Here is a 57,144-nt window from a genome sequence, read left to right as displayed (position 1 = left end):
GGGTGGGCCGGGTTCGTGTGGTTGGCCACGAAAGCATGGGTCACCTCGGCCTCTGTGGAGCCGGTGAAATGCAGGAACTGGTCGATTTGATGCGAGGCGATATCGGTGAGGATACCGCCATATCGGGTTCGGTCGAAAAACCAATCCGGCCTAGTTTCTTTGTTAAGCCGATGCGGCCCTAGCCCGGCGGTGTGCACCACCCGGCCAATCGCCCCTTCGGCCACCAATGCGCTGGCGCGCGTGACGGCCGGGACTTCAAACCGTTCGGAAAAGTTGATCGACCAGATCCGTCCGGTGTCACGGACAGCACGGCGCAGATCGTCCAGCTGCGCCATGGTGGTGCAGCCGGGTTTGTCGGTCATCACGTCCATGCCGCGCTGCATGCATTGGATCGCCAGTGCTGCACGGTCTGCGGGGATTGCGGCGATCAAGGCCAGATCTGCGCCAGATGCCAGTGCATCCTCGATTCTTTCAAATCGTTTAAGCAGCGGAAAGCGTTTGCGAAACCCCTCAAGGCTGTGTGGCGTGCCTGCGGTCCAGAACCCGAGGCATTGCGCCCCGGCGTCCAGCATGTTTTGCGTCATGCCGAAAATATGCCGGTGATCGAGGCCAATGGCGATGAATTTAACGCTCAAACCTGTGCCACCTTTTCCCAGACCCGCGATGTGCCGGATCGTTCCATTGCATCAATGACCGCATGGGCCATGAGGGCCTGTTTCCCGGTGGCCATCGGGTCGCGCTGGTCGGTGATTGCCTGCGCGAAGTCTTCGATCACGCTTTGATGCCACGCGTGGGTAAAGGCCATAGGGTCCGCGCCGCCGCCGGTCGTGGCGCTGGCACCATGTGTTTCTGTCTGCCCGTCCAGATAGGATATCGTAAGCACGCCGCTTTCCAGATGCGCACTGGCCTTGGTGCCATGCAGGCTGATGGTTTCCGCCGTTCCCGGAAAAGCCGAAGTTGTGGCCGTCAGTGTACCCACACAGCCCGCTACGGTTTCAAACAAGGCACCGGCCCAGTTTTCAGCCTCCAGCCTGTGCAGGGCGGTACGGTGCATATGCGCGCAGACCGTGGAAAACGGCCCCAGCAACCAAAGCGAAAGGTCCAGCGTGTGGATCGCCTGCGATATCATCACGCCACCGCCATCGCGGGCATAGGTGCCGCGTCCCGGGGTATCGAAATAGCCCTGATCCCGCCACCACGGAACGCGAATTTCGGCATTGGTGATATCGCCCAGCTTGCCTTGATCAAGCGCCTGTTTCAACGCCTGTGACGCGGCGCGCGCGCGGTGCTGGAAGACGATACCAAGCGGCACAGCATGATCTGCGCAGAGCGTGACAATGTCTTGTGCGGCTTCAAGGGTCCGCTCAACGGGTTTTTCCATCAGGATTGGTTTGCCCGCCCGCACCAAAGGCGCAATCAAGTCGCGCCGTGCATCCGGGGGCGTCGCAATGACAACGAAATCGACCCCAGGGTCGGCGGCAATCTCATCTGCGTTTTGATAGGTTTTCACCGCGCGGCCCAGCAGGTCGGCGGCATGTCTGCCATAAGCGCGGGCCTTTTCCGGGTCGCGCCCCATGATGCCGGATAGATCAACGGTCTCAGCATCCCGAAACGCGGCAAGATGTGTATCCGCCACCATGCCAAGCCCGATCAGAACAGCGTTTTTCATGGCGCAGCCTTGGGCATAATCGCCCCCCGGTATTGCACGACCTGTGCCGCGCAATCATGTCCGGCACGCAAAGCCTGCGCTTGCGTCTGACCGGCGAGGATTGCCGCGAGATAAGCGCCATTGAAACTGTCACCCGCTGCCGTGGTGTCAACTACATGCGGTGCTGCACCGTAGGATTGCGAGACTGCATCACCCAGACTGATTGGGCCCTCTTCGCCGCGTTTCAACGCGCCGGTGCCGCGATATCGGGCAAATCGCGCCTCAACCGCTGCGGCATCTTCATCAAAGAGCAGCATTTCATCATCAATGGAGGGCAGGCAGATGTCTGCACGCTCCCACAGGGCAGATGTCACGCGCTGTGCGGTCGGTTTGTCCTCCCAAAGGCGCGGTCGATAATTGCTGTCATAGGCCAGTTTGATGGGTGTTCTGCCCAACCACTCAACCAATGCACTGCGCGCTGCATCCGGCAGGATCGCCACGCTGATGCCCGAGAGGTACACAAGGTCATAGGCCTCAAGGATCTCGAAATTATAACCCGCATCGGTCTTGAACAGGTCCCGTGCAGCGGCAGCACTGCGCCAATAGGTGAAAGATCGTTCGCCATCATCCGTGGTTGTGATCGCATAGAGGCCGGGGGATTTCCCGGTCAGGCGGGTCACAGCACCGGTGCCGATGTCTTGTGCTGCGATGAAGTCCTCAATCTGGTCCGAAAACGGATCGTCACCCAGACAGGTTACGTAATCGACGCTGAACTGCGGTGCATTCCGCTTGAGGTAAATCGCCGTATTCAACGTGTCGCCCGCGACACCGACTTGCGAGGTCTGCCCCAGAATGGACAGTTCGATCATCGCTTCTCCGACGCAGGCGATACGGGTCATGTGCGCTGCTCCCTTTTCCAGATGATGAGGCCGGACGCCACGATCACCAATGCGCCGACGACGACCCAGAAATCAGGCACATCCCCAAAGATCAGCCAGCTGAAGGCGGCAATGTAAATCATGAACGAATAGGTATATGGCATCAGCGTATTGGCAGGCGCAAAGCGGTGCGCATTGGTGAGCAATTGATGCCCGCCCCAGCCCAAGACGCCCAGCCCGATCAGCAATACCGTGTCCAAGAGGCTTTGCGGCGGAATCCAGAACCAGAGGGCAAAGGGCAGGGTCAGCATGGTTCCCAAAGCGCCGAGGTAGAGTTGCTGCGTTTCGGTTGCGACAATCCCGGCGAGTTTGCGGGTCATCAGGGAGTACAGCGCCAGCGCAGTCGCGTTATACAATGGCAGGATCATCGCCGGATGGAACGTCTCGCCAAACGGGCGGATCACGATTAGAACGCCGGCAAACCCCAACACGATGGCCCCCCAGCGCCACGGCCCGATTTGCTCTTTCAGAATGGTCATCGACAAAAAGCACACGATGATCGGGCTGGAAAACATGATCGCCGAAATGATCGTCAGCGGCAGATAGCTCAGGGCATAGAAATTACCCAATGTGGCAGAGATCAGCAGCAAGGCCCGGCTCAGCACCAGCCAGATGTGATCGGTGCGAAACCGATCGAGGGTCATGCCGTCTTTGGCAATCATGCCCACCGAAATCACCAGATGCCCGGCATAGCGCATGAACACCAGTTGAAACGCCGGAAAGCCCGCCAGCGCAAGCCATTTGGCCGAAACATCGACCATCGCAAAGAAGTACCAGGCCACCAGCATCATGAGAATGCCAAGCTGGGGCCGGTCCTCTATGGCTTGCGCCGCGACTGCCATTTAGGTGCTGTATTTATTGGCAAAGAAATCAACCATCTGGCTGACCATCTCATCACCATGACCCGTGTCACGCGCTTCGCTCAAAGCGGATAATGCGGACTGCGACATGATGCTTTTGACGCCTGCGTCATCGGCCATCTTCGAATAATACCCGACGTCTTTGGCCGCGTTCTTGATCGCAAAGGCCAGCAGGTTCGGATCGCCGTCTACGCCGTAGCCTTTGACGAAATCCATCATCCCGCTGTGCAGCGGTCCGGCGGCCATCACGTCATAAAGCTCCTTGCGGTTCACACCGGCGATGTCGGCCATGGCAAAGGCTTCGGCCATTGCATTGGCCACGGTCATGCCAAAGAAGTTGTTGATGAGCTTGATCGTATGTCCGGACCCGAGGGCACCGAGGTGAAACACGTTTTCGCCGAGGTCTTTCAAGACACCCTCGACCTTGTCAAAGGCCGCCTTGTCGCCCGCGCACATGATGTTGAGCATGCCGTCCTTGGCGTGGCTGGGTGTGCGACCCAGGGGAGCATCCAGATAGGTGCCGCCTGCTTCCGCGACCTCTGCGCCGAGGGTTCTGGTGGACGCAGGCAGCGATGTGCCGAAATCAATCACGACAGCGCCGGGTTTGAGACCGGCGATCACGCCATCCTCGCCGCGCATCCGGCTTTCCACATGATCCGATGTACCCATGCAGAGCATTATGATGTCGCTGGCTGCGGCCACCTCTTTGGCGCTGGCGACTTCCGTTGCCCCTCGGGCGACGGCTGCGTCCAGATGGGTCCGGTCGCGGTTGCCCAGAACGCTCAGCGCGTACCCCTGATCTTGCAGGCGACCGACCATTGCCCCGCCCATAAGCCCAAGGCCGATGAATCCGATAGTTGGTTTTGTCATGCGAGGTGTCTCCTATTTCGCGGTATCAAAGGCACGTTTTTTCATGCCTTTCTGGATTTCATAAATCGATATCGGCACGTCCGGCTGCGGTTGTGGAATGCGCAACGGGATGTTCTTTAGGCGCGGACTTTTGGTCGGCTGACCGCATAGCATGCGGGTGTCATAGTCTTCGATGCCGTCCCAGCGGGTCATGGACCCCATGATCGGAAAAGCATCCGCCGCCATCATTTCGAAAAACAGGATACGGCGTGGCTGATCAGATGTATTCAGCGCCGAGCCATGCACAATACGGCCGTGATGGATGCTGATAGACCCCGCCGGGCCGGTCAGCTGAACCGCGTCGTCAGGATTGAGCCCGTTTTCCTCGGGCAGCATCGCACCCGCAAAGACGCCATCCACATGATGATCATAGACCGGCCCCTTATGGCTTTCGGGGTAGACCATAAGCGGCCCGTTTTCAGCGGCCATATCGTCGATCAGTACCCCAATGGCCAGAATGTCATCGTTGGTATGGGGGTAAAAGGCATAGTCCTGATGCCATTCTACCGCCGCCCCATATCCCGCCGATTTCATATTCAGTTTGGTCGTGTGCAGCCTCAGGTCAGGTCCGATCAGATCGCGTGCCGGGCCGAGAATGTGGTCTGAAACCATCAAGTCGCGCACCACATCCGATATCATATGCGGCAGTTTCACACGCCTCAGACGTGGCTCGGCTGGCGTATGGGTATCCTCAAGGTCCAGGCGGTCGTTCGACTGCGTCATGCCAGCGGCTTCGGTCTCAAACCGGGTGATCTCGTCGCGGAGTTGCGTGATCCATTCGGGCGGTATCTGGTTTTCCACAACCAGATAGCCATGGTCATTATATTGCGTGATCTGTTCAGGCGAGAGCACTTCGGGCATGGCCGTCTCCTGTCGTCTGAGCTGCCAGTTGGTCTTCGATGGCCAGTGCGATTTCAAGCGTTCGGGTCGCATCCGCAACATCAATCAGTGGCGCGGCCCCGTCCATCACGTCAAGGAAATGATCCAGCTGAGCGTCGAGGGGTGGTTTTGTGTTTTCCCAGCGGACCAAAGGTTTTTGGCGCGCAGCTTTCCCCCAGTCTTTTCCCTGCCACAGCGTCATGGACGGAAAACTGATCGCGCCATCCGTCCCGGAAATCCACAGCATATCCTGACCGGTTGTGCCGATATTGGGGTTCTCGCCGGTGGCTGCTTCGAACCCCCAGGGGCTGGGCGTGGTATCGGCAAAGCTGATGGTGCCTGTCGCCCCATGTTCAAAGGCCAGCGCGATGGCACCGGATTCGATCCGCGTCTCCCCGCGCAGGCCGCGCCCGCGCAAGGCTGCTGTTGCGACGATCTCACCGACCACGAAACGCAAAGTGTCAATGTCATGCACGAGGTTGATAAGAACAGGACTGCCGCCTGCCGTGCGCCAATTCCCGTCAAAATAAGCATCCGGCTTGCGCATCGCCCAGATCATGCTGACCGTGACCGGCGTCCCAATAGCGCCTTCGGCCAGCAGTTGTTTCAATTGCTGGACCGACGCGTGATAGCGGCGATGATGCCCGACCAGCGAACCGACACCAGCCTGTTGCACCGCATCGCCGAGCGCGCGCGCGGCGCCCATATCGCCCGCGACAGGCTTTTCGATCAGCATATGCCAGCCACGTTCGGCGGCATACTGACCCTGTGCGCTGTGCAAATCCGTCGGTGTCGCGAGGATCACACCGTCCATGGGTGTTGTCACCTGCGCCATGTCATCAAAGCGTGGGATGCCTTCGCCAGTTTTGATATCAGGGTTCGGATCAACGAGGCCAACCAGCGTGCAGCGTGGGTGGTCTTTCACTGTCTGCACGTGACGTGCACCAATCAACCCTCCACCCACGACGAGGACTTTTTTCACATCACAGCCCCGATTTGCCATGGCACGAATTCGTAATCGCCAAGGCCCTGCGCTTCGGATTTTGTTGCCTCGCCTGAGGCGACGCGCAAAAACATCTCGTAGATCTCGCGCCCCTTCTCTTCGACGCTTATGCCCTCGGTCAGGATGGTGCCGGCGTCGACATCCATGTCCTCGCTCATGCGCTTTGCCATGGCCGAATTGGTCGCCACCTTGATGGTCGGGCTGGGTTTTGACCCAAATGCGGAGCCGCGCCCCGTGGTGAAACAAACCAGATTGCAGCCGCCCGCGATCTGGCCCGTGACGGAAGCCGGATCATAGCCGGGGCTGTCCATGAAGGTGAAGCCGCGCGCGCGCACGGATTCGGCGTATTTGTAGACCCCCATGAGCGGCGAGGTGCCCCCTTTGGCCGCAGCACCGAGTGATTTTTCAAGGATCGTGGTCAAGCCGCCTGCCTTGTTGCCGGGGGAGGGGTTGTTGTCCATCGTGCCTTTGTTGCGGGCGGTGTAATCCTCCCACCACTTGATCAGGCCGACAAGCTGTTCACCGGTTGCACGGTCTATGGCGCGACGCGTTAGCAAGTGCTCAGCGCCATAAATTTCCGGTGTTTCGGCGAGAACGCCGGTGCCGCCCTGTGCTGCCAGCAGATCACAGGCATGACCCAGCGCAGGGTTCGCCGTGATCCCCGACCATGCGTCCGATCCGCCGCATTGTAAGGCGACCATTAACTCGGACGCGGGGCACTGCGTGCGTGTCGCCTGATTGGCGATGGGCAGCATGGCCTCGATCTTCTGGATGCCCATTTCGACGGTCTTGCGCAGGCCCGCAACCGACTGGATGTTCATGACCTGAAAGGTTTTGCTTTGCTTCAGGCCATAGGCTTCGAGGAGCCAGTCGATCTGGTTCATTTCGCATCCCAGGCCGACCATCAAAACGCCAGCGTGGTTCGGATGGCGCGCATAGCCCCACATCACCCGTTGCAGGGCCTCAAACCCATCGCCATCACCTGCCATACCGCAGCCCGTGCCATGCACGAAAGCCGCGACACCGTCGACGTTGGGATAGGCGGCCATCACCTCGGGGGTGAAGTGGTTGGCAATCATCCGCGCCGCCGTGGCCGAGCAGTTTACCGACGTGACAATCGCGATGTAGTTGCGCGTGCCCACCGCGCCGTTCCCGCGCCGAAAGCCCATAAAGGTGTCGCGTTCAGCCTCTGGCACAGGTGTGACGGGCCGTTGATCGGTTGAGAACTCATAGTCGGCATCTGTATTGCGAAACTCGACGTTTTGCGTGTGTACGTGATCACCTGCGGCGATATCCTCAATGGCATAGCCAATGATTTGTGCATATTTGCGGATAGCATCGCCTTTGGGGATCGCTTGCGTTGCGATCTTATGCCCTGAGGGGATCAGTGCATTTGTTTTGGTCTCCCCGATATCAACGCCGACTTCGAGAGCGCGGGTGGCAGTCACGACATTATCTGAGGGATCTAGGCGAACAGTATCCATGAGAGTTCCTTTTACGCGCAGAAAGGCGCATCTGATGTCCAGCGGTGAATCGGGATATGTGGCGCGTCGGAAAGCTTTGTGCGTGTGTTTTCCCACATCGCTTTCCATACCCGCCAGTCGCGCAATTCGCTGTCCGGGTTGGCGCGCGAGCGGGCGATAAAATCGGGGAAATGGCTGCGCCCCGTCGGCTCACCCGTGACATTGTAGCGGATATCGAAGGACCAGCGAAACGCATCCGTCTGATTTGTCAGCGATGCATGCGGCGTGAGCGGATGAAACAGCACAACGCCCCCGGCCTTGATGGGCAGCGGGATGGCTTTGGCTTCATCGACAAATCCATCCGCGATGCCTGTTTGCGTGCGCGCGCAATGGGGCAGGATATCCTGATCCGGTGTTTGTGCCTGAACCTGCAGGCACCCGTTTTCAATGGTGGCATCCGTGACAGCGATCCAAACCGTCACCATGCGGGTTTCGTCCGCTTCTTCCAAAGCGACGGCGCGGTCCTGATGCCAGTCAGTCGCAGTAATATGCGCACGTATTTCATCCGATTGCAGATCGGTGGCAGGCGGTTTTAACCTGACGTGTTGGATGGGATTGGACGTAAGTTCAGGCCCCAAGAGGCTTTCCGCGACATCGAGCAACCTTGGTTCCGTCAACAGATCGAATACGGCTGGGCCAAAATGAAACGGCGTATCGGGTGAAATTTCGTCGCCCGGCAGGCTGATATCGAGCGGCTGGAAATAATCGCATTTGGCGCGGTAGGCCTCAATCAGCTTTCCCCAGAAATCAAGGGAGTCAGGCGGTGTTGCCACGCGACCCTGTTCAAACCACTCCGCGTACAACCGATCCAAAAGGGCCGCGTATTCTGCTTTGACATGGTTCAGCACGTCAATTGGGACCACGTCCGGTACAACCAAATAGCCTTGGGTTTCGAAGTCATCTATTTGTGCAGGCGTCAGCATATAAATCCTCCGATCTCTATAAAAGCAGTGTCACGATATTAGGCCAGATCAGCAGGACCGTCAGGGCGCAAAGCTGAATACCGATGAAAGGCAGGAACCCCTTGAAGATATCCGTCAGGCTGATGTGCGGCGGGGCCACTGATTTCAGGTAGAACGCAGCCGGGCCAAAGGGGGGCGACAGAAAACTGACCTGCATGTTCATACAAAAGACAACGCCGAACCAGATGGCGATGTGCTGCGGTTCCAGCTGGCCGATGAAGCCGATCTCTTCAATGGGCAGACGTCGGATGATGGGCAGGAACACAGGGATAATCAGCAACACGATCCCAACCCAATCCATGAAGGCCCCCATGAACAGCAGGATCAGCATCATTGCGAGAATAATCCCCATGGTGGGCAGATCGGTGCCGACGATGAAATCCGCCACATAGGTGGGCCCGCCCGCGATGGTATAGGCGCCCGCAAGGGCCGCGGCACCGATGGTGACCCAGATGATCGTGCCCGTGGATTTCAGCGTGCGCATCAGGCTGTCCCAGATCAGGTCCCACGAGGCCTCACCGCGCATTATTGCGATGACCAGAACGGCGAATGCGCCCATGCCGGCGGCTTCGGTAATGCCCGTAATACCGCCATAGATCGATCCCATGACAACGCCGATGACGACGATTGGGGCCACGAGACCCTTGCCCATGTTCCAGCCTGTTTTGGTGTCTTTCATACCAAAGTAAAAGTACATCAGCCCCATCATCAGGATGAACGTTCCGCCAAACCACGGCAACCAGTCGGCGGTCCCGAAGGCAAAGGGGTCGCCTTCGTTTGCGGCGTTGGAACCAGTGAATTCAAAGAAGGCCGCGCGCAGGAACAAGGCCACGGAAAAACCTGCCGTGACGACGGAGAGGAACGCGAGAAACAACCGACCCTTTTCGCGGCCCTGCGGATCACCGGGCACAGGATCGGGCAGGGGGGCGTCTTCGGGATGAAGCTGCGTGCGGATGATGATGTAGATGATGATAAACGAGGCCAGCATGAACCCCGGCAGGAAGGACGCGGTGAACAGCGCCTTGATCGAGGTTTCAGTGATCAGACCATAGATAATGAGAACGATGGACGGCGGAATCATTGTCCCCAGACTGCCCGAGGCACATATGACCCCGATGGCAAGGTTCTGATTGTACCCCAGCCTGAGCATTTGCGGCAGGGCAATCAGGCCAAGCAGGACGACTTCGCCCCCGATAATACCCGACATGGCCGCCATGATCACGGCCATGATCGACGTCACGATGGCGATGCCCCCGCGCGTGCCCGACAGCCAAACATTCAGGGAGGAATACATATCCTTGGCCACGCCGGAGCGTTCCAGCAAAGCGGCCATGAAGATAAACAGCGGAATTGATATGAGCACATAGTCCGTTAAGAGCCCGTATATTTTCTGCGTCAGAATATAAAGCGGCCCCGTCCCGGGTCTTGAGGTCAGAATACCGTCGCCAAAGGTCATCGGGTTGGACAAAAGCGTGGGTTCAAACTTCATCACCAGCACAAGAACCGCCAGCGACGCCGATGCCAGCCCGAGCGGCATGCCGATGGCCAGCAGCAGGATCAGTGCCAGCATCAACACCAAAGAGATCGTTCCAATATCCATCAGTCTTGTCCTACCGCGCGTTTCAGGGCCCGAATTTCGTCTTCGTCTGGTGTGTCGTCATGTATCTCAGGCTCAGCGTTCCAGTCAGAGATCAGGTTCAGCACCGCCTGCACCGCCACCAGTGAGATCACGATCAGCACCAGCGGTTGCAGGGTCGCAGGGATCGGCGGGTCAAACGCCGTACCAAAGGTCTCCCATTTGTAGAGCTTGTTCTCAAACACCTGCTTGTAGCTGCCGTAGACCAGAAAGAAGGCGAACAACACGATCAGCAGCGTGGTGATGCAGTCAAAAACACGTTGCAACCATCGCGGACAGACATCGTAGAGCAGAAAAATACGGATGTGGCTGCGCTGCTGCATGGCATAAAGCCCGGCCATCAGGAAAATGAATCCCGCAAGCCAGAGGGACAGTTCATTGGCCCAAAGTGTCGGACGCTCAACCACATAGCGCAGGAAAACCTCGTAGAGCATCACACCGGTCATCAGGATGATCAGCATCATCGTAACGCGTCCGATAAAGACCGCACCACGATCCACCGGCCGCCAGTGTTCAAATTCCATATTGGCCCGACGCACGGTTTTGGCCCCGAAAAAGAAAAGGACCGGGACCATAACGAGGGCAATCAGATCGACGAGGTCGATCTTCCCAAAGAGCGGTGAAAGGTTGGGCGTCACATCATTGCGGTCAAAAATGGCAGTGACCTGTCCCCGCATTGATTCATTTTCATGTGGAAACCATGTGAGGAAATAGGCAGGGATGTGCCAGACAACCCAGCCGGCGCAGAGAATGAAGGCCAGCGGGATCAGCCATTCTATGAGGCTGCCTGAGGTTCTCTGCATCATTTTGCTCCTTCGTTTTTGGCGTGGTTACGCGGCTAAAGCGTAGTGGGCGATAAAGTCTCGGTCTGGTTCGACCCCGATACCGGGGCCGTCTGGAATGGTGACGCGACCTGCGTTTGCCTTGACCTGCGCCTGAATGTTCAGGGGGTGTGTCAGCAGATCGTCGCGGAATTTGTTGTCGGTGGTATCGAATTCCAGCATCGGCTCCCACGGGTGCAGGCCACCGGGCAGGGGGGGCATTGCGGCCAGCAGTTGCAGGTTCGTGGCAACAGCAATTGCGGACCCCCAAACGTGGTTCACCACGGGCGTGAAATGCGCGTGACACAGGGCCAGCACCCGCAGGTATTCACTGATACCGCCAAGGGCGCAAACCTCGGGTTGGGCGATATCCAACCCGCGGTTTTCAAGGATCGCGCGCCAACCCCAACGGCCGAATTCTGCCTCACCACCCGAGATATTGACCGACAGCCCGCGCCGCAGTTCGGCATATCCGGCGTGGTCTTCGGGGGCGATGGGTTCCTCGAACCAATAGGCGTCCAGTTCGTCCAGTGCCCGGCCAACGTAAAAAGCGTCAGATGTCGTGTAGGCGTGATTTGCATCGACCATGAAAGGATACGCATCGCCGACGCCTTTGCGCACGGCGGTGCAAAGGGCCACGTCCGGTTTGGGGCCGAAACCTGTTTTCATCTTGGTGGCGACGAAACCCATATCCTTGATTGCGGCGGCTTCATCGGTGAAACGGGCGGCGAGTGCGTCAACGGGTTCATCCCGGAGCATCATGCCATAGCCGTAACAGGGCACCGACATGCGATGTGCGCCGCCGATCATTTTATGGAGCGGCAAGCCTGCGACTTTGCCAGCGATATCCCACAGTGCGATATCCACTCCGGACAGGGACTGCATCGGCATCCCCTTTTGACCGTGATCGCGCATGAGATTGTAAACTTTGTGCCAGATCACGTCGCGGTCCATCGGATCCATGCCAAGCACCATGGGCTGGATCACCTTTTCGACGATGCTTTTGTTGGCAAGGGCGATGGTCCCGGGACCAAAGCATTCCCCCCACCCGGTCACGCCCTCATCCGTTTCAACCTCCACCAGATGGGCGGTGCGGTGCCCGTAATACTGCTGCGAATACCCAAGCTGCTCGGGCATTTCATACTGCAATACATGGCTGATGATGCGGGTGATTTTCATGGGGTGCCTGAGGGAAAAGAGGCAGGGCCATTTCTAGCCCTGCCACTATGTCGATAACGCGGATGCGTGGCTTACTTCATCGCGCCCATGTCTTGCAGGAAGCTGATGTGGCTTGCCAAAAGCGCCTGCGCTTCTGGTGTGGTTGCAAACTCTGTCCAGCCCTTTTGAACCGCATCACGGTAGACTTGCAGGTCTTCAGCGGACCACTCATAGAGATTCACACCCTTGGCGCGAAGGTCTTTCGCGGTTTGCGCGTTTTGCACTTCATTGATGGTCGCGTTGTGCAGCGCGAGGCTGTCCATGGCGACTTCCATGATACGCTTGTGATGCTCCGGCATCGCGTCCCACACGTCCTTGTTGCAGGCCAGATGGTCCGCAGGCATGGAGTGGAAGCCGGGGAAGTTCGTGTGCTCAGCGATGTCATAAAGACCCAAGCCCACGTTGTTGGTCAGGTTCGCGGCGTCTGCACCGTCGATGATACCGGTTTCAAGTGCGGTAAAGATTTCGGTGAAGTCCATGACGATCGGTGATGCACCGAGGTTTGCGAACACTTTTGTCGCGAGGCCAGGAGGGGACCGGAATTTCCAGTCTTTGAAATCAGCGACGTTGCGAATTGGTTTGGTCGAGGACAGCGATTCCGGACCGGGGATCCACCAACCGATGAATTCCATGCCGTAGGGGTTGTAAAGGCCGTTCAATGCGGCCTTGCCGTCACCATGCAGCAGCCATGCCATTTGCTGGTAAGGGTTCTGATAGCCACCCATCAAGTCGCCCGCGAATTGGAACGCAGGGTTCTTACCAGTTTGATACGCACCGCCCGTCATGTCGCAATCGAGGATACCTGTGGCCGCGGCGTCGAATGTCTCAACCGATTTGACCACGGATGAACTGTAAAACATCTCGATCTGGATTTCGCCGTTGGACATGGTCGTCACGTCGTCGATGAATTTCGCCGCCAGTTGGCCGGACAGTTGTTCAGGCGAAAAATGCGTTTGCATGCGCAGGGTTGTTGTTTGTGCCGATGCAGTCATCGCCGTTGTTGCTGCCAATGCAGCGACCACGGCAACGCTTGCCGCTTTCTTCAATAGGTTCATGTTGTCCTCCCAGACGTTGAAGCGTTGTTATTGCTGAGCCGCCCAAGGGCGCTCATTTTGAATACGCTGGCAGAACGTTATGCGGGGCTGGCCTATCTCGCAATAGAATTTTCATATTTTAAAAAATTTTGAGATTTTTGTGGATTATTGAAATTTTATTGATACGCTCAAGACAAGTAGCATTTGAGGTACGTGGATGTTCGACCGTGACATTTACACAGATCTGCAGCATCGCCTCATCACAAATGATTTTGATCATGGCGAGAAACTGCGCGCAGAGCAAATGAAACGCGATTATGGCTGTTCTGCCAGTACCGTGCGCGAAGCTCTTTTCCGACTGTCTACCGAAGGGCTGGTTGATTTTCAGGAACAACGTGGTTTCCGTGTGCCTGAGAAATCGGCTGCGGTTCTGGCTGAACTGACGCATATCCGAATCCTGCTTGAGGGCGAAGGTACGGTGCTGTCGATCAGGCAGGGCGGGGTTGCTTGGGAAGCGCGCCTGACAGCGGTGCATCATCAACTCAGCCACATCGAGAAACGAATCCACGCCAGCGATGATCCATCCGATCTGGTGCCTTTGTGGTTTCAGGCCGAGCTGGAATTTCACCAAACGCTGATCTCGGCCTGCGAGTCCGCCACGCTCAAGGCGATGCATGTGCAGGTCTACCGACGCTTCCGCCAACAGCTGATGATTGCCGATCGCAGTTTTGATTTCATTTCAAAGAACATCCAGCATCATCACGCGATCATGGTCGCAGCCCTTGATGGCAATGAGGATCTGACCCGCCAGAAAATCCACGACCATCTGGCGCGGCATCTTGGCGGTGCGTTCAGCGCGCAGGATATTCAGCGGTCCAAATCCTCCGCAATGTAGATCTCGATTATTTCATCAAAACTATCCTCGGCCTTGAACCCAAGTGCCTCTGCTCGGGCCGGGTTGAAATCGCGCGGCCAGCCTTCGACAATTTTCGCGATATCAGCGTTGGGCCGGGAAACGATCAGGTCCACCGTCTTTTGGCCTGCGACGCGGCGCAAAGCTTCGATCTGTTCGGCAACGGTGCAGCTGATCCCCGGCAGGTTGAGCGCGCGACGAGCGCCCAAGCGGCTCGTATCAAGGCCCGCGGCATGCACCAGAAACCCGGCGGCAGATCGCGGCGATGCATGCCAGTGGCGCACGGTATCAGGCACCGGCAGAATGGCCTCCTGACCGTTCAGCGGTTCACGTATGATGCCTGAGAAAAACGACGAGGCCGCAAGGTTTGCCTTGCCGGGGCGCACGCAAATGGTCGGAAAGCGCAGCGACATGCCATCGACAAAACCCTTCCGGCTGAAATCGCTCAGCATCAACTCGCTGCTTGCCTTTTGCGCGCCATAGCTGGTTTGCGGGGCGGAGAGGAATGCGTCGTCTATCTTGTCTGGGAACGGGCCACCAAAGACGGCGATGGATGAGGTGAACACCACGCGAGGTACATAGGCCCCGCCCGTGGCGTTATGCTCAGACCGCAATGCTTCGAGCAGATGCCACATGGACATCATGTTGACGGCCCAGCCTTTGTCAAAATCGGTTTCCGCCTCGCCCGACACGATGGCCGCGAGATGAAAGATCACATCGAAACGTTGCGCGGCGAGGTTCTGTATCACCGCTGCGTCCGTCAGGTTCCCCGTGATCTGCGCGCCCGGCGCACTGGCCAGAGGAAAGCCCACGTCAAACAGCGTGACATCAAGGTCCTGAGCACCCTCGAGGCCCGATGTCGCCAAGCGGTGCGCCAGTTTCTGGCCGACCATACCACCGCCGCCGATGATCAAAACGCGGGTCATGTCGCCAGCCCATTGCGCTGTTTCAGTTCCAGATAAAGGCCCGAGTGGTCTTTTTCCGCGCCCCCCATTGCGTCACTGAAATGCTGGAAACGGTCGCGCACGGTTTCTGTAGCGGGTAAGCTAAGTCCGAGACTTTCAGCCTCATCCAAGGTGTTGTTCAGGTCTTTAATCTGGAATTTGGTCAGCCCGCCGGGTTCAAAATCGCCCTTTGTCATCCGCTCACCATGCTGTTGGAGGATGGTGCTATCGGCAAATCCGCCCTTGAGCGCTGCGCGCACGGCTGCGGGGTCTGCGCCGCCTTGCTCAACCAGTAGCATTGCTTCGGCGACGGCGGAAATTGTGACGGCGACGATTGTCTGGTTCGCCAGTTTTGACAACTGCCCCGTGCCGGAGGGGCCGACATGCACCGGGCGACCCATGGCCTCAAACACGGCACGGGCGGCCTCAAATGTCTCTGCCGTTCCGCCGACCATGATTGCCAGTGTTGCATCCTCCGCGCCTTTGGTGCCACCTGAGACGGGCGCATCCAGATGACCAAAACCAAGCGCCGTGAGGGTGGCGTGCTGCGCGCGGGCGTGTTCCGGCTTTGCGCTCGACATGTCGATCCAGATCGCGCCGGGGCTTAACGCGGCCTGAATGGCCGGATCATCCACCAGCGCGCCGGTGGCAAATCCATCCGACAGCATGGTGATCACGAATTCCGCGCCCTGCACGGCCTGCACCGCGTCGGCTGCCAGCTGCGCGCCATCGGCGACAAGCGGTTCAGCACGCGCAGCGGTCCGGTTCCAGACGGTCACGTCATGCCCGGCTTTCAAAAGGTTCCGGGCCATGGGAACACCCATCAGGCCGGTTCCGATTAGTGTGATTTTTCTGGATTGTGCCATCGGCCCTGTTTCCCCGTCGTGGTTGATCTTCTATGCAGTAGCCAAAGCAGCTGCGCTGTCATACGCTAACCTAAAGCAGCCATTGGACCAGCCCGTCCGGTGGTTTTTTGATAAAAGTCAGCAAAAAATGTGTGAGGCGACGCAGGTTGAAACCCGTCATACGCCGACAACATACATGCTGATGAAGGGAGAGAATATTATGTCTGGGCAAAGACTTAAAGGAAAACGTGCGCTTGTGACCGCCGCTGGTCAGGGGATTGGACGCGCAAGTGCGTTGGCGATGGCTGATGAGGGGGCGCAGGTCTTTGCGACAGACATAGACATGGACGCGCTTTCAACGATTCGGGAGGCGAATCACGAAAATATCGAAATTTTCGAACTTGATGCCCGCAGCGACGACAGCGTGGCCGCAGGTGTCGAACGGGCCAGACCGGACGTTTTGTTCAACTGTGCAGGCTTTGTGCATCACGGTACAATTCTGGATGCAACGGACGGTGATTGGGACTTTGCCTTTGATCTGAACGTCCGCTCCATGTTGCGCACCATCAAGGCGGCGCTGCCCGGCATGCTGGATCGCGGTGTCGGGTCGATCATCAATATGTCGTCTGCCTGCTCTTCGGTCATGGGCGCGCCAAACCGGTTTATCTATGGCACGACCAAGGCCGCAGTGATCGGGCTGACCAAATCGGTTGCGCTTGATTTCATCGACAAGGGCATCCGCTGTAATGCGATCTGCCCCGGCACGGTGGAAAGCCCAAGCTGGCTTGACCGCGTGGACGCTCTGGGCAAACAGTTGGGCAGCCGGGAGGAAGCGCTGGCGCAATTCGTGGCCCGTCAACCCATGGGGCGTGTCGCAAGTGCCGAAGAGATCGCCGCGCTCGTCGTCTATCTTGCCAGCGATGAAAGCGCATTCACCACAGGGCACCCCCATATCATTGACGGAGGCTGGTCAGGCCAATGACAAAGAAAATCGGTATCGAAGACTTGCGGTCGCGCAAGTGGTTCATGAACCCGGACAATCCGGAAATGACCGCGCTTTATCTTGAGCGGTATCTCAATTACGGGCTGACGCGGGGCGAGTTACAATCGGGCAAGCCGATCATCGGCATTGCGCAAACCGGCAGTGACCTCAGCCCCTGTAACCGCCATCACCTTGAGCTGACCAAGCGCGTGCGCGACGGGATCATTGCGGCGGGCGGGACCTGCATGGAGGTGCCCGTGCATCCCATTCAGGAAACCGGCAAACGCCCGACGGCGATGCTGGATCGCAACCTTGCCTATCTGTCGCTGGTTGAGACGCTGTTTGGCTACCCGCTGGATGGTGTTGTGCTGAATATCGGCTGTGACAAGACCACGCCTGCGCTTTTGATGGCGGCTGCGACGGTGAACATTCCTGCGATTGCCCTGTCGGTGGGGCCAATGCTGAACGGCTGGTTCAAGGGCGAGCGGACAGGGTCCGGGACAATCGTCTGGAAGGCCCGCGAGATGCTGGCCGCCGGAGAGATTGACGATGATGGCTTTATGGAGCTTGTCGCCTCTTCCGCGCCGTCGGTGGGTTATTGCAACACGATGGGCACCGCGACCACGATGAATTCACTGGCCGAGGCCTTGGGCATGCAACTGCCCGGTTCTGCGGCGATCCCGGCACCCTACCGCGAGCGGGGACAGATCAGCTATGAAACCGGTCGGCGCATCGTTGATATGGTCTGGGAAGACCTGCGCCCCTCGCAAATCATGACGCGTGAGGCCTTCGAAAACGCGATTGTCATCAATTCGGCCATTGGCGGGTCGACGAATGCGCCGATCCACCTGAACGGGATTGCGCGCCATCTGGGTGTGCCGCTGGACAATGATGATTGGCAGAAGCTGGGGCATGATGTGCCGCTTTTGGTCAACTTGCAGCCGGCGGGTGAATACCTTGGCGAAGACTATAGCCATGCGGGCGGGGTGCCTGCTGTCGTGGGTGAGTTGATGGCCGAGGGCATGTTGCCCCATCCCGACGCGATCACCGTGAATGGCAAAACGATGGGCGAGAACTGCGCCAATATGCGCAGCGCGGATATCAAGGTGATCAAGACCGTTGCCGATCCGTTGAAAGCGCAGGCGGGCTTTATCAACCTGACCGGCAATCTCTTTGACAGCGCGATCATGAAGACCAGCGTGATCAGCGAGAATTTCCGCGCCAAATACCTGTCGAACCCGGAGGATCCGAATGCCTTTGAGGGGCGGGCGGTCGTCTTTGACGGGCCGGAGGATTTTCACCACCGTATTGATGACCCATCCGAGGGGATCGACGAAGACTGCATCCTGTTTATGCGCGGTGCAGGCCCAAAAGGGTATCCTGGTGGGGCTGAGGTCGTGAACATGCGGCCCCCTTCCTATCTGATCAAGCAGGGCGTTGAAGCCTTGCCCTGCGTGGGCGACGGGCGGCAATCGGGCACCTCGGGCAGCCCGTCGATCCTGAACGCCTCGCCTGAGGCGGCGGCGGGTGGCGGTCTTGCGCTGTTGCAAAACGGTGACCCTGTGCGCATTGATTTGCAAAAATGCACCGCCAACAGCCTTGTGCCGCTTGACGAACTGGCCGAGCGCGCCCGCGTGTTCGAGGTAAATGGCGGCTACGATGCTCCCGAGAGCCAGTCGCCCTGGCAGCAGTATTTCCGCGAAAAAGTCGGCCGTTTTGATGAGGGAATGATCCTCGAAGATGCTGACAAATATCAGGACATCTCGCGTCGGTTCATGCCGCGCGACAACCACTAAGCGCTGCGGCGCACAGACGAAAAGGAAGAAGACATGAAACTTGTAAGATACGGTGACGCAGGCGCAGAAAAACCCGGCATGCTGGATGCAGAAGGCGTGCTGCGCGATCTGTCCGGCCATGTGAATGACATTGCCGGAGACGTGCTGTCCGACGCGGGCCTTGAAAAGCTGCGCGCGATTGATCCGGCGAGCCTGCCCGTTGTTGACGGCACGCCGCGCATTGGACCCTGTGTGGGGAACATCGGGAAATTCATGTGCATCGGGTTGAACTATTCCGATCATGCCGCCGAAACAGGTGCCGCAATCCCCGAGCATCCGATCCTGTTCTTCAAGGCCAATTCTGCGGTCGTGGGGCCGAATGACGATGTGTCCATGCCGCGCGGCTCCACCCACACCGATTGGGAGGTCGAGCTGGGCGTTGTGATCGGGACGACGGCCAAATATGTTTCCAAAGAGAACGCATTGGACCACGTGGCAGGCTATTGCGTGATCAACGACGTCTCTGAGCGGCATTTCCAGACGCAGCTGACGGGGCAGTGGACCAAGGGTAAATCCTGCGACACCTTCGGGCCGACCGGGCCTTGGCTGGTGACGCGTGACGAAGTTGCGGACCCGCAAGCGCTGGATATGTGGCTGGACGTAAATGGCAAGCGGATGCAGACCGGAACAACCAGTACCATGATCTTTACCGTGGCCGAGATCATCGAACATCTTTCGGGGCTGATGACGCTGCATCCGGGTGATGTGATCACCACCGGCACGCCCCCCGGTGTCGGCATGGGGATAAAGCCCGAGCCCGTCTATCTGAAAAAAGGCGATGTGATGGAGTTGTGGATCGAAGGCCTTGGCCAGCAGCGCCAGACCGTGACGGAGGACGCATAGATGCCGGACCTGTTGCAAATCGGCGGTGTCACGGATGTCATGCGCGAAAGGCTTGAGGCGGCATTTACCATCCATAAGCTGGCCGATGGCACCTACCCGGCGGAGGCGATCACGCATATTGCCACCAATGGGCACGACGGTGTGCCCGCCGATGTGATGAGCGCGTTGCCCAACCTCAAGATGATCAGCTGCTATGGCGTTGGCTATGACGCGGTGGACGTCACGGCAGCAAAGGCGCGCGGCATCGTCGTGACGCACACGCCGAATGTGTTGAACGGTGAGGTTGCGACCACGGCGGTGATGCTGATGATGGCCTGTTATCGCGAATTGCTGCGCGATGATGCCTGGGTGCGCTCTGGCAATTGGGAGGCGAAGGGCAATGCGCCGCTGACCCGTTCGGTGGACAATCAAACGGTTGGAATTCTGGGCCTTGGACGCATTGGTCAGGCGATTGCTGACAAGCTCGCGCCCTTTGGCACGACGATCGTGTATCATTCCCGCACGCAGAAAGACGTGGCGTATAAATACTACGCTGATCTGAAGGAAATGGCGGCCAACGTGGATTGTCTGATCTGCATCACACCGGGTGGGCCAGCGACCAACAAGATCGTCAATAAAGATGTTCTCGACGCGTTGGGGGCCAAGGGAACGCTCATCAATGTCAGCCGCGGGTCGGTTGTGGATGAGGCCGCGATGATTGCAGCCTTGCAGGAAAAACGCCTCGGCTGGGCCGGGCTGGACGTCTTCGAGGCGGAACCCAAGGTGCCGCAGGCCCTGCGTGATCTGCCCAATGTCGTGCTGTTGCCCCATGTCGGGAGCGCCACGGTTGAAACACGTGCCGCGATGGGGGCCTTGACCGTCGACAACCTGTTGCAGCACCTCTCCGATGGCAGCACCGTATCCCCGGTGCCCGAATGCACGGATATGTGAGATGAGCCGGATCGCCACGGTTCAGGCCCGGCTTTTCAATGTGCCCTTGGATGAGGTGCTGGTGGATGCCAAACACGGCAGTCACAGCCACTTTCACCTCATCACGGCGACCATAACGCTGGAAGACGGGCGTCAGGGCACGGGTTATACCTATAACGGCGGGCGCGGCGGGCATGCGACGGCGGCGATGATCATGCATGATCTGGCGCCCTTTCTCATCGGCAAGGACGCGCAGGACGTCGAAGCGCTGAACGATGCGATGCAATGGCATATGCACTATGTGGGGCGTGGCGGTATTGTCAGCTTTGCGATTTCGGCGGTTGATATCGCGCTGTGGGATTTGCGCTGCAAGGGGCTTGGCGTGCCCCTTTGGCAACTGGCGGGTGGCGTGGATAACAATTGCAAAGCCTATGGGGGCGGCATTGATCTTGCCTTTCCGCTGCCCAAACTGCTGACCCACGTGCAAGGTTATCTGGATGCGGGGTTGAACGCGGTCAAGATAAAGATCGGCCAGCCAGATATGGCAGTCGATATTGCCCGTATCCGAGCTGTGCGTCACCATATCGGTCCCGACGCCGTTTTCATGATCGACGCGAATTATTCGCTGACGGTGGAGCAGGCGATCACCCTCGCCAATGCGGTGAAAGATCAGAATATACTGTGGTTTGAAGAGCCAATCATTCCGGACAATTACCCCGGATATGCGCAGATCACCAAAGCGACCGGCATGGCGCTGGCGCAGGGTGAAAACCTGCACACAATTCACGAATTTGAAATGGCGGTGGCGCAGTCAGATCTGGGCTTCATTCAGCCCGATGCATCGAATTGCGGTGGTATCACCGGGTGGTTGCAGGTTGCGGCGTTGACCAAACAAAGCGGCATCGCAATATGTTCGCATGGTATGCAGGAATTGCACGTGAGCCTTGTCTCCGCTCAGGCGCACGCGGGCTGGATCGAAGTACACAGCTTCCCAATCGACCGATACACAATGCGTCCGCTGGTGATTGAAAACGGACGCGCGGTTGCGCCGGATGAAACCGGGATCGGCGTGACGTTCGATTGGCAGAGGTTGGAGGCGTTTGAGGTCTTGCAGCCAGCCTAAATTCTAAGGAACCGTTGTGCGATCTTCGGCAGCAGGCGGTTAAATTCCAGCGGCGCATCCGCGACCGCAAGGCAGATACAATCCTCGTGGATGTCCGCAACCGGCGTGTGATGCAGGTCACTGTCGGCAATTTCCACATCGCCACGTGCGAAATATCCGTCATCGTCCTGAAACGCGCCTTTGAGCACCATGGTCATTTCGGTGCCCTTGTGTCCATGATCCGGCATCGCCGTGCCCGCCGGGATCAGCAACAAACGCGCGGTTGCATCTTTCGATGTCGGCAAGATCGCTTGTTTGACGCCCATGCCAATCGGCTTCCACTTGATGCTGTCGAGATCACCGCCGACGTAATCCTGAATTGGCTTGGGCAGCACGCCGGGTGTCATTTCCGCCGCTGGCACGGTCACAGCGATATCGCCGCCCGCGATCAAATCCATGGTATTCGCAAAGCTGTTGTTGTCCATATCGGTATCCGCATTCTGTTCCAGCAGCGCGCCGCCGAGCGCGTCAAAGCTCTCCGCCTGCGCACGGCAGCTATCGCAGAGCGAGAGGTGTGCGGCGACAATCAGATTGAAGGCTTCGGGCAGCGTTCCGGCGGAATAGGCCATCAGAACCGCGTCATTGAGATGGTGTTTAATGGTATCAGTCATCGTTTCATCACTTCATTGCGTGGCGAAGTCTGTCCAACGCCAATCTTATTCTGGATTTGATCGTGCCGAGCGGCAGACCGGTTTGTGCGGCAATTTCGCTATGGGTGAGGTCCCCGAAATACGCCTTGTCTATTAATTCCCGCTGTGCGGGGGGCAGCGCGTTGAGGGCAGAGACCAAAATCTCTGACTCTTGCTGCAGGCCAATTACGTCGGTCTGATCCGGCTCCGCTTCGGGACCCCAGGTCAGATCTTCGGGCTCTGGTCGTCTCTGGCGACGCAACAGGTCGATTTTTCTATTCCGCGCGATCGTGAAAATCCATGTAGCAACGGATGCCCGCGACGGATCAAACTGATGCGATTTGTGCCAGAGCGTGGCCATCACATCCTGTGTGCATTCCTCGGCCAAGGTTGAATCCGCCCCGGATTTTATCAAGAACCCTTTCACACGCGGCGCAAAGTGACCGAACAGCTCTGCGAATGCAGCGCGGTCCTGATCATCCCGGATACGCGTCATGTGAGATACCCAGAGCATCCGTTTCGATACTTCGCTTGACGTCACTTGCCCACGTCCCGTTTTCACTACTTTCAAATACTTCGAAGCACCCAGTCCTGCGAGGTGAACCGGCGGTGCCGTATTCGGTTGGATATTTAGATTTGCACACATGACAGGGTTACGCCATGCAACAGAATTTGGATCACTCTTATTTTAAGATGGTTTTCAATTCATCCAGCGACCAATATGCCGCGTATACATTGAAAGACCGTCACCGAAGTAGAAAGTCATTAATGCCGTTTGAAGCTCTCACGTTGGGTAATCTGCCGACGTTTACTCATCCTGAAAATCAAATCAAAGTTGCGATTGTTGGCGCTGGTATCTCTGGACTAGGGGCCGCGCATATGCTGTCCAAGACGCACAATGTCACCCTGTTCGAAGCCGAGGGCCGCTTGGGCGGTCACGCGCGCACCAAACTGGCCGGCAAGCGCGGTGATCAGCCTGTGGATACCGGGTTCATCGTCTTTAACTACGCCAATTATCCCTACATGGCCGCGCTGTTCGAAGAACTGGAAGTGCCGGTCGTCAAATCCAACATGAGTTTTGGCGCGTCCATTGACGGGGGTGCGCTGGAATATGCGCTTACCTCGCTTGATGCGCTCTTTGCGCAACGGCGCAATGCGGTGAACCCCGCGTTTTTGCGCATGGTGCGGGACATTCTGAAGTTTAACAAACATGCGATACGCGTGGCACAGGATGAAAGCCTGACGCTGGGGGAATTCCTTGACAAGATGGGCACGGGTCCGTGGTTTCGCGATTACTATCTGTTGCCGCTGTCCGGGGCGATCTGGTCCACGCCGGTTGAGAAAATCATGGATTTCCCGGCCTATGCGCTGATCCGGTTTTTCGAAAATCATGCGCTGCTGAATACGACCGGTCAACATCAGTGGTACACGGTCCAAGGCGGGTCGACGCAATATGTGTGGCGGCTGGAAAATGCACTGCTTGCGCAGGGTGTCGACATGCGTCTGGGCGCGGCTGTGCAATCGGTGCGCCGTGCGGGTGGAAAAGCGTTCATCCGTCCGTGGGGTGGCGAAGAAGAGGCGTTCGATCACGTGATCATGGCGACCCATTCGGATGATTCCCTCAAGATGCTGGCAGACCCCAGCGCGCAGGAAACTGCCGCATTGGGTGCCGTCGCCTATCAGCCAAATGACATCGTGTTGCACGCGGATGAAAGCATCATGCCGAAGCGCAAAAAGACATGGGCCAGTTGGGTCTACACAGAGGACAAGAACGCCCTGTCCGACCGGATTGATCTGACCTATTGGATGAATTCCCTGCAACCTATTCCGCATGATGATCCGCATTTCGTGACGTTGAACACGAAACGCACGATCCGCGAAGAGTTGATCTACGATCAGGTCACGCTGCGCCATCCGGTCTACGATCTCGCGGCCTTGGCGGCACAAAAGGAGGTCGCAGCCTTTAACGGGGCGCAAAACACGTGGTTCTGCGGGGCATGGATGAAAAACGGCTTTCACGAAGACGGTCTGTCCAGCGCGGTTGACGTCGTGCGCAAGCTGCGCAGCAATGAGCAGATGAAAGTCGCGGCCGAGTGACCTCAGGCATCGATCATATCGCCGGGCTGACGTATCATGGCCGCAAGGGTGCGATCAGCAACGCGTTTCGCTATTCGGTGGATTATGTGCTGCTGGACGCCGAAGCGGAGGTCAAAACCCCATGGCTGTTTTCGCGCAACGGGCGCGGGTTCACCGGTCTGAAGGACCTTGATCACGGCGGTGCACCGGGGCAGGGGCGCGGTGCCTCTTGGGTGCGTGACGTGCTTGGCCAGCATCAGATCCGCGATGTGGAAACGATTGAACTTCTGGCACAGCCGCGGGTGTTGGGGCACGTTTTCAATCCTGTGAGTTTCTGGTTATGCCGTCGCTCTGACGGGGCCTTGATCACGGTCATCGCCGAGGTGTCCAATACCTTCGGAGATCGGCACAGTTATCTGTGTGCGCATTCTGACCAGCGCCCGATTGAACCGAGTGACACGCTTCTGGCGACCAAGATTTTTCATGTCTCACCTTTTCAGCCGGTCGAGGGCGGGTACAAATTCCGCTTTGACGTGACGGATGCGCGCATTGGCATCTGGATTGATTACGCGCGCCCGGATGGCGGCTTGATCGCCACGCTGACGGGCCATCGCAAACCATTGACCAACCGGGCGATCCTGCGCGCCGCGTTTCGCCGACCTCTTGGCGCGCGCCGTGTTTTGGCGCTGATCCATTGGCAGGCGCTCAAGCTCTGGATCAAGGGCGCTATTTATCGCGGACGTCCCAAACCGCCGTCAAAAGAAGTGTCTCGCTAGTGCAAAAGACGCAGAGGTTACCCGCGTACTCTCTTTTTGCGGCTCTGCTGGCAGCGGCAGGCTTGCCGATATATATCCACGCGCCGAAATTCTATCTGGATGAATTTGGCGTATCACTCGCGGCCTTGGGGGCGGTGCTGTTCGGGCTGCGCCTGCTTGATGTAGTTCAGGACCCGCTGCTGGGCAAACTGGCGGAAAAAACCCGCACACAGCGCCGCACCTATGTGTCCATTGCCGCGGTGATCATGGCTGTCTCGATGGTTGCGCTCTTTGCGGTGCCGCCTTTGCTGCCCCCGCTGGTCTGGTTCGGGCTGTGCCTGACTTTCGTGTTTTCAGCGTTCAGCTTTCTGACCATCAACTTTTACGCACAGGGTGTGATCAAGGCGGATGCGATGCCCGGACAGGGGCATCTGCGTCTGGCACGTTGGCGCGAAAGCGGTGCGCTCACTGGCGTATGCGTGGCTTCGGTCGCGCCCGTCGCCTTGGGGGCCGCGATGGATGCACCCTTTGCGGGGTTTGCCATTGGGTTTTGCGTGCTGGGCCTGGCGGCCGTCTGGGCCATGAGAGAGGAATGGAGCACGGCTGGCGTTGCCCCGTCCACCGGGTTTGGCACCGTTCTCAAAGACCGGTTGGCACGGCGCCTATTGCTGATCGCCATGGTCAATGCCGCCCCGGTCGCCGTCAGTTCCACACTGTTTTTATTCTATGTGGAAAGCAAACTTGCCGCGCCCGGTTTCGAAGGGCCGCTGCTGTTGATTTTTTTCCTGTCAGCGGCTTTGGCTGCGCCGGTTTGGAGTGCGCTGGCAGAGCGTTTTGGGTCGCGTAATGTACTTTTACTGGCAATGGGTCTGGCCATCGCCGCTTTTGGACTTACCTTAACGCTCGGCCCCGGCGATTGGCTGCTGTTTGCGCTGATCTGCTTGGCGTCTGGGGCGACTCTGGGGGCTGATCTGACATTGCTACCTGCAATTTTTGCGTCTCGAATGGCGCAAATATCGCCGTCGGCATCTGAGGGGTTTGGGCTGTGGTCATTCGTTTCGAAACTGACCTTGGCCTTTGCGGCAGTCACTTTGTTGCCCCTGCTTGAACGGGCTGGCTTTCAAAGTGGGTCGTTGCAGAACCCGCCGGAGGCTTTGGCGTTGCTGACGTTTTTATATGCGGCGGTGCCCTGCGCCTTGAAACTAATCGCCATCGCCTTGCTGGTGATGACCGACCTGAAGGAGGCCTGAAGTGTGAATATGTGGTTTTATATCCTGATCGGCGCGCTCCTTGCGTTTGCTCTTGTCTGGATGCGGCGGACCTTCTGGAGCTTCACCGCGCAGACACCCGAGGATTACGAGGATGAAAACCCCGCCTTTGACGTGCGCGAGCATCTTAACGGGCCGATCCTGTGCGAAGGTGTGATCTATGGCCCACTGGGGCGCGTCAGCAGCCGTTTTGTCGCTGATTTTGACGCCTCATGGGAAGGGAACAAGGGTGTGATGAAAGAACGGTTTGTCTATGATGATGGCACCGTTCAGGATCGCGAATGGCATCTGACGCTTGGCAATGATGGCAAAATCCGTGCCTTGGCGTCCGATGTTGTCGGCGAAGGGCAGGGCAGGCAATCTGGCTCAACCGTGCTGTTGAAATATGACATTCGCCTGCCCGAGGCGTCTGGCGGTCATGTTCTCAATACCGTCGACTGGATGTATCTGACGCCGAACGGGACGATCATGAACCGCTCCCAGTTCAGAAAATTCGGCATCAAGGTCGCAGAACTCGTTGCGACCATGCGACCCAAGGAAGCGTGATGCGCGATTGGAAAGGCAAACGATATTGGCTTGTTGGCGCAAGTGACGGTTTGGGCGCGGCGCTCGCGCTGAAGATGAGCCGCGCAGGCGCGCATGTTATCGTGTCCGCCCGGTCCGCGGATAAACTGGCCGCCGTTGTGGAAAGCCTGCCGAACGAAGGCTCGGTTCAGGTGGTCGATGTGTCGGATGATGCAAGTGTCGATCAGGCCGCGAACGCGATCGGCCAGATAGATGGCGTGGTCTATCTGGCGGGTGTCTACTGGCCATTCGCGGCGCAGGAATGGGATGCCGAAAAAGCGACCGCGATGGCGGATATCAATTTCACCGGTCTGATGCGCGTCATGGGGCGGATCGTGCCGCAATTCGTGTCCAGAGGCGCGGGCCATGTGGTGATTACCGGCAGTCTGTCCGGATTTCGCGGGCTTCCCGGTTCGATCGGATACACGGCATCAAAAGCAGGTACGATGTCGCTGGCGGAATGCATGTACGCGGATCTGCGCGGCAGCGGTGTTGACGTACAGGTGTCAAATCCTGGCTTCATCAAGACTCAGCTGACCGACAAGAACGACTTTTCCATGCCCTTCATCATGACGCCGGATGAGGCAGCGGATCACATGTTCCGGCATATGAACACCAACCGTTTCAAGAACAGTTTTCCGACGCTGTTCTCTTGGGTTTTTCGGGGCAGCCAGTTCCTGCCTGACTGGCTGTATTTCCGTATCTTTTCCTGACCGCTAAATCTGCTCGCGATGCGTTCTATAGGTCGCCTCGGCACGGTGCCAGACATCGCCGTTGTCCTTGAGGGTCATCAGTGTTGGCAACAATTGCGCGGCATAGTCTTCGCTGCTTTCAAGTGGCAACAGGGAGGGCAGGTTGTCGATTGCCGTAACATCAAGAACGGGATCGCCATATACGCGCAGCGCTGGTTCTGCCCATGTGGTTGTTTGCTCATATACCTTGATCGGGGAGAAATCGCTGTCCGGATCGCAGGCGATATCGCCTATCACCGAAAGTTGCCGCGGCGCGCTGCCAGCGCCTGAGGGCACAAAAACGGGCGTGCCGGGACGCGCCAATACACAGTTGAAAAACAGATCATGCGCAAGCACCTCGGGGAAAGGACCGCCGGTTTTGGTTTCTGCCATGTCCCATTTCGTGCAGGCGACACCCATGGCCGAGCAGAGATCGAACACACCTGTCCCGACGCGCCCCAGCGCCCCGATGATCAGCGCGGTGGGGCGGTTTGTGCCAGTCGCCATCAGCTCGCTTTGCAGATCGGCAAGTAGGTGCGTCGCGCTGTCACAGGGTGCGACCGGGCCTGCGATGTCGTTACGCTGTTGCGCCGCCCAGCATTTCAAAGCGACCGCAGCCCCTGCGTAGCCTGCCCAGTATCCAAAGGCGGAAACCCGGCGGCCTTGGTCATCTACCAGATACTCCAGATCCAGTAGCGTGCCCCCGCCCGCTTTAAACCGCTGCAACAGAACCTGCCCCGCTGGTTGCCCCTTGAACGCATGGCCAAACATGATGTGGCGGTGCGGCAGGGGCGTTGCATCCTCGGGCAGTTCCTTCAGGCCGAAGATGATCGCGTCTTTCGGTGCGGTGGGCCAGCTGTGCGCGGGTGCCAGTGTGCAGCCCGCCGCATCATAGGCGGCATCGGGAATGACGCGCGTCGGGCTTTGTTCAACCGTCAGAGTGACCCCTGACGCAATCAGTTGGCGTGCGCCATCAGGCGTTAACCCAACCCGTGTTTCATTATCGCGTTGTTCCGCGCGTACCCAAAGATGTGTCATGATGGCAGCATCCCCGCGTTTATTGCTTGCTGCACACTGTCGCGCGCGTGCATCCGCTGTTGAAACGCCGTGATCCCGGGGAAATCAGCCATATTCACGCCGTCGCCCTCAAGCCATGAGCAGACCACAAACAGGTAAGGGTCGGCGATAGACAGGTGGTCACCGATGACAAAGTCACCTCTGAGGCAATGTTCTTCCACGTATCGGGCGCTGTTCGTCATGGTCTGAGGTGCCTTGGCTGCCATATCGGCAAGGCTTTCGGGCCGATCTGCCCAGCGGTTACCGCGCACGCGGTGCGCATGGTTCACATGCATGGTTGATGCAAGGTAATACATCGCGGCGCGCATATGTGCCGCCTTCAGCGCATCCTGCGGGACCAGCTTAGCCTGTGGCGTCCGGGCGGCGATATACTCAAGGATCGCACCGGTTTCTGTCAGGTGGTTACCATCGGTTTCCAGCGTTGGAACGCGGCCCTTGGGATTGACGTTGAGGTAGGCTGGTTTTGTCTGCTCCGCCTCCCCGAAGTTTACCTTCACGGCCTCAAAGGGCAATTCTGCTTCGTACAGGGTGATTGCAACGGCAATCGAAATCGAACCGGGAGAATAATAGAGACGCATGGAGTGCTCCTTCAAACGTGGGTTTGAGCATAGTGGCGGCTTGGGTCTTCCAGATGCGGAATGGCGTTGAACATGGTGGGCGAAAGCTGGCCACCAATCGGAAAGAGCCGATGCTGCGATGTGTTGTAGATCGCGAGCGCAAGTTGCGCCATCGCATCGATATCCAACCGCAGGACCTGCCGCATGACGCAGGAAATCAGCCCGCCGGAGGTGACAACCAATGCGGGCCCATCCCCTTCGGCTATTTCGCGCAAAACCTCTGAAATCCGGGTTTCGAACTCGGAAAACCGTTCTGGTGCCCCGGCGATCTCATCCCTTTGCCAAGCGGCAAAGAGCATGGGCAGATGGGCTGTGAAACCGGCCTGATCCGTGGGAAAGGGTACGCCATGTTCTTGCTCCATCGCGCGCGCAAGCGTCAGGTATTCCAGTTCATTCAGACGCGCATCTCTGATCGGTGACAGGCCGGTTTGCATCGCGGCCTCGGTTTCGACATGCCGCCTCAATGTTCCGGTAAACAGCCGCGCGTGGTGTTGGCTTTGCGCCTTCAGATGCGCGCCCAGCCACGCGGATTGCTGATGGCCCAAAGTGCTCAGCTTGTCATAGCTTTTCTCATCTGTAGCGCCTGAATTTGCCTGACCGTGGCGAATAAGAGTAATGTGGGACATGCGTTCTTTCTACTTGGTATCGCTTTTAGTAGGCGACTGTGCGCAGGGTGGAAAGGGTGCTTGGATCGGGCGATGTAAATCGCGCGCTGCCGCCGCCAATAGGCGCCATTGGTTTTCCGATCGGAAACGGGGTGGCGCAAATTCGGTTTCGGGTGTCGGGATTGGGACTCCTTGAAAGACCTGTTGTTTCATATAGTCCTTGGAAATGTGAGGAGCGGGAAACCATGGCTGACAAGATTACCTTTATGCTCGACGGTCAAAGTGTCGAGGCCGATACTGGAATGACGATCTGGGAAGTGGCCAATGGTCGGGGTCTTGTGATCCCGCATTTGTGTCACAAACCCGCGCCGGGATATCGCCCTGACGGCAACTGCCGCGCCTGCATGGTAGAGATCGAAGGCGAACGCACGCTTGCTGCGTCCTGCATTCGCGAACCCAGCGAAGGCATGGTCGTGACCACCAACTCAGCCCGTGCAGAGAGTGCGCGTAAGATGGTCATTGAGATGCTTGTTGCCGATCAGCCCGAACAGGATGTGGCGCATGACAAATCAAGCCACCTGTGGGACATGGCCGCGCACAGTGGCGTGCAAGAAAGCCGTTTCCCAAAGCTGGAAGAGGGCCGCATTCCCCTGCTCGATGACAGCCATGTCGCGATGTCCGTCAATCTGGATGCCTGCATTCAATGTGGTCTTTGTGTGCGCGCCTGCCGCGAGGTTCAGGTCAATGACGTGATCGGCATGGCCGGGCGCGGGCATGATTCCTATCCGACATTCGACATGGCCGACCCGATGGGCGACAGCACCTGCGTGGCCTGCGGTGAATGTGTGCAGGCCTGCCCGACCGGCGCGCTGATGCCGTCGACGGTTGTTGATGATAATCAGGTCGGTGACAGCGCGGATTTCGACAAGGAAGTCGAAAGCATCTGCCCCTTCTGCGGCGTCGGTTGTCAGGTGTCCCTGAAGGTCAAGGACAACAAGGTCAAATACGTCGAGGGGATCAACGGCCCCGCGAACGAAGGGCGGCTTTGTGTCAAAGGTCGTTTCGGGTTTGATTATATCCATCACGACCATCGCGTGACGAAACCGCTGATCCGGCGCGAGGATGCGCCTGCGAAAGGTCTGAATGTCGACCCGGCGAACTGGCAAAGCCATTTCCGCGAAGCATCATGGGATGAGGCGCTGGATTTTGCCGCCGCGGGCATGAAGGGCCGCGGCCGCGAGATTGCCGGTTTCGGGTCGGCCAAATGCACCAATGAAGAGGCGTATTTGTTTCAAAAGCTGATCCGTCAGGGGTTTGGCCACAATAACGTCGATCACTGTACGCGTCTGTGTCACGCGTCCTCGGTGGCGGCATTGATGGAAAACGTCGGCTCGGGCGCTGTGACAGCGACATTCAACGAAATTGAAAACGCGGATGTGGCCATTGCGATTGGCTGTAATCCGATTGAGAACCATCCCGTTGCGGCGACCTTCTTCAAACAGTTCACCAAACGCGGCGGCAAGCTGATTGTGATGGACCCACGGGGGCAGGCACTCAAACGTTTTTCGAGCCATATGCTTCAGTTCCGGCCCGGTGCGGATGTCTCCATGCTGAACGCAATCATGCACACAATCGTTGAGGAAAAACTCTACGACCAGCAATATATCGAAGCCTACACCGAAAATTGGGAGGCAGAGAAAGCGCATCTTGCAGATTTCAGCCCTGAGGCGATGGCCGGGATTTGCGGAATTGATGCGGAAACTCTGCGGGATGTTGCGCGGACCTTTGCGGGTGCCAAAGCCGCGATGATCTTCTGGGGCATGGGAATAAGCCAGCACATCCACGGCACAGATAACTCGCGGTGCTTGATTTCGCTGGCGCTGATGACCGGACAGGTCGGGCGGCCCGGCGCTGGCCTGCATCCGTTGCGCGGTCAGAACAACGTGCAAGGCGCGTCCGATGCGGGTCTGATCCCGATGTTCCTGCCGGACTATCAGCCCGTCACGGACGACGGTGTGCGTTCTGCCTTTACCAAGGTCTGGGGGTCTGCGGATTTCTCTAACGAGCGTGGTCTGACCGTGACCGAGATCATGGATGCGGTGCACGATGATAAGATTAAGGGCATGTATATCCTTGGTGAAAACCCCGCGATGTCTGATCCGGATGTTGAGCATGCGCGTAAAGCGCTTGCGAAACTCGACCATCTGGTTGTGCAGGATATCTTCATCACGGAAACCGCCAACTATGCCGATGTCATTCTGCCGGCCAGCGCCTTTGCGGAAAAAGCAGGTACCGTCACCAACACCAATCGTCAGGTTCAGATGGGCCGCCCTGCGGTGTCCCCACCCGGTGACGCGCGTCCCGATTGGTGGATCGAAGTTGAATTGGCCAAACGCCTTGGACTGGATTGGAACTATGACAGCCCCGCAGATGTTTTTGCAGAGATGAAGCAGAACATGCGCAGTCTTGAAAACATCACTTGGGACCGTCTGGAAAATGAAAACGCCGTGACCTACCCTTCCCTCAGCCCCGAGGATCCGGGGCAGGCGATCGTCTTTGGCGATGGCTTCCCCCGACCGGATGGGCGCGCGCGGTTCACACCGGCCAGTGTGATACCGCCGGATGATGTTCCGGATGCTGAATACCCGATGATTCTGACCACCGGGCGGCAGCTTGAACATTGGCACACGGGCTCGATGACGCGGCGCTCGCATGTGCTCGATGGGCTGGAGCCGGAAGCAAACTGTTCGCTGCACCCATCCACATTGCGTAAACTCGGTGTGGCTCCGGGAGAGCACGTGACCTTGACCACCAAGCGCGGAAGCATTTCTATCATGGCGCGTGAGGATCGTGCCGTCTCACCTGACATGGTGTTTCTGCCATTCGCCTTTGTCGAGGCTGCTGCAAATATCCTTACCAACCCTGCGGTCGATCCCTTCGGTAAAATCCCGGAGTTCAAGTTTTCCGCTGTCCGGGTTGAGGCCACGAAAAATCAGGTGGCTGCAGAATAGGGTGACGTAGCAAGTTGCGTGGACGACTCGGCATTTCAACGTGTCGTCCACCTTGCCGGGCCTTGCGATGCGTGGCCCAAGGCGCGTTCGATTGGCTAAAGTATTCAAAGCGCCCGTGTCGGGATGGCAAAAGCGTCACACCTGAAACGGGATGCTATGTTGTTCCGTGCTGTCAGCCGATGGAATCAGCCACCTTCTGGACGAAAATACGGATAAGGATGACCCTGTTTCCCGACGTAGTGCTTTGGCTCAGACCGTAGAGAATCCGGCCCGTTAGCGCTTGCGCACTGACCAAATGAAACTAAAAAGTTGACCTTCATCTGAAAACTTACATTGTTGTGCACACGACGGTCAAAAAACGACCGCGCTTGCCTATGGACGGCAAGGTCTGGGAGGACAAAAATTGAGTATAGTTTCAACGCAGGTCGACGGACCACAGTCCGTCCCGGCGCTGCTTCATCGTAATGCCAAAGAGTTCGCGGACGCACCTGCATACCGTGAAAAAGAGTATGGGATCTGGCAGTCCTGGACATGGGCCGAAACCTTGGAAGAGGTTGAGGCACTGGCCCTCGGGTTGGTTGACCTTGGCGTGCAGGAAGGTGATTTCATTGCGGTTATCGGACGCAACCGCCCCCGTTTGTACTGGTCGATGATCGCCGCCGAAATGGTCGGTGCGGTGCCGGTTCCGCTTTATCAGGACGCGGTGGCCGAGGAGATGGCCTATGTTCTCAGCCATTGCGGCGCGCGATTTGTTATCGTGGGGGATCAGGAACAGGTCGATAAAGTCATCGAAATCCGCGACCAGCTGCCGAGCTTTGAACAGATGCTCTATCTCGATCCCAGAGGGTTGCGCAAATACGACCATGCGAAATTACACCAATACACGCATGTGCAGGATGCAGGCCGGGCAAAGCGAGACGAATTGCTGCCAGAGATTACCGCCCGGCAAGCAAAGCTGAATTATGACAGCACCTGCGTTATGCTCTATACGTCCGGCACAACGGGCAAGCCAAAAGGCGTCGTTTTGAGCAACCGCAATGTCATTGAAACCTCCAAATCATCGTCGGAATTTGATGATCTGCGGCAAACGGATTCGATTCTGGCCTATTTGCCGATGGCATGGGTCGGGGATTTCATTTTCTCGGTGGGTCAGGCGCTGTGGACAGGGTTTTGCACCAACTGCCCGGAAAGTGCCGAGACGATGCACACTGACCTGCGTGAAATCGGTCCGACCTATTATTTTGCCCCGCCGCGCGTTTTCGAGACGCAGTTGACCAATGTAATGATTCGTATGGAAGATGCGGGCCGGTTCAAAAAATGGCTGTTTGATTATTTCATGGCCCATGCGCGCCGCGTCGGGCCGGATATTCTGGATGGCCAACCGGTGAACCAATGGGACCGCTTCAAATATAACATTGGCGAATTGGCGATCTATGGCCCCCTGAAGAACACATTGGGGTTCAGCCGTATTCGCGTGGGCTATACCGCCGGCGAAGCGATCGGGCCTGAGATTTTCGACTTTTTTCGCTCACTCGGGATCAACCTCAAACAGCTTTACGGGCAGACCGAAGCGACCGTGTTCATCACCGCGCAACCCGATGGCGAAGTGCGATCCGACACGGTTGGTGTGACCTGCCCTGGCGTTGAATTGAAAATCGCGGAGAATGGCGAAGTCTTTTACCGCAGTCCGGGCGTGTTCGTAGAGTATTTCAAAAACCCCGAAAGCACGGCAGACACCAAGGACGCCGAAGGCTGGGTGGCCACGGGGGATGCGGGCTTTATCGAAGAGGACACGGGCCATCTGCGGATCATCGACCGCGCCAAAGATGTCGGGAAAATGGCGGATGGATCGCTTTTTGCGCCCAAATATGTGGAGAACAAGCTCAAGTTTTTCCCCAACATTCTGGAGGTCGTGGTGTTTGGCAACGAGCGTGACGAATGCACGGCCTTTATCAACATCGACCTGACCGCTGTGGGCAACTGGGCGGAACGGAACAATATCGGCTATGCCTCCTATCAGGAGTTGGCGCGGCACCCGCAGGTTATGGCTATGATTCAGGAGCATGTGGAAGAGGTAAACACTTCCGTCGCGGAGGACGTCATGCTGTCTGGCTGTCAGGTCCATCGCTTTGTGGTGCTGCACAAGGAATTGGATGCGGATGATGGCGAGCTGACCCGCACACGCAAGGTCCGCCGCCGGATCATCGAAGAGAAATATGCGGATATCATCGCGGCACTATATGACGGCTCGCCTGAGATATCGACCGTGACCGAAGTGACCTATGAAGACGGGCGCAAGGGCTCAATCTCCGCAACGCTGGAAGTTCGGGTGGCAGCGGTGCAACCGGTTGGTGCAAGGATGGCAGCGCAATGATGGACACGGCGTACCCCCTCGTTTTTCAGAGGTATGAATGAAAGATACTATTGACGGCTACGTGACCGAAGATGGCCGCCAGATCGGTCCAGTGGTGATGGAGATGAAGAACATCACCCTGCGTTTTGGCGGAGTGGAGGCGATCAAGGACATCTCTTTTGACATCCGCAAGGGGGAGATCCGCGCGATCATTGGGCCGAATGGGGCCGGGAAGTCTTCGATGCTGAATGTCATTTCCGGGTTTTACGTCCCGCAGGAAGGACAGGTGTTCTATCAGGGTGCACCGCGTCCCGCGTTGAAGCCCTATCAGGTGGCGCGGCAAGGCATTGCGCGCACGTTCCAGAACATCGCCTTGTTCGAGGGGATGTCGGTGCTTGATAATGTCATGACGGGGCGTTTGACGCATATGAAAACAAACATCTGGCGGCAGGCGATCTGGCGTGGCAAAGCCGAAGCCGAAGAGACTGAGAACCGGGAAGTTGCTGAAAAGATTATTGATTTCCTCGAAATTCAGGCGATCCGCAAGACCCCTGTGTCCCGGCTGCCCTATGGGTTGAAAAAGCGTGTGGAACTGGCGCGGGCCTTGGCGGCGGAGCCGTCTTTGTTGCTGCTGGATGAGCCGATGGCGGGCATGAACGTGGAGGAGAAAGAGGACATGAGCCGCTTTATCCTTGATGTGAACGATGAATTTGGCACGACAATTGCGCTGATCGAGCATGACATGGGCGTGGTCATGGACCTTTCAGACCGGGTGGTTGTGATGGATTACGGCAAAAAGATCGGCGACGGCACCCCGGACGAGGTGCGCAACAATCAGGCGGTGATCGACGCCTATCTGGGGGTGGCGCATGACTGATTTGGGACGTCGGTATGACGTCGGTATGTCGTCGGTATTGCGTCGGTGCGGCGCTTCAACCGGCAAGCCCGCTCTCATTCGCTCGTGCAGGGAGAACTCCGATGCCTGAACAACTGCTTTGGACCGCTGAGGTTTTTCTGAACGGGCTTATGGCCGGGGTTCTTTATGCGCTTGTGGCGCTGGGGTTCGTGCTGATCTACAAGGCCAGCGGAATTTTCAACTTTGCCCAAGGCGTCATGGCGCTTTTCGCGGCGATGACGCTGTACGGCATCATGAATGGTCAGGTGCCTTTTGCGCATCTGATCAATGCGATTTTCGGCACCGAGATCCATTATTTTGGCTGGAATGTGCCCGCGCTGGCGGCGATTTTCCTGACGATGGGAGTCATGGTGCTGTTCAGTTGGCTGGTGCAGCGATATATTTTCCGGTTTTTGGTCGGGCAGGAGCCGATTATCCTGTTCATGGCGACCATCGGGCTGGCCTATTTCCTCGAAGGCGTTGGGGATTTGATGTGGGGCTCAGACATCAAAACGCTTGAAGTCGGCCTGCCGCAGGGCATCAACGAGACCATAGACGCCGTGACCTTCGAGGCCTTTGGATACGGATTTTTCATCGATAATCTGGACATCGTGGCTTCGATTGTGGCCGCCATTCTGGTGCTGGGCCTCGTGTTGTTTGCGCAATACACCAAGCAGGGCCGGGCGATGCGGGCGGTGGCGGATGACCATCAGGCGGCGTTGTCGGTAGGCGTGTCGCTCAATTTCATCTGGATACTGGTGTGGTCGCTGGCGGGTTTCGTAGCCCTTGTTGCCGGTATCATGTGGGGGGCGAAATCGGGTGTGCAGTTTTCGCTGTCCCTTATTGCGCTCAAAGCGCTCCCGGTGCTGATGCTGGGCGGTTTCACCTCGATCCCCGGCGCGATCGTTGGCGGTCTGATCATCGGGGTTGGTGAAAAGTTATTCGAGTTTCTGATTGGTCAGCCGTACCTTGGCGGCGCCACGGAAAACTGGTTTGCCTATATGTTGGCGCTGGTATTCCTGCTGTTCCGGCCTCAGGGCCTCTTTGGGGAGAAGATCATTGAGCGCGTGTGACGCCATAAGGGCGCACCGAGGCGCGCAGTGTCAGTCGTCTTTGACCTGCAACAATGCGACGCTGAGCGCGGCGAGGATCGTCACGCCCAAGGTCAGCGCCAGATTGAGATCGGGCAGGAACAGCAAGGTCAGGCTGATGCACAGGCTCATGACCAACAGACATACCACCAGACCAAGACCCAATGCAGATGATCCTTGTCGTGGCGCATTGCGTGCCTCGGGCGCCGGTGTGATGTCGATGAAATCGCTTTGCGCGTCTTCGATATCGTGCAGGAGCCGTCCGCGCGCTGCTTCATACTCGGCCGGGGTAATTTCCCCACGACCAAGCCGCGCATCCAGATTTCTGATTTCGTTTAGTACTGCCGTCATCACACCCACTCCGTCCCACACGAACGGTTGTGCCGGTTCAATTGGGGCAAAATTAGGAAATCCCGTGGCTTTGTGTGACGTGGTTAACCTCTCAACGTCGGAGCCATGCGATGTTTGAACGCTCCTTTTTCCACGAGACAACCGATGCAAAAATCGCAGGGGATACGTAATGCTCTATCGTGAAGCAGGTGATTTCAGCACAACCTACCCTGAAGACAGCCAGACCTTTCCGATCCGGTTTGACCGGTATCGCTACTATGTGGTGTTGTTCATCGCGATTGTCGTCATTCCCTTTATGGTCAACGATTATTGGGTCAATTCGATCTTTATGCCCTTCTTGATCTATTCAATTGCGGCAATCGGGTTGAATATTCTGGTGGGATATTGTGGGCAGGTGAGCCTTGGCACGGGCGGTTTCATGGCTGTGGGGGCCTACGCTTGTTACAAACTGATGACGGCGTTTCCTGACGTGAGCATGTTCATTCACGTGCTTTTGGCAGGCGCTATCACGGCCGCCGTTGGCGTGCTTTTTGGTCTGCCTTCCTTGCGGATCAAGGGATTTTATCTGGCCGTTGCGACGCTGGCTGCGCAGTTCTTTCTGGTCTGGATGTTTAACCGTGTTTCCTGGTTTTATAACTATTCGGCCTCGGGTCAGATCAACGCGCCCGAGCGGGACACCTTTGGAATCATCATCACAGGCCCCAATACGGATGCATGGGCGGCCTATGTGTTTTGCCTGATTTTCACCATTGCCTGCGCCGTTATCGCGCGCAACCTCACGCGGGGGGCGATGGGGCGGCAGTGGATGGCGATCCGGGATATGGACATCGCAGCGGAGATTATCGGGGTGAACCCGCTCAAGGCCAAGCTGACGGCCTTTGCTGTCAGTTCGTTCTTTGTGGGCATTTCAGGTGCCTTGTTCTTTGCGATTTATCTGGGTGCTGTGGAGGTCGGTGAGGTCTTTGGGATCACCAAGTCGTTCCTTGTGCTCTTCATGATCATCATTGGTGGCTTGGGGTCGATCTTTGGCTCTTTCGCGGGGGCTGCATTTCTGGTGCTGCTGCCTGTGTTGCTCAAGGTGATTGGTGTTGATTGGTTTGGCTGGCCCACGGATATCGTGGCACACCTCAATCTGGTCGTCGTGGGTGCGTTGATCATACTGTTTTTGATCGTTGAACCGCATGGGCTTGCACAGCTTTGGCGTCTGGCCAAGGAAAAGCTACGCTTGTGGCCTTTCCCGCACTAGGGTGAAGACAGGAAACGGAAGGCGGGCTCGCCCGCAGATAAGACGCCGGCCTACCGGCGCATCGGACAACAATTAAGGGAGGAAATACCGATGAAATACAAAATAGGAACCTGGGCCGTTGCGGCCCTGATGGCGGCAAGCCCGGTAATGGCGGACCTCGTGTTCCCGTCGCTGAGCTATCGTACCGGTCCATATGCCGCGAATGGGATCCCTTTTGCGGATGGCTATGCGGATTACTTTACGCTGCTGAACGAACGCGATGGCGGGATCGGCGGTGTCATGACGCGGGTCCCCGAATGCGAAACCGGGTACAACACCGAAAAGGGTGTGGAGTGTTATGAAAGCACCAAGGGGGAGGGCGCGCTGGTCTATCAACCCCTGTCGACCGGCATCACCTATCAGCTGATCCCGAAGGCGACGGCAGATGGTATTCCGGTTCATTCGATGGGCTATGGCCGCACCTCTGCCAAGGATGGCACGGTTTTCCGCAACATCTTTAACTATCCTGCGAACTATTGGGATGGCGCGTCCTTTGCGATCAAGCATCTGCTGGAGGTGAACGACGGGTCGCTTGATGGCAAAAAGATCGCGCTGGTCTATCATAACTCTGCCTATGGCAAGGAACCGATCCGCACGCTCGAAGAGCTGTCGGAAAAGCACGGGTTCGAGCTGTTGTTGCTGGCGGTGGATCACCCCGGACAGGAACAGAAATCGCAGTGGCTGCAGATTCGTCGCGAACGCCCTGACAATGTCATCATGTATGGCTGGGGTGTGATGAATCAGGTCGCCATTCAGGAAGCCGCGAACATCCGATTCCCGATGGAAAATTTCATTGGCATCTGGTGGTCTGGGTCTGAAAACGATGTCCGCCCGGCGGGCGGTGCCGCTGATGGGTATAAGGCGTTGGCCTTCCACAATGTCGGCAGTGATTTCCCTGTGTTCGAGGACATCCAGAAATATGTTGTGGATGCGGGTAAAGCTGCTGGAGCGGGGGATCAGATCGGTACGGTTCTGTATAACCGCGGCCTTTACGCGGCGATGCTGGCGGCTGAAGCGGCCAAGACCGCGCAGGAAATCCATGGAGTTGCGGAAATTACGGCACCCATGATGCGCGACGGTATGGAAGCCCTCAAGATCACCGAAGAGAAGATGGCGGCACTTGGGCTGCCAAACTTCGGCCCTGCGTTCGATGTGTCCTGTGAAAACCACGGTGGTGGTGGCTTTGTCGCCATGGCGCAGTGGAGCGGGACAAATGACCAGTGGACGCTGATTTCCGATTACGAACAGTCGGATCAGGATGTCATCGGGCCGTTGATCGCTGAGGATGCCGCAGCCTTTGCAGCTGAAAATAACATCACACCGGGCTGTAACTAGACATTAAGGCGCTCCCCGGCGGCAGATATGTCGCCGGGGAGCGCCACCCATGATAGGCTGGACGTCATGCATCCAGCAGGCGTTAAATGTGCAAACACGGGCTGGCCCGGCGCATAGATCAGGAGCGATGGAAATGTTCGACGCAGCAGAGGGCCAGACCGAAAACGTTCTCGAAGTGAACAACATCGAGGTCATCTACAACCATGTGATTCTCGTTCTGAAAGGTGTGAGCCTGAATGTGCCGCGAGGGGGTATTACTGCCTTGCTGGGCGGGAACGGTGCTGGCAAGACGACGACCCTCAAGGCGATCTCGGGCCTCTTGGCTTCCGAACGTGGTGAGGTCACGAAAGGCTCGATCAAATACCGTGGCAAGGTGATCCAGCATCAGGATCCCGCGGATACTGTGAAATCCGGTGTCGTGCAGGTCATGGAAGGGCGGCACTGCTTTGAACACCTCACGGTCGAAGAAAACCTGCTGACCGGAGCTTACACCCGGCGCGAGGGCAAAGCCGCGATCCAACGCGATCTGGAAATGGTCTATGACTATTTCCCGCGCCTGAAAGAGCGGCGTAAAAGTCAGGCGGGTTATACTTCAGGCGGGGAGCAGCAGATGACCGCGATCGGGCGGGCGCTGATGTCAAAACCGGAGACGATTCTGCTGGATGAACCCTCGATGGGCCTCGCCCCTCAGTTGGTTGAGCAAATTTTCGAGATCGTGAAATCTGTGAACGAAAACGAGGGCGTAACCTTTTTATTGGCCGAACAGAACACAAACGTGGCGCTGCGCTTTGCGCATTACGGGTATATTTTGGAATCCGGACGTGTTGTGATGGACGGGCCCGCAGCGGATTTGCGGGAAAACCCGGACGTGAAGGAATTCTATTTGGGTATGTCGGAACAGGGGCGGAAGTCTTTTCGCGATGTGCGCAGTTATCGTCGACGCAAGCGTTGGCTAAGCTGAGGGAGGGATTTGATGCGTGGCCTTATGAGAAAGCCGAACATGGCTGGAAATTTCATGCTGCTCATCGCGGGCTTGCCTGATGATCCCGCGCCATTGGTTTGAAACGATGAGTGCCGCGCGAAAGATGATCCGTTTTGCCCAAGGCAAATTATAGCTGCTTGGGAAGGCAGCCTCAGGACTTTTATACCAATGAAAAAACATTCAGATTTATTTTTTGACAGCTTGGAATTACGCACAGCAGATGAACGCGCCGGGCATTTGCGCCGGACATTACCCCGGCAAATCGCCAAGGCCCAGAAACTGCAAGGATATGCAGGACGCTTGGACGCATTCGATGCCGACACCATAACAGACGTGGCAACACTGGCGGACCTGCCTGTGCTGCGCAAATCCGATCTGGGCCATGCGCAATCAATGCATATGCCGTTCGGCAACTTCACCACGAAACCGGCCACCGGTTTCAGCCATATATTCCAGTCACCGGGCCCGATTTACGAACCCTTCGATGTGAACCATGACTGGTTTCGCATGGGCCGCTTTCTGCATGCGGTTGGCATTGGCAACGGGGATATCGTCCAGAACTGTTTTGGCTATCACCTGACACCTGCAGGAGCCATTTTTGAAAGCGGCGCCCATGCCGTAGGGGCGACGGTCCTGCCCGCCGGAACGGGCCAGACTGAACTACAGGTCACTGCGGCACGGGACGTCGGCACCACCGCCTATGCGGGCACGCCGGATTTCCTCAAAGTCATTCTGGATAAAGCAGATGACATGGGCATCGAGTTGAAGATTGCCAAGGCGGCAGTTGGCGGCGGCGCGCTCTTTCCGTCCCTGCGTAAGGAATATGCGGAGAGGGGCATCCTGTGTTTGCAGTGCTATGCGACGGCAGATTTGGGAAACATCGCCTATGAATCACCTGCGATGGAAGGGCTCATTCTGGATGAACAGGTTGTCGTTGAGATTGTCACACCCGGAACCGGGATACCTGTGCCGGAGGGGGAAGTTGGCGAGGTCATTGTCACCACACTGAACCCCGATTACCCGCTGATCCGTTTTTCCACCGGTGACCTGAGCGCGTTCATGGAAGGTGAAAGCCCGTGTGGTCGCACAAATCGCAGGATCAAAGGGTGGATGGGGCGCGCAGATCAGACAGCCAAGGTCAAGGGGATGTTCGTGCGCCCCGAACAGGTCGCGTCTTTTGTCGATCATCACGAGGAAGTCGTGAAGGCACGCGTTGTCATCACCCGCGCGGACGAGCAAGACGCGATGACCGTCAAGGTTGAGGCAAACGACACTGCAGATGCAACGCGCTATGCTTCGAGTGTTGTGGAGACCCTCAAGTTGAAGGCGGTGGTGGAAGTTGTCCCCGTGGGTAGTCTGCCCAAGGATGGTATGGTCATCGAAGACCAGCGCAGTTACGACTGACGTGCCGCACCTCAGCTACGACGCGCAAGCTTTGTCGCGGGCGCGGGTGATAGCCGTGCTGATCCCCGGTGCGCTGTCGCGTGGCGACATTTTTGCCCCCGTGCAGCGCTGGCAGGAGGCTGGCTATGGGTTGGCTACATATCGGTTTCCCGGGCTTGACAGCCGCCCTCTGTCCCCTGCGCTCAAAATAGAAAAGGCAGCGGCTGAAATCGCGGACCTCGCGAGCGCGCATCCAGATACGCCGTTTCGCCTGCTTGGCTTTTCCACAGGTGCGCCAATCGCGTTATCAGCGGCGCACAGGATGCGGAACGATGTGAAAGTGGCGGGTTTATCGCCGGCAGTTGAACGTGGGGGTGGCACAGAAACGGCGTTGCGCACCACACGACTGATCCTGAGCGCTGCATGGCGGGTCAGATCGGTTCGGCTGCGCACGGTTTGGCTTGAGTATTACCGATTGTTGCTATTTGGCATGCCGGTGCTGTCTGATCAGACGCTCAGCATCCGCGCGGCACAGATCATCAATGGGCGAGCAGATCGGATTGTTTTCCCGGAAGGTGGCATGCCGAAGGCGCATATGGCTGACTTGCGGCGGTGGCGCTTGCCCAAGGATACTGCATTTGAAAAGGGACAGATCCGGTTTTTCCACGGGCTGGAGGATCCGGTGTTTTCACCACAACAGGTGACGCATTTTGCGCGCCGGATCGGTGGTGTTCCTGTGACCGGATACGCGGATCAGGGGCATTTGATGTTTGCGTCGCATCTGCCGGTGTTTGACGATATCTTTGATTTTTTTGAGGGACGTCCACCCCGCAAAGGCGGTGGCATCGCGCTGTGAAACGCGGCCTTGTCACGGGTTAAAACGGGGCCGGGGGTGCGATTTGAACTGTCGCGCCCCCGACCCGGAACGATCAGGATTTATCGCCGATTTTGTCTTGCGTCTGCGTTTCGAAATCAGATGCATCGTGGCGTTCGTGCAATTGTGTTTCCGGCGCGCCGGACATGCGGTTTACCATGCGCCCACGTTGCACAGCGGGGCGTGCGTCGATCTTCTTGGCCCAGTTCAGCACATGCGTGTAGCTGGTGACATCCAGAAACTCAGCCGCATCATAAAGCCGCCCAAGCACGAGTTGCCCGTACCAAGACCAGATCGCCATATCCGCGATCGTATAGGTGTCTCCTGCGATGAAATCATTCTGTGAAAGCTGTCGCTCCAGCACGTCAAGCTGACGCTTGGCCTCCATGGAAAACCGGTTGATCGGATATTCCATCTTTTCGGGTGCATAGGCATAAAAGTGGCCAAAACCACCGCCCAGATAAGGCGCGGAGCCCATTTGCCAAAAGAGCCATGACAACGTTTCGGCACGCCCGGCGGGATCATCCGGGATGAACTGCCCGAATTTTTCCGCCAGATAGAGAAGTATGGCACCAGATTCGAAAACACGCTGCGGTGCATCGCCGGACCGGTCCATCAGGGCGGGAATTTTGGAGTTTGGGTTCACCTCGACAAAGCCACTGCCGAATTGATCGCCATCGCCGATCTTGATCAGCCAGGCATCATATTCGGCCTCGTTTATGCCAAGCGCCAATAGCTCTTCGAGCAACACGGTGACTTTGACGCCGTTGGGTGTCGCAAGCGAGTAAAGCTGCAAGGGGTGTTTGCCAACCGGGAGGTCCTTGTCATGGGTTGGGCCTGCAATGGGGCGGTTGATGCTGGCGAATTTGCCACCGCTCTCTGCCTCCCACGTCCAGACTTTGGGCGGGGTGTATTCCGTTTCGATGGTCATGAGAGCCTCTTGAATTTGCGAGTGTGTAGGGGAACCTAAGTCCTGAAGTTGAGATCGCAAGGCCGTTTTAAGCGCACTGTTTTGTGATGTCCGTCCCCGGGTCGCCGGATTACCCTTGCCAAGAACACCGGGTTTTGAGTTGATGCTGCCCATGATGGACCAATTAAAACAAACAGTGACAGAGCTTTACACAGGCTCAGAACGACGCTCACGGCGATTCCGATTTGGGCTGATCCTTTTTGATGTGTTCACGATCATCCTGTTTATCGCCATTGCACCCTTGCCTGCGACCGTCGGGCTGGAAACTCTCGGTTTTGCACTTGGCCTGTTTATCTTAATGGATTTCGCTGCGCGGCTCTGGATTGCGACTGACCGCAGGGAGATGCTGTTGAAAATCTATACGATCGCAGATGTGATCGTGATTCTCTCTTTGTTGATCGCGCCTTTTATTCATGCAAATCTCGCCTTTCTGCGCATTCTGCGCGGCCTGCGGATCATTCATTCATACCACCTGCTGCGCGACTTGCGGCGTGTCAGCCCATTTTTTGTCAAACACGAGGGCGCCGTCATTGCGGCCGTCAACCTGTTCGTGTTCGTGTTTTTCACAACGTCGGTTGTGTTTGCTCTGTTTGTCGAGCGTGGCACGGGGCTTGAGGGGTATATCAACGCCCTTTACTTCACGGTGTCCACGCTGACGACGACAGGGTACGGAGATATCACACCCACGACCACGGGCGGCAAGCTGCTGGCTGTGGTGATCATGGTGGTGGGCGTGGCCTTGTTCGTGCAGCTGGCGCGGGCCATCATCCAGCCCTCCAAGGTTAGGTATACCTGTCAGTCCTGTGGGTTGACCAAACATGACCATGACGCGGTGCATTGCAAACATTGTGGTGCAGTGGTTCGCATCACAACCGAAGGTATGGTATAGAAAGCCCGTGCGGAAAGTGGTTTCAAAACTCATATTCCTGCCGTCCCTGTGCTTAAGCCTCTTGGTGACGACGGTCTGGGCCGAGCAGCAGCCAGCTGGTCTCATGTGGAATAAGACCGGGCTGCCTGCCGTTTTCCCGTTACAGGTTAAGACATCGCCGGGTCAGGATTACATGATGACGTTGGTGGATGCTCAAACGCAGGCCCCCGCCCTTGCCGCCTTTATCGAAGGGGGGCAATTCTTCAAGGTACTGGTGCCGCCGGGGGATTATGATGTCCGCTTTGCGACGGGCGCGCGGTGGCAGGGCGAAGAGTTTTTATTCGGTAAAGATGAAACGACGCTGTTCGTTTTGGACGGGTCGTTGCGATTTGCCGTGATGGATTTCGCGACGAAGCTGGGCCATGTCATCGATTTTACGGCCTCTCAGGATGTCATCACCGTTAAGGCTCAATTCATTTGCCAGCGCATCAGCGCGGCCGAGTTCGCACGACCACAAGCGCCGTTTGATTATCTTGATGGCTATGCGACGCGATTGACGGATGAGGGCGCGCTGGTGCGTTTTCCAAACCGTTTTGCACCGGACCGGCTTTCTGCGGGCACAGATGATCCCGTGATTCCCACGGATTTCGCGCCGTACTTTTCGAACCCCGCATATGAGGTGCGAAAATTCCCCTGTTGAGCCCATAAAAAAAGCCGCCCGAGTGGGGCGGCCTTTTTTCGTAATTTGTTTGGTTTAACCCTGACGGGCTTTGAACCGGCGTTGCGTCTTGTTGATGACGTAGACGCGGCCCTTCCTGCGCACAACACGGCAGTCGCGGTGCCGATTCTTGAGCGAGCGGAGCGAATTGCGAACCTTCATGGTCGTTCTCCTCATGTTGTGGCGCGGTGCGGCGCCGGGTTTCGGGCAGCCCGTCGAAACGGACCAGTGTATCAAATGGTGGGCGATACTGGGATCGAACCAGTGACCCCTTCGATGTCAACGAAGTGCTCTACCGCTGAGCTAATCACCCACTATGTTGCCGCGCATTCCCGAACCCCACAAAAAATGGGGCGCGAAAAAACGCGCCGGTAGCGGCGTCTATAAAAGGAGTCGTCCGGGGGATCAAGGGCTTTTGGTTTCCAATCGTTCTGCGCTATGTATTAGACGAGGGAATACGAATGTTACACGTCGCCTATCACATCTGTCTGCCGAAGCGCGATACATCTTGCGTGGTATTTGCGTCACCGCATAGTGGTTCGGCGTACCCCAAGGATATGATCCGCAAAACGGTTCTGAATGACCGGTTGATACGGTCATCCGAGGACGCTTTCGTTGACCGCTTGTTTGACTGTGCGCCGGCCTTTGGTGCGCGGTTCATCAAGGCAGCCGCACCGCGTGCCTATGTCGATCTGAACCGCAGCCCCGATGAGTTGGACCCTGCGCTGATCGAAGGCGTGCGCCGGCAGGGGCATAACCCGAGGGTGGCATCAGGGTTGGGCGTGATTCCACGGGTCGTGGCGAATGGGCGCGCGATTTATCGCGGCAAGATCGCCATGGCCGATGCGCAGGAACGGCTTGACCGATATTGGCATCCCTACCACCAAAAGCTTCAGGTTCTTTTGAATGACGCGCATAGTTTTCACGGACAGGCGGTGTTGATTGACTGCCACTCGATGCCGCATGAGGCCGTGGAAAGTGTTGTGCGGTCCGGTGGGCAACGTCCGGATATCGTGTTGGGCGACAGATTCGGCGCGGCGGCGGCGGGCAGTGTCGTGGACCGTGTCGAAGCGGCCTTTGTTGCGCAGGGGTTTCGTGTGGCGCGCAATGCGCCCTTTGCCGGAGCCTATATTGCGCAGGCCTATGGGCGGCCGCAGCGCGGGCAGCATGCGGTTCAGGTAGAGCTTGATCGAGCGCTTTACATGGATGAAAAACGCATTCGGACGAATTCGAACTTTGAAGCTGTGCGCGCGGCCATACGTGCGGCGGTGGCTGAAATCGCGCAGATCGGTCAGGAAAAAATGCCGCTTGCCGCAGAGTAAGGCCAACGGCGACGGCATTAAGCGGCCACTTAACGCAGTGAGCGCCCTTTGAGGATGGCATCCGCGCCAAAGCGATCCCTTATCTTGTCTGTTGCGCGCTCAGCAGCGTTTCGTTGCCGCGCCTGTGGATCAAGAAGGTCGCCTGACAGATCCGCGCCGCCTTCCGGAATAAGGTCCGACAGGCCACAGCCCAGCAGGCGGTAGGGGCCTTGATTGCCGACCTGATCAAACAGACCACGGGCGGTGCGATAGATCGTATCTGCCATCTGGGTGCCATCGCGCAGGCTGACCCGTCGCGACAGCAGCGAATGATCCGCACGCTTGAGTTTCAGCGTGACGACCCTGCCCGCAAGCTGTTTGGCCTTGGCGCGGTCTGAAACCTTTTCAGCCATGCGCCACAGGTGCCCGTCCAGAAGCTCCGGATCAGAGGTATCATCATGAAAGGTTGTCTCGTTCGAGATGGATTTCATTGGCGTGTGGGCTGAGACGCGACGGTGATCTTCGCCCCGCGCCAGATGCCAGAGCCTGTCGCCCATCGATCCAAACCTTGCGCCCAGATCGCGCCTGTCCCACCGCAACAGGTCGGAAAATGTGCGAATACCCGCTTTTTCCAGCGAGGCCTGCCCCGCCGCGCCCACCCCCCAGATCATGCGCACAGGCTTGTTGCGCAAAAAGGCGGCGGTTTCGGCCTTGCCGATGATCGAAAAACCGTTCGGTTTGTCGAGGTCAGACGCGACTTTGGCGAGGAACTTGTTGTGAGACAGCCCGATTGACCCGGTCAGCCCCAGTTCCTGATGCATCCGCTTGACCAGTTTGGCCAGCATGACCGCCGGTGGTGCCCCGTGCAGGCGTGCGGTCCCGGACAGGTCCATGAAGGCTTCGTCCAGCGACAGGGGTTCGATGGCTGGCGTGAGGTCTTCCATCATGGCGCGGATCGCGCGGGAGGCCTCGACGTAGGCTTGCATCCGGGGTTTGATGATGATGGCTTCGGGGCAGAGTTTGAGCGCCTGAAACATGGGCATCGCTGAGCGGACGCCGCGAATGCGCGCCACATAACATGCGGTTGAGACAACGCCGCGCCGCCCGCCGCCGATGATCACGGGCTTACCCTCAAGCTCAGGATTGTCGCGCTTTTCCACCGAGGCGTAAAAGGCGTCACAATCCATATGCGCGATTGAAAGGTCCGTCAGTTCAGCATGCGCGATCCTGCGCGGGCTGCTGCAGTTGGGGCAGCGTTGCCCGTGGTCAAATAGGGAAAAACAGTCGCGGCAGAGTGTTGGCATATCGCAGCTATGTGGAGAACGCTTGGCGCTCAGGTTAGGTCAGATCAGGATCAATGAACATGCCGAATTTGGCTTCGCAGTTCTGATTATGTCATGCTTTGGCGGTGAAAAGCCCCCCGCTGCCTTGAGCGGGGGGAGGTAACGAACCTCAGGAAGAAGCGGTTCGTCGGGGAGTATCACTCAGTTAACGGTACCACTCATGAGTGAATTTACCTAAGCCGCCGCGCCATAATTTGGCTACATCCTGTTGTCTGTTGTCTGTGGGCCACAGTCTTTAGCGTCGCGGAGGTGTTGCGACAGTCTTCTTCAGGTTGTGGATAAGTCCGGTTTCCAAAGGCTTTTCAGCGATTTGGGTTGTGGGCTTGTGGGCTTTTCAGCTCGGTCAGGATGGCTTGTGCCGCGGCACGCGGATTTTGCGCTTTCCAGACCGGACGGCCCACCACAATGTGGTCCGCGCCATCCGCAATCGCGTTTGCAGGCGTGGCGACTCGCTTTTGATCCCCCAGATCCGCGCCTGCGGGGCGCACGCCGGGGGTCACGATCAACCGACCTGTGGCGGAGGGAAGGGCGCGGATGAGTGCCGCCTCATGGGGGGACGCGATGACGCCATCTGCCCCGGCTTCAAAGGCGCGATCCGCGCGCATCTGCACCAGATCAGAGAGTTCACCGTCTTGGATCAGGCATTGGTCAAGATCGCCCCGGTCCAGCGATGTCAGGATCGTTACGGCCAGAATTTTCATGTCGGAATTGGCGGCACCCTCGCGCGCGGCGCGTACCACGTGCGGGTCACCATGCACCGTCAGGAAATCCAGATCGAATTGCGCAAGGCCCCGAACGGCTGCTTCTACCGTGGCGCTGATGTCAAAGAGCTTCATGTCCAGAAAGATCCGCTTCCCGTGCTCTTGCTTGAGCTCATTGGCCAAGGCAAGCCCGCCGCCCGTCAACATGCCAAGGCCAATTTTATAAAAACCGACCGCATCCCCGATCTGAGCGGCAAGCTCGTGCCCGGCAAGGGCGTTCGGGACATCCAGTGCCACGATCAGGCGGTCGTCGGGTGTTGTGGTGTCAGTCATCGGGCATTCTCCTGTGCATGGGGCGATGCTTTATGCGCTGCGGCGCATGCTGTCTATGTAGCGCAGGGAGATGTGCATGAAAAAGCCCGAACACAGTCGGCTGACTGTACTCGGGCGTAAGGTCAATTTGCAGCCTTTGCGTTGGAAAAGCGGCTCGCCCCGAGAAAGGACTTCGCGCATCGACAAAACGCCAAAGGCTCTTTTGCAATGCACGCCGCTTTAACACGCAGGCGTTTTTATGCGTTTATGGCGTACCATGCCAACTCGTCACTATTCGTACCTAAGAGGAATACAACTTAACCAAACACTCGCCATCCCACCCTCTTGAGATCAATTTACGCGACCGCTCGGTGTGCGTAACGGGGAAAGGCCGCACCCTATTCCCACCTGATTTTGACATGGATCACTGCGTTTTACCGCGCGTTAAAGTAGAAGAAAGGCGGAGGTGGTATTGTTTCGCTCTTGAAGCGTCGGGTTCCGCTTCCCAAATGGAAGGAAAGGTCCAGTACGCTGACGTGCCGCCAGGTCGGGCGCAGCGCAAAGGGGACGCTTAACGAAAAGGAGATTGCCATGGACTTGAACAAGTTCACGGAACGGTCGCGCGGGTTTATCCAGGCGGCACAGACGATTGCGGCACGCGAAAGCCATCAGAGATTGGCAGCCGAACACTTATTGAAAGCATTGATGGACGATGATCAGGGGCTGGCCAGCAATCTGATCTCAGCTGCGGGTGGGCAACCAGCGCAGGTCCTGGATGCTGTTGATCTCGCACTGGGTAAAATGCCCAAGGTGACCGGTGATGCTGCACAGGTTTATGTGGATGGCACCACGACCAAGGTTCTCGCCGAGGCCGAGCAACTGGCCAAAAAGGCCGGTGACAGTTTTGTCCCTGTCGAGCGCATTTTGATGGCGCTGTGCATGGTCAAATCAGGGGCTAAAACGGCCTTGGATGCGGGGCAGGTGACCGCGCAGGCGTTGAACGGTGCAATTAACGATGTGCGCAAGGGGCGCACAGCGGATACCGCAACTGCCGAAGAAGGCTATGATGCGTTGAAGAAATACGCGATGGACCTGACAGATCGGGCCGAGGCGGGCAAGATCGACCCGATCATCGGTCGGGACGAGGAAATCCGCCGCACCATGCAGGTTCTGAGCCGCCGGACCAAGAACAATCCGGTGCTGATCGGGGAGCCGGGCGTTGGTAAAACCGCGATTGCCGAAGGGCTGGCCCTGCGGATCGTAAACGGCGATGTGCCTGAATCCCTGCGCAACAAGAAGCTGCTCGCGCTGGATATGGGTGCATTGATCGCGGGAGCAAAGTTTCGCGGTGAATTTGAAGAACGCCTCAAAGCGGTGCTGACCGAAGTCACGGAAGCTGCGGGCGAGATCATTCTTTTCATCGATGAGATGCACACGCTTGTCGGCGCGGGTAAGGCGGATGGCGCAATGGATGCGGCCAACCTGATCAAACCTGCCCTTGCGCGTGGTGAGTTGCATTGTGTCGGGGCAACCACGCTTGATGAGTATCGCAAATATGTTGAAAAAGACGCAGCCCTTGCGCGTCGGTTCCAGCCCATTCTGGTGCAGGAGCCAACGGTCGAGGACACGGTGTCGATCCTGCGTGGTATCAAAGAGAAATACGAGCTTCACCATGGTGTGCGTATCTCGGATTCGTCGCTGGTCGCGGCGGCGACGCTGAGCCACCGCTACATCACCGACCGGTTCTTGCCTGATAAGGCAATCGACCTCGTGGACGAAGCGGCATCGCGTTTGCGCATGGAAGTGGACAGCAAACCCGAAGAACTGGACGCCATCGACCGCCAGATCCTGCAGATGCAGATCGAGGCCGAAGCGCTCCGGCGTGAGGACGATGCGGCAAGCTTGGATCGCCTTGAGACGCTGGAAAAGGAACTGTCCGAATTGCAGGAGCGCAGCGATGCGATGACTGCGAAATGGCAGGCCGAGCGGGACAAGTTGGCGGGCGCGCGTGATCTCAAGGAACAACTTGATCATGCCCGCGCGGAACTGGAAATCGCCAAGCGCGAGGGGAACCTCGGTAAAGCGGGCGAATTATCTTATGGAGTGATCCCGCAACTGGAAAAGCAGCTGGAGGCTGCCGAGGGGCGGGACGACGGCGACGTCATGGTCGAAGAAGCCGTGCGCCCCGAGCAGATCGCCAGTGTGGTTGAGCGCTGGACCGGTATCCCGGCGGGCAAAATGCTGGAAGGTGAACGCGATAAACTGCTGCGCATGGAGGATCAGCTGCATGGCCGGGTGATCGGGCAGGAACCCGCGGTGCGCGCAATTTCCAACGCGGTGCGCCGTGCGCGCGCGGGTCTGAATGATGAGAACCGGCCTTTGGGCTCGTTCCTGTTCCTTGGGCCAACCGGTGTTGGTAAAACCGAACTGACCAAAGCGGTCGCTGAGTTTCTGTTTGATGACGACAATGCGATGGTGCGCATCGACATGTCAGAGTTCATGGAAAAACACGCGGTGTCGCGCCTGATCGGTGCCCCTCCCGGCTATGTCGGGTACGATGAAGGCGGCGTTTTGACCGAAGCTGTGCGTCGCAGACCCTATCAGGTTGTCCTGTTCGATGAGGTCGAAAAGGCCCACCCGGATGTTTTCAACGTCCTGTTGCAGGTGCTGGATGATGGGGTTCTGACCGACGGTCAGGGTCGCACGGTAGATTTCAAACAGACGTTGATCGTGTTGACCTCAAACCTCGGGGCGCAGGCGCTTAGCCAGCTGCCTGATGGGGCCGATGCATCGGGTGCAAAGCGGGATGTGATGGATGCGGTCCGCGCCCATTTCCGGCCGGAGTTCTTGAACCGTCTGGATGAGACGATCATCTTTGACCGACTTGCACGGACCGATATGGATGGGATCGTCGACATTCAGATGGCGCGTCTGTTGAAACGGCTGGCCGGTCGCAAGATCGCACTGGAACTGGATGACGCGGCACGCATGTGGCTCGCGGACGAAGGCTACGACCCGGTCTTCGGGGCGCGCCCGCTGAAACGTGTGATCCAGCGCGCCTTGCAGGATCCGCTTGCCGAGATGATCTTGGCAGGGGACGTCAAAGACGGCGATGTCATTCAGGTCAGTGTCGGCAGCGAAGGTCTGTTAATCGGCGACAGGATCGCGGCGACCAACAGGCCCAAGCCGGATGAAGCGGTCGTACACTAACCCACATCAATAATTGAAATGGCCCGGCAATTCAGTTTTGCCGGGCCATCCTTTTTTACAGATACTGTGATCAGCTTTGTGGCGGCAGGATCACCGCATCAATCACGTGGATCACGCCATTGGACGTTACGATGTCCGCCGTGATCACGCTGGCCTCGTTGACTTTCACGCCGTCATCCAGATCGATCATGATGTCGCTGCCGTTGACAGTTGCGGCTGTCATATCGTCAGTCAGGTCCGTGGACATCACTTTGCCTGCGACAACGTGATAGGTCAGGATCGCGACAAGCTGGTCCTTGTTCTCTGGCTTGAGCAGGTTTTCGACCGTGCCTTCGGGCAGAGCGGCGAATGCCTCATCCGTGGGTGCGAATACAGTGAAGGGGCCATCGCCTTTCAGCGTGTCGACAAGATCAGCTGCGCTGACGGCTGCAACCAGTGTTTCGAATGTGCCGGCACCGACAGCTGTGTCGACGATGTCTTTCTTGGCACCTGCAAAGGCGGCGGTAGCTGCGAGGGCTGTTGCTGCTGTAAGGGCAAAGAGTGTTTTACGAAGCATGGAATTCTCCCGATAATTTGTTTTAGGTCTGCCGTGAGTGGCATCGTAGGGGAAACGGTTGAAACCCACGGCTGGATCACCCTATTTTTCAACAGGTTGGCATTGATCGGGCTGGTCTTCGCACTAAGCAGTGCCGCGTGATTATTTCCAATAACGAATATGTCAGGAACCGTGAGTGATCTGCCGCTATTTCACGCCTGAGCATTGACGACCGGCGGGCTGGGGTGCACTACGAAGCCCATGAAAATGCCCCCCGAAATGGTTCTGTTTGATTGTGACGGTGTCTTGGTCGATAGCGAAGCGCTGACGGCCGACGTGTTGTGTCTGAACCTGCGGCGGCATGGCTTGGCGCTTACCCATGCAGAACTTGGCGCGATGTTTCTTGGTGGCACGATCATGGGTGTAGAAGCCAAGGCGCTGGAACTTGGCGCGGACCTGCCAAAAGGCTGGGTAGATCAGATTTATGCGGAGGTCTTCGAGACGCTTGGGGCGTCCGTTGAAATCGTTCCCGGTGTGTTTGGTGTTCTGGATGCGCTGGATGCGGCGGGCATACCCTATGCGGTCGGGTCCAATGGTCCCCATAAAAAGATGCAGATCACACTGACCAGAACAGGGCTCATCAACCGGCTAGAGGGGCGCATCTATTCACGCGAAGATGTCGCGCAGCCAAAACCCGCGCCGGATGTCTATCTTAAGGCGGCGGCGGATGCCGGTGTTGCGCCCAACCGCTGCGTGGTCATTGAAGACAGCCCCAATGGGGCCCGCGCCGGGCAGGCAGCGGGCATGTGGTGTCTGGGGTTTGCTGCGGAAACGGATGCCGCGCTGCTGACGCCTGTATGCGACGATGTCTTTCATGCGATGGGTGATTTGCCGGGGCTTTTGGGCCTTTAGCGGCGCTTTGCCTTCTATTACAGCGTCAAACATTCTGGTGATATATGTGAAATCTGTCCGCAATTCATTTGGTTGCGCGTGCTCCGACGCCTACATCTGCTGCAACGCGTAAAAAACCGGAGCAAAAAATGGCCTTTCGCTGGAAGAACACCCTTAAAGATCGCGATGTGACGGATGAGGCGCTGTTTCTGAACAGACGTCAATTGATGGGCGCAGCGGCGGCGGGTGCCGGTTTTGCGATGACGGGGCAGGCGGTTGCTGCTGAAGAGGCGCTTGAACCCACGTCGTGGGATGACATTACACAATATAACAACTTCTATGAATTCGGCACCGGCAAGGATGATCCGGTCCGATATGCCGGTGCGCTGACGACATCGCCCTGGACGGTGAAGATCGACGGGATGGTGGATCGTCCGGCGGATTATGATTTCGAAGACATCATGAAGGCGATGACCGTGGAACAGCGCATCTACCGCTTCCGCTGTGTTGAGGCGTGGTCGATGGTGATTCCGTGGAATGGTTTTGAACTGGCGGACCTGCTGGAAGTCGCGGGTGTGCAGGAGGGGGCGAAATACATACGCTTCGAAACCCTTTACCGGCCCTCCGAGATGCGTGGTCAGAGCAGCAACTTCATCGACTGGCCTTATGTCGAGGGGCTGCGGCTTGATGAGGCGATGCATCCGCTGACCATGATGGCCACTGGTATATACGGCAGGGATATCCCCAACCAGAATGGCGCGCCGATGCGGTTGGTGGTGCCGTGGAAATATGGCTTCAAATCGATCAAGTCGATCGTGCGCATTACGGTAACGGATGAAGCGCCGGTAAATACGTGGCAGCAGCTGCAGCCCAGCGAATACGGCTTTTATGCAAATGTGAACCCTGAGGTCGATCACCCGCGGTGGTCACAGGCGACGGAACGCGTGATCGGCGGCGGCTTGTTTTCCCCGCGTATTCCGACCCTGATGTTCAACGGCTATGAAGAAGAGGTCGCGAGCCTTTATGCCGGTATGGACCTGAGCAAGTTCTACTGAGCACAAGCGTTAGTATATAGTATCAGCCCATGCCACTCACAGACCGCATAAACGGCTTTGCCCGAAAGGTTCCGGTTTGGGCTGTCTATATACTGTATCTCTTGCCCGTGCCTTGGTTGCTTTATCTGGCCCAAACGGGTGGCCTTGGGCGTGAACCGATCAAGGCGTTGGAACATGAGCTGGGCGAGATCGCCCTGCAGCTTCTGATCATCGGATTATGTATCTCGCCACTGCGGCGATATCTTGGTGTGAACCTGATCCGGTTCCGCCGTACGTTTGGTTTGCTTGCCTTTACATATGTCGCCTTGCACCTGCTGGTCTGGCTCGTTCTGGATGTGGGGATCATCAGCCAGATTTGGGCGGACATTATAAAGCGTCCTTACATCACCATCGGTATGATAGGGTTTCTGGTACTTGTGCCGCTGGCGGTGACGTCCAACAACTGGTCCGTGCGTCGCCTTGGTGCCACATGGCACAAGCTGCACAAACTTGCTTATGTCGCAGTCATTTTTGGTGCGGTGCATTTCATCATGGTCAAGAAGGTCTGGGAGCTTGAGCCCTTGATCTATTTGGGCGTGATCATGGGGCTATTGGCGCTGCGCCTACCCAAGAAGCGTAGGAATCAAACAGTCTGAGCGCGCTGTGACTGAAAAAGCAGCGGTTTGAGAACCAGCCAGCCAAAGTGATTCATCGATTCCATGTCATCAGGACACAGTTTCTCAGCAGTCCCGCTGGTTTTTTGACGCCAGAACGAGAAATTCGGAATGAATCACCCGACTCGCTCTGTGCGATTCATGCGATTCCGGGAGTGATTCACGAGTGATTTGCGAAAAGACTCGGCTGCTCTTGGGGATAAGTCATCTGATACCCCAATATGTAGGGATTCCGGGCGCACCTTTGACCTACGGTAAACCTAATCTGAAGCAGCAGGCGCAGAAGTCTCAAAGAATAATGAAGTATAACCCATTGATTTTATTCACAAAGGAAGAAAAGATTAAAAAAAGCGTCGTTTCTTGAAAAAAGGGGTTGCGGGTACCGGCCACTAACCGTAGAATCCACCTCACCGGCGGCGCAGAGATGCACCAACGGGGCGCCAGACGGGCGGGACACACCGGAAACGGGACGGACCGAAACGAGGCGGAAGAAGAAAAATCAGAGGTAAACGAGGCGGGGCGCGCCAAAGAAGTTAGGGCGCATCCAGTCACATTTGTCTCTACGCTCTTTGAAATTGATGAATATCTGAAGAGATATGTGGGCGGTTTGGTTCATTCGATGGATCAACCTCTTCATATCGCGCTCTTAGGCTTCGGCCGATTATAGAGTGTCAGCTTCACTGTTTGGACGGCTTCTGGTTAACTTTGTTAACTGAAGCACAACAAACAGAAAAGACGCCTGTACCTTTCAGTAAGGGGTGCAGGTCGATGTGCAGAGGTTCGAACGTCAAGGATAAGCATGCAAATGCTTTTCAACTTGAGAGTTTGATCCTGGCTCAGA

The 57,144-nt window shown here is 57.4% G+C and carries 53 protein-coding genes, 1 tRNA gene and 1 rRNA gene (2 of these 55 running past the window's edge); 28 read left to right on the top strand and 27 right to left on the bottom strand.

The genetic code is table 11. The features are described 5' to 3' along the window. The 13 genes from RLO149_RS18785 to RLO149_RS18725 form a co-directional block, all read right to left on the bottom strand. Positions 1-635: the 5' portion of a Gfo/Idh/MocA family protein gene (locus tag RLO149_RS18785; protein WP_013963659.1), read on the bottom strand. The gene continues 367 nt to the left of window position 1, outside the view; the window shows 635 of its 1,002 coding nt (coding positions 1-635); it begins with the start codon at positions 633-635; its stop codon lies off the left edge, out of view. Further along, on the bottom strand, positions 632-1,669 hold the full coding sequence (locus RLO149_RS18780; protein WP_013963658.1) for a Gfo/Idh/MocA family protein: 1,038 nt from the start codon (positions 1,667-1,669) through the stop codon (positions 632-634). Before RLO149_RS18780 ends, RLO149_RS18785 begins: the two co-directional genes overlap by 4 nt. Further along, the gene (locus RLO149_RS18775; protein WP_013963657.1) at positions 1,666-2,547 is read right to left on the bottom strand and encodes a sugar kinase; all 882 of its coding nucleotides are present in this window, start codon (positions 2,545-2,547) and stop codon (positions 1,666-1,668) included. The genes RLO149_RS18780 and RLO149_RS18775 overlap by 4 nt, the downstream gene beginning before the upstream one ends. Next, positions 2,544-3,428 (bottom strand): DMT family transporter, encoded by an 885-nt coding sequence (locus RLO149_RS18770; protein WP_013963656.1) that lies wholly within the window; start codon positions 3,426-3,428, stop codon positions 2,544-2,546. Before RLO149_RS18770 ends, RLO149_RS18775 begins: the two co-directional genes overlap by 4 nt. Beyond that, positions 3,429-4,316, bottom strand: a complete 888-nt coding sequence (locus tag RLO149_RS18765; RefSeq protein WP_013963655.1) for an NAD(P)-dependent oxidoreductase — start codon at positions 4,314-4,316, stop codon at positions 3,429-3,431. Positions 4,317-4,328: 12 nt separating this feature from the next. Continuing rightward, entirely contained in the window at positions 4,329-5,216 is an 888-nt protein-coding gene (locus tag RLO149_RS18760) for a phytanoyl-CoA dioxygenase family protein (RefSeq protein ID WP_013963654.1), read from the bottom strand. After that, positions 5,194-6,216, bottom strand: coding sequence for a Gfo/Idh/MocA family protein (locus RLO149_RS18755; protein WP_044025439.1), 1,023 nt, complete (start codon positions 6,214-6,216; stop codon positions 5,194-5,196). Before RLO149_RS18755 ends, RLO149_RS18760 begins: the two co-directional genes overlap by 23 nt. Then, positions 6,213-7,721 carry a UxaA family hydrolase gene (locus tag RLO149_RS18750; protein ID WP_013963652.1) on the bottom strand — a complete coding sequence of 503 codons (1,509 nt, stop codon included), beginning with the start codon at positions 7,719-7,721 and terminating at the stop codon, positions 6,213-6,215. The genes RLO149_RS18755 and RLO149_RS18750 overlap by 4 nt, the downstream gene beginning before the upstream one ends. Before the next feature lie 11 nt (positions 7,722-7,732). Continuing rightward, entirely contained in the window at positions 7,733-8,683 is a 951-nt protein-coding gene (locus RLO149_RS18745) for a phytanoyl-CoA dioxygenase family protein (RefSeq protein WP_013963651.1), read from the bottom strand. 16 nt (positions 8,684-8,699) lie between these two features. Beyond that, positions 8,700-10,322, bottom strand: coding sequence for a TRAP transporter large permease (locus tag RLO149_RS18740; protein WP_013963650.1), 1,623 nt, complete (start codon positions 10,320-10,322; stop codon positions 8,700-8,702). After that, entirely contained in the window at positions 10,322-11,161 is an 840-nt protein-coding gene (locus tag RLO149_RS18735) for a TRAP transporter small permease subunit (RefSeq protein WP_044025438.1), read from the bottom strand. Before RLO149_RS18735 ends, RLO149_RS18740 begins: the two co-directional genes overlap by 1 nt. A 27-nt stretch (positions 11,162-11,188) precedes the next feature. Beyond that, the gene (locus RLO149_RS18730) at positions 11,189-12,358 is read right to left on the bottom strand and encodes a mandelate racemase/muconate lactonizing enzyme family protein (protein WP_013963648.1); all 1,170 of its coding nucleotides are present in this window, start codon (positions 12,356-12,358) and stop codon (positions 11,189-11,191) included. A gap of 71 nt (positions 12,359-12,429) precedes the next feature. Further along, on the bottom strand, positions 12,430-13,452 hold the full coding sequence (locus RLO149_RS18725; protein WP_013963647.1) for a TRAP transporter substrate-binding protein: 1,023 nt from the start codon (positions 13,450-13,452) through the stop codon (positions 12,430-12,432). 196 nt (positions 13,453-13,648) lie between these two features. Between RLO149_RS18725 and RLO149_RS18720 the strand changes: the two genes are divergently transcribed. Continuing rightward, the gene (locus RLO149_RS18720) at positions 13,649-14,326 is read left to right on the top strand and encodes a GntR family transcriptional regulator (RefSeq protein ID WP_013963646.1); all 678 of its coding nucleotides are present in this window, start codon (positions 13,649-13,651) and stop codon (positions 14,324-14,326) included. Here the strand turns inward: RLO149_RS18720 and denD are convergent. After that, positions 14,299-15,270 (bottom strand): D-erythronate dehydrogenase, encoded by a 972-nt coding sequence (denD, locus tag RLO149_RS18715; RefSeq protein WP_013963645.1) that lies wholly within the window; start codon positions 15,268-15,270, stop codon positions 14,299-14,301. The two genes, RLO149_RS18720 and denD, sit on opposite strands and share 28 nt — an antisense overlap. Beyond that, complete coding sequence (locus tag RLO149_RS18710) at positions 15,267-16,154, bottom strand: NAD(P)-dependent oxidoreductase (protein ID WP_044025437.1); 888 nt, start codon at positions 16,152-16,154, stop codon at positions 15,267-15,269. The genes denD and RLO149_RS18710 overlap by 4 nt, the downstream gene beginning before the upstream one ends. A gap of 199 nt (positions 16,155-16,353) precedes the next feature. On the opposite strand from RLO149_RS18710, the gene RLO149_RS18705 reads away from it, so the two are divergent. From RLO149_RS18705 to RLO149_RS18685, 5 genes are read left to right on the top strand one after another with little or no spacing between them, the layout of a single operon-like run. Next, positions 16,354-17,115 (top strand): SDR family oxidoreductase, encoded by a 762-nt coding sequence (locus RLO149_RS18705; protein ID WP_013963643.1) that lies wholly within the window; start codon positions 16,354-16,356, stop codon positions 17,113-17,115. After that, the gene (locus tag RLO149_RS18700; RefSeq protein WP_013963642.1) at positions 17,112-18,911 is read left to right on the top strand and encodes an IlvD/Edd family dehydratase; all 1,800 of its coding nucleotides are present in this window, start codon (positions 17,112-17,114) and stop codon (positions 18,909-18,911) included. Before RLO149_RS18705 ends, RLO149_RS18700 begins: the two co-directional genes overlap by 4 nt. 33 nt (positions 18,912-18,944) lie before the next feature. Beyond that, the gene (locus RLO149_RS18695; protein WP_013963641.1) at positions 18,945-19,793 is read left to right on the top strand and encodes a fumarylacetoacetate hydrolase family protein; all 849 of its coding nucleotides are present in this window, start codon (positions 18,945-18,947) and stop codon (positions 19,791-19,793) included. Next, entirely contained in the window at positions 19,794-20,723 is a 930-nt protein-coding gene (locus tag RLO149_RS18690; RefSeq protein ID WP_013963640.1) for a 2-hydroxyacid dehydrogenase, read from the top strand. A gap of 1 nt (position 20,724) precedes the next feature. Next, the gene (locus tag RLO149_RS18685) at positions 20,725-21,825 is read left to right on the top strand and encodes a mandelate racemase/muconate lactonizing enzyme family protein (protein WP_013963639.1); all 1,101 of its coding nucleotides are present in this window, start codon (positions 20,725-20,727) and stop codon (positions 21,823-21,825) included. Here RLO149_RS18685 and RLO149_RS18680 read toward each other — a convergent pair. Both RLO149_RS18680 and RLO149_RS18675 read right to left on the bottom strand, forming a co-directional pair. Next, positions 21,822-22,475: a ChrR family anti-sigma-E factor gene (locus RLO149_RS18680; RefSeq protein WP_013963638.1), complete on the bottom strand. Its 654-nt coding sequence runs from the start codon at positions 22,473-22,475 to the stop codon at positions 21,822-21,824. The genes RLO149_RS18685 and RLO149_RS18680 overlap by 4 nt on opposite strands. A gap of 7 nt (positions 22,476-22,482) precedes the next feature. Next, the gene (locus RLO149_RS18675; RefSeq protein WP_201766507.1) at positions 22,483-23,007 is read right to left on the bottom strand and encodes a sigma-70 family RNA polymerase sigma factor; all 525 of its coding nucleotides are present in this window, start codon (positions 23,005-23,007) and stop codon (positions 22,483-22,485) included. 254 nt (positions 23,008-23,261) lie between these two features. Here RLO149_RS18675 and RLO149_RS18670 point away from each other — a divergent pair, with 254 nt between their 5' ends. The 5 genes from RLO149_RS18670 to RLO149_RS18650 are packed head-to-tail and all read left to right on the top strand — an operon-like array spanning position 23,262 to position 27,869. Then, complete coding sequence (locus RLO149_RS18670) at positions 23,262-24,590, top strand: NAD(P)/FAD-dependent oxidoreductase (RefSeq protein ID WP_013963636.1); 1,329 nt, start codon at positions 23,262-23,264, stop codon at positions 24,588-24,590. Then, positions 24,587-25,345, top strand: coding sequence for a DUF1365 domain-containing protein (locus RLO149_RS18665; RefSeq protein WP_013963635.1), 759 nt, complete (start codon positions 24,587-24,589; stop codon positions 25,343-25,345). The genes RLO149_RS18670 and RLO149_RS18665 overlap by 4 nt, the downstream gene beginning before the upstream one ends. Further along, positions 25,345-26,574, top strand: coding sequence for an MFS transporter (locus RLO149_RS18660; RefSeq protein ID WP_013963634.1), 1,230 nt, complete (start codon positions 25,345-25,347; stop codon positions 26,572-26,574). Before RLO149_RS18665 ends, RLO149_RS18660 begins: the two co-directional genes overlap by 1 nt. 9 nt (positions 26,575-26,583) lie before the next feature. Beyond that, positions 26,584-27,138 (top strand): DUF3833 domain-containing protein, encoded by a 555-nt coding sequence (locus tag RLO149_RS18655; protein ID WP_044025435.1) that lies wholly within the window; start codon positions 26,584-26,586, stop codon positions 27,136-27,138. Further along, complete coding sequence (locus tag RLO149_RS18650; RefSeq protein ID WP_013963632.1) at positions 27,138-27,869, top strand: SDR family NAD(P)-dependent oxidoreductase; 732 nt, start codon at positions 27,138-27,140, stop codon at positions 27,867-27,869. Before RLO149_RS18655 ends, RLO149_RS18650 begins: the two co-directional genes overlap by 1 nt. A gap of 3 nt (positions 27,870-27,872) precedes the next feature. Here the strand turns inward: RLO149_RS18650 and RLO149_RS18645 are convergent, their stop codons facing one another. Genes RLO149_RS18645 through RLO149_RS18635 form a run of 3 tightly spaced genes read right to left on the bottom strand, consistent with a single transcriptional unit; the run spans position 27,873 to position 30,207 of the window. Continuing rightward, a complete protein-coding gene (locus RLO149_RS18645) occupies positions 27,873-28,925 on the bottom strand; it encodes a saccharopine dehydrogenase (RefSeq protein ID WP_013963631.1) in 1,053 nt (350 codons plus the stop codon). Next, a complete protein-coding gene (locus tag RLO149_RS18640; protein WP_013963630.1) occupies positions 28,922-29,542 on the bottom strand; it encodes a glutathione S-transferase family protein in 621 nt (206 codons plus the stop codon). Before RLO149_RS18640 ends, RLO149_RS18645 begins: the two co-directional genes overlap by 4 nt. An 11-nt stretch (positions 29,543-29,553) precedes the next feature. Continuing rightward, positions 29,554-30,207: a histidine phosphatase family protein gene (locus tag RLO149_RS18635; RefSeq protein WP_013963629.1), complete on the bottom strand. Its 654-nt coding sequence runs from the start codon at positions 30,205-30,207 to the stop codon at positions 29,554-29,556. A 224-nt stretch (positions 30,208-30,431) separates the two neighbouring features. Here RLO149_RS18635 and fdhF point away from each other — a divergent pair, with 224 nt between their 5' ends. The 4 genes from fdhF to RLO149_RS18615 all read left to right on the top strand — a co-directional run bounded on the left by fdhF (position 30,432) and on the right by RLO149_RS18615 (position 37,518). Then, positions 30,432-33,197 (top strand): formate dehydrogenase subunit alpha, encoded by a 2,766-nt coding sequence (gene fdhF, locus RLO149_RS18630; RefSeq protein WP_013963628.1) that lies wholly within the window; start codon positions 30,432-30,434, stop codon positions 33,195-33,197. A 403-nt stretch (positions 33,198-33,600) separates the two neighbouring features. Continuing rightward, on the top strand, positions 33,601-35,571 hold the full coding sequence (locus RLO149_RS18625; protein ID WP_013963627.1) for an AMP-binding protein: 1,971 nt from the start codon (positions 33,601-33,603) through the stop codon (positions 35,569-35,571). A gap of 37 nt (positions 35,572-35,608) precedes the next feature. Further along, positions 35,609-36,427 carry an ABC transporter ATP-binding protein gene (locus tag RLO149_RS18620; protein WP_013963626.1) on the top strand — a complete coding sequence of 273 codons (819 nt, stop codon included), beginning with the start codon at positions 35,609-35,611 and terminating at the stop codon, positions 36,425-36,427. A gap of 101 nt (positions 36,428-36,528) precedes the next feature. Next, complete coding sequence (locus RLO149_RS18615; RefSeq protein WP_044025434.1) at positions 36,529-37,518, top strand: branched-chain amino acid ABC transporter permease; 990 nt, start codon at positions 36,529-36,531, stop codon at positions 37,516-37,518. A gap of 30 nt (positions 37,519-37,548) precedes the next feature. Here the strand turns inward: RLO149_RS18615 and RLO149_RS18610 are convergent, their stop codons facing one another. Further along, on the bottom strand, positions 37,549-37,887 hold the full coding sequence (locus tag RLO149_RS18610; protein ID WP_013963624.1) for an SHOCT domain-containing protein: 339 nt from the start codon (positions 37,885-37,887) through the stop codon (positions 37,549-37,551). A 169-nt stretch (positions 37,888-38,056) separates the two neighbouring features. Here RLO149_RS18610 and RLO149_RS18605 point away from each other — a divergent pair, with 169 nt between their 5' ends. The 5 genes from RLO149_RS18605 to RLO149_RS18585 all read left to right on the top strand — a co-directional run bounded on the left by RLO149_RS18605 (position 38,057) and on the right by RLO149_RS18585 (position 43,728). Beyond that, positions 38,057-39,133: a branched-chain amino acid ABC transporter permease gene (locus RLO149_RS18605; protein ID WP_013963623.1), complete on the top strand. Its 1,077-nt coding sequence runs from the start codon at positions 38,057-38,059 to the stop codon at positions 39,131-39,133. Between the two features lie 90 nt (positions 39,134-39,223). Beyond that, positions 39,224-40,507 (top strand): ABC transporter substrate-binding protein, encoded by a 1,284-nt coding sequence (locus RLO149_RS18600; protein WP_013963622.1) that lies wholly within the window; start codon positions 39,224-39,226, stop codon positions 40,505-40,507. A gap of 133 nt (positions 40,508-40,640) precedes the next feature. Then, the gene (locus RLO149_RS18595) at positions 40,641-41,468 is read left to right on the top strand and encodes an ABC transporter ATP-binding protein (protein ID WP_013963621.1); all 828 of its coding nucleotides are present in this window, start codon (positions 40,641-40,643) and stop codon (positions 41,466-41,468) included. 189 nt (positions 41,469-41,657) lie between these two features. Next, positions 41,658-42,893 (top strand): phenylacetate--CoA ligase family protein, encoded by a 1,236-nt coding sequence (locus RLO149_RS18590; protein WP_013963620.1) that lies wholly within the window; start codon positions 41,658-41,660, stop codon positions 42,891-42,893. After that, on the top strand, positions 42,856-43,728 hold the full coding sequence (locus tag RLO149_RS18585; RefSeq protein ID WP_148264404.1) for an alpha/beta fold hydrolase: 873 nt from the start codon (positions 42,856-42,858) through the stop codon (positions 43,726-43,728). Before RLO149_RS18590 ends, RLO149_RS18585 begins: the two co-directional genes overlap by 38 nt. 73 nt (positions 43,729-43,801) lie before the next feature. On the opposite strand, the gene yghU is transcribed toward RLO149_RS18585, so the two are convergent. Then, complete coding sequence (yghU, locus tag RLO149_RS18580; RefSeq protein ID WP_013963618.1) at positions 43,802-44,677, bottom strand: glutathione-dependent disulfide-bond oxidoreductase; 876 nt, start codon at positions 44,675-44,677, stop codon at positions 43,802-43,804. A 154-nt stretch (positions 44,678-44,831) separates the two neighbouring features. On the opposite strand from yghU, the gene RLO149_RS18575 reads away from it, so the two are divergent. Next, on the top strand, positions 44,832-45,605 hold the full coding sequence (locus tag RLO149_RS18575) for an ion channel (protein ID WP_044025749.1): 774 nt from the start codon (positions 44,832-44,834) through the stop codon (positions 45,603-45,605). A 103-nt stretch (positions 45,606-45,708) separates the two neighbouring features. Continuing rightward, positions 45,709-46,284, top strand: a complete 576-nt coding sequence (locus RLO149_RS18570) for a hypothetical protein (RefSeq protein ID WP_245538086.1) — start codon at positions 45,709-45,711, stop codon at positions 46,282-46,284. A gap of 54 nt (positions 46,285-46,338) precedes the next feature. On the opposite strand, the gene ykgO is transcribed toward RLO149_RS18570, so the two are convergent. After that, the gene (ykgO, locus tag RLO149_RS18565; RefSeq protein ID WP_005850168.1) at positions 46,339-46,464 is read right to left on the bottom strand and encodes a type B 50S ribosomal protein L36; all 126 of its coding nucleotides are present in this window, start codon (positions 46,462-46,464) and stop codon (positions 46,339-46,341) included. A gap of 76 nt (positions 46,465-46,540) precedes the next feature. Further along, positions 46,541-46,615: transfer RNA gene (locus tag RLO149_RS18560), tRNA-Val, on the bottom strand. Between the two features lie 148 nt (positions 46,616-46,763). Between RLO149_RS18560 and RLO149_RS18555 the strand changes: the two genes are divergently transcribed. After that, a complete protein-coding gene (locus RLO149_RS18555) occupies positions 46,764-47,624 on the top strand; it encodes an N-formylglutamate amidohydrolase (RefSeq protein ID WP_013963615.1) in 861 nt (286 codons plus the stop codon). Positions 47,625-47,653: 29 nt separating this feature from the next. Here RLO149_RS18555 and RLO149_RS18550 read toward each other — a convergent pair whose 3' ends face one another. Together RLO149_RS18550 and pyrF are read right to left on the bottom strand one after the other, a co-directional pair. Then, positions 47,654-48,907, bottom strand: coding sequence for a DNA polymerase IV (locus RLO149_RS18550; RefSeq protein WP_013963614.1), 1,254 nt, complete (start codon positions 48,905-48,907; stop codon positions 47,654-47,656). Between the two features lie 341 nt (positions 48,908-49,248). Then, positions 49,249-49,980, bottom strand: coding sequence for an orotidine-5'-phosphate decarboxylase (gene pyrF / locus RLO149_RS18545; RefSeq protein WP_013963613.1), 732 nt, complete (start codon positions 49,978-49,980; stop codon positions 49,249-49,251). A gap of 570 nt (positions 49,981-50,550) precedes the next feature. Here pyrF and clpB point away from each other — a divergent pair. Continuing rightward, positions 50,551-53,169, top strand: coding sequence for an ATP-dependent chaperone ClpB (gene clpB, locus RLO149_RS18540; protein ID WP_013963612.1), 2,619 nt, complete (start codon positions 50,551-50,553; stop codon positions 53,167-53,169). 70 nt (positions 53,170-53,239) lie between these two features. Here the strand turns inward: clpB and RLO149_RS18535 are convergent, their stop codons facing one another. Then, positions 53,240-53,725: a fasciclin domain-containing protein gene (locus RLO149_RS18535; RefSeq protein ID WP_013963611.1), complete on the bottom strand. Its 486-nt coding sequence runs from the start codon at positions 53,723-53,725 to the stop codon at positions 53,240-53,242. A gap of 240 nt (positions 53,726-53,965) precedes the next feature. Here RLO149_RS18535 and RLO149_RS18530 point away from each other — a divergent pair, with 240 nt between their 5' ends. The 4 genes from RLO149_RS18530 to RLO149_RS18510 all read left to right on the top strand — a co-directional run. Continuing rightward, complete coding sequence (locus RLO149_RS18530; protein WP_013963610.1) at positions 53,966-54,616, top strand: HAD family hydrolase; 651 nt, start codon at positions 53,966-53,968, stop codon at positions 54,614-54,616. A 128-nt stretch (positions 54,617-54,744) separates the two neighbouring features. Then, positions 54,745-55,650: a protein-methionine-sulfoxide reductase catalytic subunit MsrP gene (gene msrP / locus RLO149_RS18525; RefSeq protein WP_013963609.1), complete on the top strand. Its 906-nt coding sequence runs from the start codon at positions 54,745-54,747 to the stop codon at positions 55,648-55,650. A gap of 29 nt (positions 55,651-55,679) precedes the next feature. After that, entirely contained in the window at positions 55,680-56,285 is a 606-nt protein-coding gene (gene msrQ, locus RLO149_RS18520; protein WP_013963608.1) for a protein-methionine-sulfoxide reductase heme-binding subunit MsrQ, read from the top strand. 831 nt (positions 56,286-57,116) lie between these two features. Further along, positions 57,117-57,144: ribosomal RNA gene (locus tag RLO149_RS18510) — 16S ribosomal RNA — on the top strand (it continues 1,436 nt past the right edge of the window).

Source organism: Roseobacter litoralis Och 149 (assembly GCF_000154785.2).
Taxonomy (GTDB): Bacteria; Pseudomonadota; Alphaproteobacteria; order Rhodobacterales; family Rhodobacteraceae; genus Roseobacter; species Roseobacter litoralis.
This window is presented reverse-complemented; position numbering and strand designations above follow the sequence as displayed.

Bases quoted from the DNA above. Each gene is read 5' to 3' on its own strand.
- RLO149_RS18780 (WP_013963658.1), bottom strand. From the start codon at position 1,669: ATGAAAAACGCTGTTCTGATCGGGCTTGGCATGGTGGCGGATACACAT.
- RLO149_RS18775 (WP_013963657.1), bottom strand. From the start codon at position 2,547: ATGACCCGTATCGCCTGCGTCGGAGAAGCGATGATCGAACTGTCCATT.
- RLO149_RS18770 (WP_013963656.1), bottom strand. From the start codon at position 3,428: ATGGCAGTCGCGGCGCAAGCCATAGAGGACCGGCCCCAGCTTGGCATT.
- RLO149_RS18765 (WP_013963655.1), bottom strand. From the start codon at position 4,316: ATGACAAAACCAACTATCGGATTCATCGGCCTTGGGCTTATGGGCGGG.
- RLO149_RS18760 (WP_013963654.1), bottom strand. From the start codon at position 5,216: ATGCCCGAAGTGCTCTCGCCTGAACAGATCACGCAATATAATGACCAT.
- RLO149_RS18750 (WP_013963652.1), bottom strand. From the start codon at position 7,721: ATGGATACTGTTCGCCTAGATCCCTCAGATAATGTCGTGACTGCCACC.
- RLO149_RS18745 (WP_013963651.1), bottom strand. From the start codon at position 8,683: ATGCTGACGCCTGCACAAATAGATGACTTCGAAACCCAAGGCTATTTG.
- RLO149_RS18740 (WP_013963650.1), bottom strand. From the start codon at position 10,322: ATGGATATTGGAACGATCTCTTTGGTGTTGATGCTGGCACTGATCCTG.
- RLO149_RS18735 (WP_044025438.1), bottom strand. From the start codon at position 11,161: ATGCAGAGAACCTCAGGCAGCCTCATAGAATGGCTGATCCCGCTGGCC.
- RLO149_RS18730 (WP_013963648.1), bottom strand. From the start codon at position 12,358: ATGAAAATCACCCGCATCATCAGCCATGTATTGCAGTATGAAATGCCC.
- RLO149_RS18725 (WP_013963647.1), bottom strand. From the start codon at position 13,452: ATGAACCTATTGAAGAAAGCGGCAAGCGTTGCCGTGGTCGCTGCATTG.
- RLO149_RS18720 (WP_013963646.1), top strand. From the start codon at position 13,649: ATGTTCGACCGTGACATTTACACAGATCTGCAGCATCGCCTCATCACA.
- denD (WP_013963645.1), bottom strand. From the start codon at position 15,270: ATGACCCGCGTTTTGATCATCGGCGGCGGTGGTATGGTCGGCCAGAAA.
- RLO149_RS18710 (WP_044025437.1), bottom strand. From the start codon at position 16,154: ATGGCACAATCCAGAAAAATCACACTAATCGGAACCGGCCTGATGGGT.
- RLO149_RS18705 (WP_013963643.1), top strand. From the start codon at position 16,354: ATGTCTGGGCAAAGACTTAAAGGAAAACGTGCGCTTGTGACCGCCGCT.
- RLO149_RS18700 (WP_013963642.1), top strand. From the start codon at position 17,112: ATGACAAAGAAAATCGGTATCGAAGACTTGCGGTCGCGCAAGTGGTTC.
- RLO149_RS18695 (WP_013963641.1), top strand. From the start codon at position 18,945: ATGAAACTTGTAAGATACGGTGACGCAGGCGCAGAAAAACCCGGCATG.
- RLO149_RS18690 (WP_013963640.1), top strand. From the start codon at position 19,794: ATGCCGGACCTGTTGCAAATCGGCGGTGTCACGGATGTCATGCGCGAA.
- RLO149_RS18685 (WP_013963639.1), top strand. From the start codon at position 20,725: ATGAGCCGGATCGCCACGGTTCAGGCCCGGCTTTTCAATGTGCCCTTG.
- RLO149_RS18680 (WP_013963638.1), bottom strand. From the start codon at position 22,475: ATGACTGATACCATTAAACACCATCTCAATGACGCGGTTCTGATGGCC.
- RLO149_RS18675 (WP_201766507.1), bottom strand. From the start codon at position 23,007: ATGCTCTGGGTATCTCACATGACGCGTATCCGGGATGATCAGGACCGC.
- RLO149_RS18670 (WP_013963636.1), top strand. From the start codon at position 23,262: ATGCCGTTTGAAGCTCTCACGTTGGGTAATCTGCCGACGTTTACTCAT.
- RLO149_RS18655 (WP_044025435.1), top strand. From the start codon at position 26,584: ATGTGGTTTTATATCCTGATCGGCGCGCTCCTTGCGTTTGCTCTTGTC.
- RLO149_RS18650 (WP_013963632.1), top strand. From the start codon at position 27,138: ATGCGCGATTGGAAAGGCAAACGATATTGGCTTGTTGGCGCAAGTGAC.
- RLO149_RS18645 (WP_013963631.1), bottom strand. From the start codon at position 28,925: ATGACACATCTTTGGGTACGCGCGGAACAACGCGATAATGAAACACGG.
- RLO149_RS18640 (WP_013963630.1), bottom strand. From the start codon at position 29,542: ATGCGTCTCTATTATTCTCCCGGTTCGATTTCGATTGCCGTTGCAATC.
- RLO149_RS18635 (WP_013963629.1), bottom strand. From the start codon at position 30,207: ATGTCCCACATTACTCTTATTCGCCACGGTCAGGCAAATTCAGGCGCT.
- fdhF (WP_013963628.1), top strand. From the start codon at position 30,432: ATGGCTGACAAGATTACCTTTATGCTCGACGGTCAAAGTGTCGAGGCC.
- RLO149_RS18620 (WP_013963626.1), top strand. From the start codon at position 35,609: ATGAAAGATACTATTGACGGCTACGTGACCGAAGATGGCCGCCAGATC.
- RLO149_RS18615 (WP_044025434.1), top strand. From the start codon at position 36,529: ATGCCTGAACAACTGCTTTGGACCGCTGAGGTTTTTCTGAACGGGCTT.
- RLO149_RS18610 (WP_013963624.1), bottom strand. From the start codon at position 37,887: ATGACGGCAGTACTAAACGAAATCAGAAATCTGGATGCGCGGCTTGGT.
- RLO149_RS18605 (WP_013963623.1), top strand. From the start codon at position 38,057: ATGCTCTATCGTGAAGCAGGTGATTTCAGCACAACCTACCCTGAAGAC.
- RLO149_RS18600 (WP_013963622.1), top strand. From the start codon at position 39,224: ATGAAATACAAAATAGGAACCTGGGCCGTTGCGGCCCTGATGGCGGCA.
- RLO149_RS18595 (WP_013963621.1), top strand. From the start codon at position 40,641: ATGTTCGACGCAGCAGAGGGCCAGACCGAAAACGTTCTCGAAGTGAAC.
- RLO149_RS18590 (WP_013963620.1), top strand. From the start codon at position 41,658: ATGAAAAAACATTCAGATTTATTTTTTGACAGCTTGGAATTACGCACA.
- RLO149_RS18585 (WP_148264404.1), top strand. From the start codon at position 42,856: ATGGTATGGTCATCGAAGACCAGCGCAGTTACGACTGACGTGCCGCAC.
- yghU (WP_013963618.1), bottom strand. From the start codon at position 44,677: ATGACCATCGAAACGGAATACACCCCGCCCAAAGTCTGGACGTGGGAG.
- RLO149_RS18575 (WP_044025749.1), top strand. From the start codon at position 44,832: ATGGACCAATTAAAACAAACAGTGACAGAGCTTTACACAGGCTCAGAA.
- RLO149_RS18570 (WP_245538086.1), top strand. From the start codon at position 45,709: ATGTGGAATAAGACCGGGCTGCCTGCCGTTTTCCCGTTACAGGTTAAG.
- ykgO (WP_005850168.1), bottom strand. From the start codon at position 46,464: ATGAAGGTTCGCAATTCGCTCCGCTCGCTCAAGAATCGGCACCGCGAC.
- RLO149_RS18555 (WP_013963615.1), top strand. From the start codon at position 46,764: ATGTTACACGTCGCCTATCACATCTGTCTGCCGAAGCGCGATACATCT.
- RLO149_RS18550 (WP_013963614.1), bottom strand. From the start codon at position 48,907: ATGCCAACACTCTGCCGCGACTGTTTTTCCCTATTTGACCACGGGCAA.
- pyrF (WP_013963613.1), bottom strand. From the start codon at position 49,980: ATGACTGACACCACAACACCCGACGACCGCCTGATCGTGGCACTGGAT.
- clpB (WP_013963612.1), top strand. From the start codon at position 50,551: ATGGACTTGAACAAGTTCACGGAACGGTCGCGCGGGTTTATCCAGGCG.
- RLO149_RS18535 (WP_013963611.1), bottom strand. From the start codon at position 53,725: ATGCTTCGTAAAACACTCTTTGCCCTTACAGCAGCAACAGCCCTCGCA.
- RLO149_RS18530 (WP_013963610.1), top strand. From the start codon at position 53,966: ATGAAAATGCCCCCCGAAATGGTTCTGTTTGATTGTGACGGTGTCTTG.
- msrP (WP_013963609.1), top strand. From the start codon at position 54,745: ATGGCCTTTCGCTGGAAGAACACCCTTAAAGATCGCGATGTGACGGAT.
- msrQ (WP_013963608.1), top strand. From the start codon at position 55,680: ATGCCACTCACAGACCGCATAAACGGCTTTGCCCGAAAGGTTCCGGTT.